Origin of the sequence: Fibrobacter sp. UBA7003 (assembly GCA_002449765.1) — a bacterium.
Lineage (GTDB): Bacteria > Fibrobacterota > Fibrobacteria > Fibrobacterales > Fibrobacteraceae > Fibrobacter.
Genome location: DJXN01000015.1, coordinates 1 through 57,671, shown reverse-complemented (window position 1 = coordinate 57,671; position 57,671 = coordinate 1). Strand labels below are relative to the sequence as shown.

Below are 57,671 nucleotides of genomic sequence, written 5' to 3'. Positions count from 1 at the left end.
CAGCTATCCAACAGCATCAACAAGAAGGTTAATGCGCCCCGCCGCGAATGCACGTACGGACCCGAAGGTCTATGTCGACTGTCACGGGGATTATCGAATATCGACTACAATATACACAAATAGGTTGTCGAAGTCAAGGAATATCTTAACGCTGTTTTTTTTGATAAAAAGTGGATCATTGGACTAGTTTTCCCCTCAAATTGTCATGCCGAGCTTGACTTGTTAACTCCTTTTTCCCTGTCATCCCCGCGTAGGCGGGGATCTCCCTCTCGCATATTTATATATATTTTCCACTGACATAGCCCCGTACCGAATGGTTCGGAGTGACCGAAATTTTTGAGATTCGTCTCTTATTCTCATTGCTGAAACTACCACTTTCAAACCATACGAGAGTAAGACAGGCGCTCACGTCCCATTAGGTGCGTGGGTCGTTTGTGCTTATTGTATGGTAGGGTGTGGTAGCCCGCAGCAATGGTAAGTGCATACGACACCACGCTTTTTTGTTCCTAAAATAATGTGTGGCAAGCTGCCGAATAAGGGCCGACTCCCTGTTCACAACTATAAGCCAGTTGTGAATACGGAAAACTTGGCTTAAAAAAGGATGATTTATGAAAATCATGAATCTATATGAACTAGCTCTCTTGTTGAGAGCCAAATTGAAAATGGCGAAATGGCCATTTAACCGATACGGTTTTCCCGTATTTCCCAGGGAGGTTATTCTTGGAGAACCCCCTACACTCATTGAACCCATTCAAAGGATTCGTTGTTGCAAAAATCCGAAAGAGACCTTGCTCTGTTCTTTTGCTGATGATAAATTCATTCGGAGACGGTTGCAAAATCTATTTGATGAAATTGGGCTGTATCTGAATTATTATGGCTTTGGTGGTTTTGACTTGAGCCCTCGGATTAATTGGCCTCTTCAAATGCAAAAATTCAATATTTGGCTTTCGCAGTTGGCTACAGCTTTTGTTGCTCTGTCAGGACAAAAGATTCTTCCGAATTTCCGGGTAGGCTGTTTGCAGACTTTGTATGCGCTCGAATCTTATCCGAAAAATATTCCTTATATTGTTGGTGCGTTAGGTTGTGCGAAACGCTATAATCCTTTGCATGGCTACATTTTTAAAACGAAGATGCTAATCGCTAGGCCTTCCTTTCTTGTAATCTATGGAAGATTGAGGGGCGAATATGAAGAAATGCTTGAAAAATTAGACGTTCCTTACATGGTGGTTTCGGATTATAGAACTCGCTGTTACAAAGAATCTTTAGAAAGGAGGGCCGCATAATGGATTCCAAAGATACATACTCTAAATCTGTTCAAGAGCAAAAAGATCTTGCTCGGACAAATGCTGATTTAATGAAGAATATTGTGCAAGGCAAGAACAGGAGTCTCGAGCATTCTGAAAAATGGATGTCTGTAAATATTAACGATATCGTAAATCAGTTTGCGCCTGGAGCACAGGCGGAAGTTCAAGGCAATAAAGTTGAATGGCGCGACAAAGAAGGTAAAGTCTCCATTGTGGCTGATATTGGGGGTGGGTATTTGCGTATTCAAGATTTGTCGAAACCCTTTAGAGCGTATTTTGACTTGAAGGGCGAGAGTGTCAATAACTATATTGATGCAAAAGGAAAGCAACATGGACGTCCTAAGACGGAACGAGAGGCTCTGACCCACTTTAGGATAAAATACAGGAGCGAAATGTAATGGAACAGCATGAAATAATCCTTGTCCCCAAGCGGAATTTTGACGAGAATACGGACTGCTGGCAATCTTACGCTAATAGCGGAGAGTTTGACGATTTCGTTCAGTGGTGGCTGAAACTCCCGGAAAATGAAACTTTGTGGGATGTCTATATGGCTTTTAACGAAACGTTGGACGTGCTCATTGATCACTATGAGGATGAGGAGATTCCTGCCGAAAAAGTGGATGCTGCAATAAACATTGCAGATACATTTCGGGAAAAGAAAACAGGTGAATTGGAAAAAATGGCTTTTGACAAGTTGATGCAGGCTTTAACAAAAGCTAAAGAACTCGGTCAACCGGTCTATTTCTGGTTCTAATTGTCATTTCTCCTTGTTTTTTTACTATCATTTTCCGTGACATAGCCCCGTACCGAATGGTGCGGAGCGACCGGAATTTTTGAGATTCGTCTCTTATTCTCACTACTGAAACTACCACTTTCAAAAGACCTGAGGATAAGACGAACGCTCACGTCCCATCTGGGGCGTGGGTTGTTTGTGCTTATTAGGTCTAAGGGTGTGGTAGCCCGCAGTAGTGATAAGTGCTTACAACTCCACGCCTTTTTTTTGCATAGAGTACAAGAGCATCCAATAAGAACTTGTCTCGCAGATGAGGATGCAAAAATATGCCGACAAGAATTGAGCGTATTCAAAAGTCAAAAAGAAACGCCGAAGACGAATTTTATACGATATATGCAGATATTGCTGCCGAGTTGCCCAATTACAGGGACCAATTAAAAGGAAAACGTATTTTATGTCCTTGTGATTGGGACGAGTCTTTTGAACAGCAAATTGTCTATAGTGACGGAAGTGAAGTGCGTTCGTCCGATTTATTTAACAACTTAAACTTTGTTAAAGATATAAATATCGATGAAACACGAAAGTCGTTTGAAAAGAAAATAGATCTCATAAAATGCAACTTCATAAAATTTTTAGTATCTCATGCTGATGCGTATCAAATAAAATCAATATCTGTAAGCGGCTTTAATCCTATATTGCAAAAGGGTATTCGTTTTCAAGATATCGACTATTCAAATTACGATGTAGTTATTACGAATCCTCCCTTTTCCCAATTTCGGGAATTTATAGATACGATGTTTAAAAACAACATGTTGTTTCTCGTAATTGGTCCACAAAATGCAATTACCTACAAAGAATGTTTCAGATACATTTATGAAAATAAAATGTGGATCGGCTATCATTTTCATATGACCGGATTTGACCGTCCCGATGGAACTCATATTCCTAAAAACGATAATAAGGTTCGATCCTGTTGTTGGTTTACAAATATGGAGGTCTCTTTAAGACATGATGAAATGATCTTGACGGAAGAATATTCTTCTGAACGGAATCCTAAGTATGTAAACTATGACGCTATTCATGTGAAGGAGACAAATCTCATTCCGTATGATTATCCTGATGAAATGAGTGTTCCCATTACGTTTCTTCAGAAATACAATCCTGAACAATTTGAAATACTAGGTTACAGTGGTACGTTGGCGAAACCGATGAAGGAGATTGCTCAAAAAGGGGAATATCAGCAGGGTGGACCGGCTTTTTACAGATTGTGTCCGGATGGAAAGTATAAATATCATCGGGAATTTCCAAGAATTATCATAAAAAACAAGAAGGTTCGACATAATGAAGATTAAAGAACTTTACGAAAAAATTCGCGATGGAATCATCATCAGCGATATTGACTTGCAACGCGAAATCATTTACAACACAGAAAAACAACAACTCGTAATAGACAGCATTTTAAACAAAGTGCCGCTTCCTGCGTTTTATCTTTGGAAAAATGAAGATGAAAAGTTAGAGGTGTTGGATGGCAAACAGAGAATAGAATCAATAAAGAAGTTTATAGAGAATGACTTGCTGTTTAATGATAAAATTTGGAAGCAGACGGATCGCGAAACGCAGGATAAATTTAATTCCGCTGAACTTAGTGTGATTGTTTGTTCCGGTTCAGAAGACCTAAAAAGAAAAATATTTAATCGCATAAATACTTTAGGTGTTCCGCTTAGTCCTTATGAAGTGTTGAACGGACTGTATAATGGGGAATATTTACGAGGTGTAACGAGTTATATAAGCCAGGACAAAGATGCCCTTAAAATACTCGGACCTAATAGTCGCGGAAAGAACCAGATGAGAACGCTAAAATTCATTTGCTCTCTTCGTAATGTTAAGGAACTAGATGATTATGTAAAAATGAATCAGAGTAAATCATTTGCCGATGATCAAAGGCTGATAATGAAAAATTTCAGATTTATACGAGATGTTTTTGATGATTACGGTCACTTGGACATTCTTTTTAATCTGTCGATAAAATACGCAAAGGATTTAACTATTTGGAAAGAACATAAATCGGATATAAATATACGCATAAAACGCTATCTAAAAAGCGATGATGCAAAATTTACAGATAAAGCAGTCGAAATAGAAAACATTATCCAAGCAATTGTCCAAGGCATTAGTGTCGATGACAAGCGATTGTTTACAGTAGATGATAAACGGGAATTGCTTGCTCAAAAAGAATGTCGAGAAAATAAGTATCAGTGTGAAAAATGTAAAAAATGGTTCTATAAAGAAGAGCTTCAGGTAGATCATATAGAAGCTTGGTCTAAAGGTGGCCGAACTGTTTTGTCGAATGCACAGCTACTATGTGGCCCCTGCAATAAAAAGAAAGGTAATATCTAGTTTTTATTTCGGGGTCCTAGGGTTATCCCCTAGGCGAGGGGAAGGCTTCCCCCTGCCAATTTATAAAATCACTCCAGAAACATTGCCATGTAGTACGGCAGTGTAACCATCTTGCCAGCAACACCTATGTTGTTTTCGGAAAGCTTGTAGCAAACCTTGGCTGCGTAGTTATCGTTATTCAAAACGGTCTTTGCCGACTTGGAGCGTCCCGTTGTTGCCTTGACTTCAATAATGGCGAGTTCGCCGCCGACATTTTCTACAAAGTCAATTTCTAGCCCCGTATCTTTGCGGAAGTAGAATAGTTTGCGACCTTGTTTAGAGAAACAATCTGCGATGATGTTCTCGTAGATGGCTCCTTTATAGAATCCCAGATCGCCGCTTAGAATCTTGGCCGCGGTGCCGCGTTCCAGCATGGCGACAAAGAGGCCGGAATCCTGCACATAAATCTTAAACGTATTCTCGATCTTGTAGCCTTCAAGGGGTTCTGCGATGTTGGTCAGGTTGTGGCAAATGTTGATTATGCCGCAGTCGTAGAGCCATTGGATTGCGGTTTGGTAATTTTCGGAACGGCCCTTCTTTTCAAGTTGCGAATAGACAAACTTGTTGTTTTCCTTCGCAAGTTGGGCGGGAATCGAATCAAAAACGCGATTGATGCGGCCAAGAAGCGTGCGGTCAATTTCCTCGTTTTCATTCTCGTCAAGGTGTTTGCCGAAATCGTCCTTGTATTCTTCGAGAATGTCCTGCTGTTCCTGCCAAACAACGTTCATGTCGTTCGTTTCGACAAATCGAGAAACGACATAAGGGAGGCCACCCACGCAAAGGTATTCCTTGAAATAGCGGAGCATGGCGTTATGTGTCGCCTCGCTTACGGGTTCTTTTTTCGCGAAGCATTCCTTCAGGTATGCGATGACGTTTTCGCCTATGCCCTTTGCCCACAGAAATTCCTCGAAATCCATAGGTTTCATATAAATTATTCTTTCAAAACCGGTTGGGACGCCTTTTCCCTTTTTACGGTTGTACCCCTTAATACCAAGCAGGGATCCAGTACAGATGACGTCGTAGCGACCGTCTTCCATAAAAGGCTTGATGCTTGCGCGGGCGTTTGCACATTCCTGAATTTCATCGAAGATGATGACGGTCTTGTTTTCGACAAAATGCGCATTAGGGAAAAGTGCCGAAAGGTCTATAGTAATCCTATTGACATTCAGGTCTCCCTCGAAGACCTTCTTCGCATTTTCATTTTCCTTAAAGTTGATATAGACGACGTTCTCGTAGTTGTTGCGGGCGAATTCCAGGACACTGGATGTCTTGCCGATTTGACGCATCCCTTTGACAACCAGGGCCTTCTTTTTGCCCCCCGAGATCTTCCAATTTTCGAATTCTTTAAGGATTTTTCTCTTGAACATACCCTAAAACTACACTTTTCCAACCGAATTGTCAATACTTTAGCGCACTTTTTCAACCGAATTAGTGCATTAAAGTCGCGTTTTTACCACCGAAAAAGTGTAAATTTTCCGATTTTATGCAAATTTCGCCAATTTTAGCCAGCGAATCTGATGATCCAGCGCTGTTTCTCCGAGCCATCGGACACACCGCGAGACGCGTTTTGAAACCATTTTCAAGGTGCTGAACGCCATGGGAATCCAGATGACTCTCGTCCCTAAAATGAAATTCAGGAAACGCTCTAAACAAACGGCGCTTTGCGTCGCTGAGAAAAGGGCGCTATATAGGGTGTAGAGTTTTATCGGGGGTTTTAGGGGTGTCCCCTAGGCGAGGGGGTGATGGAAGACACGGCTAGATGGCGGCTCGAGGGCCGCCATGACGACGGGGCTGCAATCAGGGGGATTCTTCCCCCTTTATGGAAGAAAAAAGGTGTCTTGGTTGCCACTGCGCACCCTATATTCTATCTTTGCGCGCACCGCCAGATGTCGTATTTCTGGGGAACCGGGCGAGAACCGCCCACAAAAAGGATTAATTATGTCTCAGATCGAACTCACCTTCCCCGATGGCTCCGTACGTTCCGTAGCATCGGGCACCACCGGCCTCGAAATTGCGAAGGGCATTTCCGAAGGTCTTGCACGCAAGGCGCTTGGCGTCAAACTCGGCGATAAGGTCCTCGACCTCACGCGCCCGCTTACCGAGAGCGGCACCATCAAGATTATCACGCCGAGCAACGACGACCCGGATGCTCTGATGCTCCTGCGTCACAGCTGCAGCCACGTGCTCGCCGAAGCCATCTGCGACCTGTTCCCGGGCACCAAGCTCGCCTACGGTCCGGCTATCGAAAAGGGTTTCTACTACGATTTGATGACACCGACCCCGATCCAGCAGTCGGATTTCGAGCGCATCGAAAAGCGCATGAAGGAAATCATCAAGGAAGACCGTCCGTTTACCCGTTGCGAAGTCAGCGCCGCCGATGGCCTGAAGCGCACCGAGGGCGACAAGTACAAGACGGATAACGCGCAGCGCGCTCTCGCCCGCGAAGGCAGCGACGGTACGCTGAGCTTCTACGTGACTGGCGAACCGGGCAAGAACTTTGAAGACCTCTGCGCCGGCCCCCACGTGCCTTCTACAGGCAAGCTCAAGAATTTCAAGGTGCTCTCGATGTCCGGTGCTTACTGGCATGGCGACCAGAACAGTGACCAACTGACCCGCGTGTACGGTACCTGCTTTGCCGACAAGGAAGGTCTCGAAACTTATTTGAAGTTCCTCGAAGAAGCCGAAAAGCGCGACCACCGCAAGATCGGTAAGGAAATGGACCTCTACCACATCGAAGACCATTCTCCGGGCATGGTGTTCTGGCACCCGAAGGGCACCAAGATGGTGAACGCCCTTAAGGACTACATCCGCGGTAAGATTGACCGTCGTGGCTACCTCGAAGTGATCACGCCGGAAATCGTGAACAAGACTTTGTGGATCAAGTCCGGCCACGCCGACAAGTACAACGAGAACATGTTCAAGACGCTGGCTGGCGACGTGGAAATGGCCGTGAAGCCGATGAACTGCCCCTGCCACATTCAGATTTTCAATACGGGTCTGCGCAGCTGGCGTGACCTTCCGATGCGCCTTGCCGAATTCGGTAAGTGCCACCGTTACGAACCTGCCGGCACCATGCACGGCCTGATGCGCGTGCGCGGCTTTGTGCAGGACGACGCCCACATCTTCTGTACCGAAGACCAGATTGCAAGCGAAGTGGCTGACTTCTGCGCCCTCGTCAAGGAAATCTACCATGACTTCGGTTTCGACGATATCGTGGTGAAGTTCTCCACCCGCCCCGAAAAGCGCGTGGGTTCCGACGAAATCTGGGACAAGGCTGAAGCCGCCCTCGCCGAAGCCACCAAGCTCGCTGGCCTCGACTACATTCTGAACCCGGGTGAAGGCGCCTTCTACGGTCCGAAGCTCGAATTCACGCTGAAGGACTCCCTCGGACGTGACTGGCAGTGCGGTACCATCCAGGTGGACTTCAACCTCCCGCAGCGTCTCGGCGCCGAGTATGTCGGCAAGGACAACCAGAAGCATATTCCGGTGATGTTGCACCGTGCGGCCGTGGGTTCCATCGAACGCTTCCTCGGCATTTTGATTGAAGAATTCATGGGCGATTTCCCGCTGTGGCTCGCTCCGGTTCAGGCCCGCGTGCTTCCGATTTCCGAGAAGTTCGTTGACTATGCGAAGCAGGTCGAAAAGGAACTCGTGAACGCCGGCGTCCGCGTGGAAGTCGACGAATCCAATGAGAAGCTCGGCTACAAGATCCGCCAGTGCGAATTGCAGAAAGTGCCTTACCTCCTCATCGTCGGCGAGAAAGAAGTTGCCGATGGTGTTGTCTCTGTCCGCCGTCGTAAAGAAGGTGATAAAGGCAGCATGAAGGTTGCCGACTTCCTCAAGATGACCGAAGACGACCGCAAGGTTGTGCGGTAATCATCGCGGCATAAAAGATCCCCGCCTTCGCGGGGATGACATATTAGCAAACGCAGACTCAACCCGAGCCTGCGTTTTTTCTATAAACCTAATTTATTCAAAAACTCTGAATACGAAAGAATCGGAATTCCTGCATGACTTTTTAACTCTGTCAAGTCCTTGTCTCCGCTTACGATGAAATCAACAGGAACACTTTCTGCCATTGACAATATAAAGAGATCCTTGATGGCCCTGATAGGTGATTTTGCCTGTATTGTGATTGGAGTCCAATGGCAAACATTATCCACCATGTCAACAAACGCTTGCCGTGATTCTTGAGAAATAATAACGTTAAATTTCGGACGGGCGACCACAGTTTGAATTTCGTCTAGCAGTTGTTCGCTCATATAAACTTGAACATCATTACGGCATAAAACATCGGCAAGCGAAGCAAGCCGCTTGCCGATCATGAATGATATCCACAAATTTGTGTCGAACAGGACCTTCATTTCCCGTATCGAACAGCGTTGACTTCAGCGGCGATTTCTTCGTCGGTCATCATTGGGGTCTTGGGACATGAATCGACGAATTTCTGGACGATGCTCCGCTTAGACCGCACAGTCCAGCCCATGCGATTCGCTAGCGTTTCCATGATACCCAAATCTTGGGTTGGAATTGTCAGAACAAGATCTTCCATATAAACCTCCTCCATAATATACATTATTCAGGCTTGGACTGTCTCCCCTTTCCAAGTAGGAATAGCCCGTTTGCTTTACCAAATGGCACAAATTCGCCGTTTTCTACACAAAACTGCTCCTTTTTGTAAACTTTTTGGTCGGTCTTTGGTCGTATAGACCAAGGGCAACATCCCGCTCGGCAACTTAAAGCCCGGCGAGTTGCGCACAATTACAGACAAAGTCATTTAATCTGACTTCTCTAGGGGGCTGCTTTTTATTCGTATAAAATTTATTATTATTTCAACATAACCTAAAAGAGGTATTCATGAAAAAGATTTTACTTATTTTCACGACACTTGTTCTTTCTAGTTGTGCCATTTTGATGGGAACAAGCATGCGTCCAATCATTCTTGGGAAAATGCTCATTTACGTCCGTACATCAACAGCAAAGGCATTTATTGCAACCGAGATGCCAGAAAAACTTGAAATCGACACCCCATTCTATGTCAGCGGTCGTTTCGATTACAGAAACGCCATTCATGACACCACTAAAGGAATAGCTTCTGTGACGTTAGATAATGGAGATTTAGAAATGGGTTTCAGACTCGCTTCATATAGCAATGCTTCGCAAAACAACCCAGAAGTTTTTCAGAACGATATAAGCGATTCATTGAAGACAACCAAAATTTTTTCTGCTTACGAAGATTTCTTCCCAAGTTTTACAAAAGAAAATCTTGTCGATGCCGATTATAATTCCGAAAAAAGTATACATACAGATGCTACAAAATAAAAACGCCAAAGGACATCTGCATCGCATCAAGATTAACACCAAAAGGAAATATTATCATCGCCTTCATGCGTAGTTTAACTTACGACACGGATGTTAAGGCAACGCTCCTGGAGGCAATCGAGAGCGTAGAATTCAAAAACTAGAGACTCCTCAAATTTTCACATACAAGGACACCCCGCAAGCACAAACTTGCGGGGCGTTTCTATTGAAAAGGGAGATCCCCGCTGGCGGGGATAACAAGCCTTTAGATCAAGCCTTCGAAGAAATTATTTCCCTTGTCATCCACGAGGATGAATGCCGGGAAGTCCTTGATGGTGATCTTGCGGATGGCTTCCATGCCGAGTTCCGGGAAGGCCACGATGTCGTTGCTGAGGATGTTCTGTTCAGCAAGGATGGCTGCCGGACCGCCGATGGAGCCGAGGAAGAATCCACCGTACTTCTTGCAGGCGTCGGTCACGTCCTGAGAGCGGTTGCCCTTAGCGACCATGATCATCGAAGCGCCCTTGCTCTGGAAGCGCATCACGTACGGGTCCATGCGGTTGGCTGTCGTCGGGCCAAAGCTACCGGTGGGCATGCCTGCCGGAGTCTTGGCCGGGCCGGCGTAGTAAATCGGGTGGTCAGAAACAACCTTGAGCACGGTCTTTTCTTCGTCAGTGAGTTCTTCGCCACGTTCCTGCTTGTCGAAGATTTCAGCAATCTTCGCGTGTGCCATGTCGCGGGCCACAATCATGGTGCCCTTGAGGCTGAGGCGCGTCTTCACCGGGTACTTGGTGAGGTCGGCGAGCACTTCCTTCATCGGGCGGTCGAGGTCGATTTCCACTGCCGGAGCGAGGTTCACGGCATTGCCTGCCGGAATATAGTTTTCCGGATGGTGTTCCATCTTTTCGAGCCAGAGACCGTTCTCGTCAATCTTCGCCTTGATGTTACGGTCGGCAGAGCAGCTCACGCCGATAGAAACCGGGCAGCTTGCAGCGTGACGCGGAGCGCGAATCACGCGCACATCGTGCACCAGGTACTTGCCGCCGAACTGGGCGCCAATGCCCGTCTTCTGGCAAATGTGCAGAACCTTTTCTTCCATTTCGAGGTCGCGGAAAATGCGGCCGCCTTCGGAACCGCTGGTCGGAATATCGTCGAGGTAGCCGCAGCTAGCGAGCTTCACCATGTGGGTGTTCATTTCGGCAGAGGTTCCGCCAATCACAATGGCGAGGTGGTACGGAGGGCATGCCGCAGTACCCAGGGTCTTCACCTTTTCGGCGAGGAACTTTTCCAAGGACTTCGGGTTGAGGAGCGCCTTGGTCATCGGCCAGTAGTAAGTCTTGTTGGCAGAGCCACCGCCCTTGGCGACGAACAAGAATTTCATCTCGGCGCCTTCTTCGGCGTGGATGTCGATCTGGGCAGGCAGGTTGCAACCGGTGTTCTTTTCTTCGTACATCGTGAGCGGAGCAATCTGGCTGTAGCGCAGGTTCTTGGTGGTGTAGGCGTTGTAGATACCTTCGGAAATGGCTTCGGCATCGTCAAAGCCCGTCCAGACCTGCTGGCCCTTGTGGGCTACGCAAATAGCCGTACCCGTGTCCTGGCAGAACGGGAGGATGCCCTTTGCGGCAACGCAGGCGTTCTTGAGCATGGTGAGCGCGACAAACTTGTCGTTGTCCGAAGCTTCCGGGTCCTGCAAAATCTTGGCGACCTTGGCCGTGTGGGCCGGACGCAGGCAGAATTCGACTTCTTCAAAGGCGGCCTGGGCAATCTTGGTGAGCGCCTCGGGGGCGACCTTCAGAATCTTCTTGCCTTCGAATTCGGCGACGGAAACGCCGTCTTTACCGAGGTTCACGTATTCGGTAGTATCTTCACCGTGCTGGACGGTAGCTTCGTATTTGAATGCCATAGTTAGTGTCTCTAGTGAGGGGTTAAATTTTGATTCATAAGATAAAAATTGCCCCGACCGAAGGGGGCGGTCTCGCCAGGCGTAATGCCTTTTTTTGTAAAAACCGCCGATGAACGTACAAAAAAAGGGGATTATTTGAATTTTTTTTATTTTTTTTTAGCAATTCGCCCCAAGATGTGCTATTTTTTAGAGCGTAAGTTTAAAAACAACCCCTAAAGAGGAATGGAATCTATGATGAAAAAGATTTTGATGGTCTCCATGCTCGCCGCAGCAGTCGCATTCGCTGCGCCGGCCAAGTCCGCCAAGAAGGCAGCCCCCGCTGCCGCACCGGCACCTGCCGCCGAAGCCGCTGCTCCGGCCCCTGCCGCTGAAGCAGCCCCGGCCGCCGCTCCCGCTGCCGAAGCCGCACCGGCACCTGCCGCTGAAGCAGCCCCGGCCGCCGCTCCTGCTGCTGAAGCCGCTCCTGCCGCTGCCGACACCGCCAAGGCTGCCGAAGCTGCTCCTGCTGAAGCAGCGCCCGCTGCCGAGGCCGCTCCTGCCGAAGCCGTAGCCGCCACTGATTCCGCCGCCGCTCCTGCTGAAGCAGCGCCCGCCGAAGCTGCCGCTCCGGCCGACACCGCCAAGACCGAAGTCCTCGAAGCCAAGACCGAAGAAGCCCCGGTAGACTCCGCCGCTCTCGCCAAGGCCGAAGAAGAAAAGAAGGCTGCCGAAGCTGAAGCCAAGGCCAAGGCCGAAGAACAGCAGAAGATTGAAGCTTCCAGCATGGGTTCTGCAAAGACCACCATCATGGAAAATCCGTGGGAATTCCTCGTGGTTTCCGCCCTGTTCGTTGCTTCTGTGCTCGTGATCATCTTCACCGGGGACTGATAAGCTCCTTCAAAAAGGTTTAAGAGAGACGGCTTCTGGCCGTCTTTCTTTTTGCAATCTTTGTTGTATTTCCAGATGCATATAAGAAGGCCGCGGTCACAAGGACCACGGCCTTCGTTAAATGAGTTTGCCGCCTTCTAGTTGGGCGAAACCATGCAAAGCGCGGTGACCGTTGCCTCGATGGAGAACTTCTTGCCAGGCGCGCAGCTGTTGCCGGGATTGAAGTAACCGATGTTGTCAACCTGGTTTCCGTCCACGGTAATCTTGAGGGACATGTAATCGGCTCCAACCTTGGGCACGCAAGAAAGGTTGCAGTTTGCCTTCGCAGTATTCGGAACCTGGGCGGTAATCGGGGACTGCGCCGGAATGAACATGGAATCCGGGAGATTCGCGCGGTTGGTTTCGCCATACTGTGGGCTATTGACATCGGCAACGATGAGCACTAGGTCCACCGATTCGGGGTCAAGCACAGTCACGCCGTCGCACTGGTAAGTTTGCGTGGTCCTGTCATCGTTGGTCACGGCAACCATGGGGGCAACCTTCTGCTTGTGCATCGAAGCTTCTGCAGACAAAGTAGCACTCGTCCCCGAACCAGAAATCGTCCCGAGCGTCGAAGTCCAGGCATACCCGGTGATGTTCGCATCGGATTCCGCCTCGACCTTCCACGTAATCGTTTCGCCCGCCTTGGCTGTTTCCTTGTCGGCCTTGCAGGAATTGATAGTAATAGGAATGCCCTGCACCTGTAGGGGATCACAAACGACATCTGCACCATCGACGTTCAGCGTTGCCGTGTAAGTTCCGGACTGCTCATACGAAACATCCACGGAATTCATCCCATTCCCCTGCACCGTCTTGTTCAGTTCGGGGAATTTCCATACAAACGGAGCCATGATGGCATCAAAGACATCGCCACCTTCACGATAGAACGACCACGTCGCCATGCCACCCTTCTCAATGATGGGGGTCTTGGGACCGCAACTTCCGGAAACTTTGAGAGACGGCTCGTTCAGAACCTCTTCAGAAGACTCCGTCGCCGTCTTGGAAGATGACGAGGCAACGGGCTTGGATGCCTGCGAGGAGGACGAAGGCGGCTTTGAGACTGTCGACGAGGAAGAGGTACCTCCCTCCTGGGAGAGCTTGCTTTCGGAAGACACCGCAGGAGGGTCATCGGGCAACTGGCTAGACGGTTCCTTGGGACCTGCCACCTCGTCTCCACAAGCGGAAAGACCGAACAGCGACAATCCGGAAACGAACAGCGCCGAAGCAGGAATGTAAAAAAATCTTTTCTTAAAAAAAGAGGATGTCATACTTTGAAATATATAAAAAAAAGCCCGAATGAGTAGTTTTTTTTGATACACTTTTTTTCAACCGCGTTAAAAATGTCTATTTTCTAGATGGGATTGTTGTGAGTACTTTTTTAAGGGAGGCTATATGCCGTTTTTCCTAGTAGCAGGATTGCTTCTGGCATCTCTGACTTTTGCTGCGGTTGACCAAGAACAACCGACACCCTATGACTTGATTCGTCCGATATGGCCCATGAAGTGGGATACTGCCGCCACAGACAACGGCGGTACAGTCGAGAGTTTCAGCAAGTATACTCCGAACCCCCGCAAGCACAATACCGTGCCCCCCGTCGGATCCATGCCCCAAGACTTTGTTCCAAACGGAATCATTCCCGACTCGTTGAACCAGGCTTTCCGTGACGCACAGAACCTCCGTATCGGCCGTATCCGTATCAACCAGGCGGGCTACCTGCCCGAAGACCCGGAAAAGCAGTTCTATTATGTATCCGCGGGCAACTGTAGCGAAAAATTCTCCGTTGTCGATTTGGAAGGGAACGAAGTCTTTACTGGCGGAACCTTTACCAACTCCGGCAAGTCCACCGGGTCCAGTTGGGACATCAAGGCAGGAACTGACGCCGCGACGAACAACCAAGGGCGCTACACGGCCAAGGCCATAGGTCCCGAGGGCAAGGTTTGTATCGGCCAACTGAGCCAGGCGACCGGACTCGACATGAACAAGCGCTACCGCGTCAAGGTGCTGAGCCAGTATTCCGCTACCTTTATTATTAGCGACAAGGTCTACTCGATGGTCCGCGATGCGACCCTCAAGTTCTATGGTATCAACCGTTCCGGCAATTCGGAATCCTGGTTCCACAAGCCGAGCCACACCAAAGACGGCAGCGGCAAGTTCGTAAAGGGTGTCGGCGCCGTCACAGGCTTCACTCCAGAAGAGGGCGCACTGCAGGGCGGCTGGTACGACTGCGGTGACCACCTGAAGGAATCCCAGACCCAGGCCTATGCATTCATGGTGCTTGCCGTGATGGCGGCATCGAGCCCGGAACGCGACGAGGACCACTACGCCTACAACATGGGCGAAACCATCAATACCGACGGTATTCCCGACATTCTGCGCGAAGCCAAGCACGGTGCCGACTTCTTTTTGCGCGCCTACCGTTTTGCAAATGGCGTCATCGACAATATGGCCGTCTCCGTAGGAAACTTTGGCGCCGACCACGGATGGTGGGGACGCCCCGAAAACCAGGATGCGCTGCCCACGACATTGACCGGTCGCGGAGGTCCGCATGAACGTGACATCCGCCTCGGCGAACTGGGTTCCAACATTTCGGGCCAGATCGCGGCGGGCCTCGCCATTTTGAGCAAGGAATACGCGACATACGACAAGCCCTTTGCTGATAGCTGCCTTGTCGTGGCCGAAAAGATGTACGATTTCGCCAAGAACCTGAAGCTCAAGGAAAAGAGCCTTGGCCCCGGAACCTACGACGGCGGAAAGGCCTATGTGCACAATACGAAGGCCGACGGCTGGTCGAGCCCGGCCTACAACGGCAACAACGAGTCGCACGACGACCTCGCCATTGCGGCCATTGCGCTTCACTTCGCCACCTACGAAAAGACCGGCAAGATGGACTACCTGAACGACGCCGTGGAAGATACGCAAATTGGTGTCCCACAGGAAGCCTCGACCGGGTTCTTCCATGGCGGCTGGATGGCCTGGAACCGCGACGGCATGAGGAAGTCGAGCAAGAATACGAGCTGGGCGAACGCCTACACCTACACGCTCTACGGCTTCTATAAGATGCTTTTGCGCGACAAGGAAACGGGCCTCAAGTACGGCATCGACGACAAGACCCGCCTGACCTACGCCGAAAATGTCGCCTTGATTCTCGGCACCAACATCAGCTACCTGAGCGGAAGCGGTTCCCAGAGCATTACTATCCCGACCCTGAACGGCCCGACCCCTGTTTCGTTCGGAGACCTGTGGTACAACATGCAGACTGACCAAACCTGGATTTACAACCGCTACCAGGCGGGCAACATTTTCGAAGTACTCGCCTATTCCGACGTGACCAAGGATTTGGAAGGAATCAACCTGCCGCAGAAGGGCATGCAGAACTGGAACTCCGCAGAGATGAAACAGCTGGGCATCAACCAGCTGAACTACATGCTCGGCGTGAACCCCTGGGATGTTTCCTTCTTGCTGGGCGTGGGCGACAAGAACGACGCCCACCCGCACCACCGTGCATCGAACCCCGAAGGCAAGAACATGCCGGGTGCTGGCTACAAGTACAACCCGCCCACGGGCGCCCTGTTCGGCGGCGTGACCCCCGGCGTCGAGAACGCCTGGTCGCCCTCGACGCTCAGCTGGGAAGACTACCACCTTTCCGAAACCTGTATCGACGCTACGGCCATGTTCGTGGCTTCGAGCGCGGTTGCCGTCCGCGAAGAAGACCGCAACCGCGCCCCCTCCCAGATTAACGTGGAAATCCGTTACGTGGGCTACGATTCTGCCATCGTAAAGATTTCCCAGGACATGCGCGGCCCCGCCATGATCCTCTACAGCACCAGTGAAACCGGTCCGTTCAACATTCCCGCGAAGGATACCGTCAACGGCGTAAAGCACGAGATCCACCTGACGGGGCTCCAGAACGGCACAACCTACTACTTCAAGGTCATCGCGATTAACATCAGGAGCGAAGCATACGCCACCAAGTGGCTCGTCGACAGCACCACGACCCCGTTCTCGTTCACGACCCTCGTGAGCCCGCCGGCCCCGGCCGACATCCAGAACGTGAAGGTCTGCAACCTGAGTTCCGACAGCGCCGAAATCATGTGGTACACACCCAACGGCCAGTACGAATCCAAGGTCTACTGGGATACGACACTCACGAGCTACGACAAGATGACCTGTCCCACGACCCCGAGGGGCACCTGCGATATCGACGGCAATGCGGATGTTTCGGGAATTCCGACCAGCTTCCACTACGTGAAGATTGGCAAGCTCAAGGAAAAGACGACCTACTACTACTGCGTAGAAAGCAACGGGGTGCAGCGCTGCACCGACGACAACGGCATGCCGCTCAAGTTTACTACTCCCGTGACGCACTACGACTTCGACGTAAGCGTGTACCAGTACGAGTTCGGCGGGATGGACTTCCTGAACCTGAACCTCACCAACAACGAGGACCGCGCGTTCAACGAACTGACCCTTAGATTCTACGTGACAGCAAAGCCCGAAGAAATCGAGGCCGTCCCCGGCCAGAACAACCAACCGGGAACCTGCCCCCTGCTGGTGGATTCCGACATTTGCCAGGCCTATGACGAAGCGGGCTTCAACAGGCCCTGCGTGAACGAAAGAGGCGAGAATGTCGACGATTCCATACGCTACTACCTGAGACATGCCGTGCCGGTAAAACTTGAAGACACCTACAACCCGGCAACGGGCGAATACGACTGGTACATCCCGATTCCGCTGGGCGGCACGACCATCAAATCGTCATCGCGCATGCGTATCGACATCGGTTTCTCCAGCGGCATTTACCAGAACAACATGTGCGAAACGCTCCGCACTCCGGGCAAGAAGCGCCTCGTGACCGGCGGCAACTCTCCCGACTGGTCTTGGGCGGCCCACAAGCGCGACGACGACGGGGCCGACTACGATGGCGTTCCCGCATGGGACAAGGACCAGGGCGACTTCGAGCAGGCACCTGTCAACCCCTACATTGTAGTCTACCGCAAGGACGAGTTCATATCGGGCTTCAGCCCCTCCTACAAGGAAATGACCACCAAGCGCGCCCACTACGACATGACCGTAGCGTTCGACGCTCCGTTCAACGTGTCCAACGGTTCCTATGTGCGAATCGACACGGCGACAAGCGTCATGCACCTGCGCGGCACGGCACTGATTTCGGAAAGCGGCTACGTGAACAGCATCTGGGTGAACGGCGTGGCGCTCACCAAGGAACAACTCGCGAAGGCGGCCGTCTACAACTACGAGACCGGCAAGTTCGACCTGGACATCCCGGCCAAGATGACCATCGGCACCAACAAGGTGGACGTGACCGTGTTCGCGGGTCCGAACCCCGAATGTGCTGAATGCCAAGAAAATGGCGGATGCGCGTTCGTGAACCGCACCTACTACGTGCAGTTCAGCAAGGGCGACCGCACCCAGGGCTCGCTGTTGCTTGTACAGAAGGACGGGAACTCGGTAACGAGCCCCGCCAAGACAGACGGTTCCCTTCAGTTCCAGATTCAGCTGCGCGACAAGGACAGCCGCAACAACGAGACTATGCCCGTGAAGGTTTTCAATTCGCGCACCGGGGACTCTATCGAAGTCATTCTCAGGCGCGATAATGAGGCCCTGGGCTACTTCTCCGGCGACTGGCTCAAGGCAAGTTCGAGCGAAGACGCCTACCCCAACATCCACTTCCTCGGTGGCGACACCATCTGGGTCAAGTACCAAGACCCGGCCGACGAAGAAGAACGCGACTCCGTCTGGTTCTACTCGCAGCCGACCCGGCCCGACCCCAAGAAGGCTCTCTTTACAAGCGAAGTCTGCTCCATGACCGGCGCACCCGTAAATGACATGAGCCTCAATATCGAATTCAGCGGAAGCCAGTTCGATGGCACCAAGATTATCCTCGACAGCGTGATGGTCTCGCTCGATTCCACCGCGACATTCGCAGGCAATTCCTTCGTGCTGACTCCGTCTTCCACCGTGACGGGTGCGACAGCCTCCTTCCCCCTTTCCGACTCGCTCGTCAGCATCGCGAACCCGAAGGGTAACGTCACCGTCTACTTGCGCGAAAACGGGAAGGCCCAGACGGCGACCGTAGCCATTACCGACGCCATCAAGCCGAAGCTCGTGAGCGTTTCCATTCTGGAAAACGAGAACCACGAAAACGAACGCGACACGCTCAAGGTTTCGTTCTCGGAACCTATCAACCTAGGTTCAAAGACGGAATGGCCCCTTGAGGTTTACGACGGCACATCCGAAGTCGTGCAGGCCGGCATCCGCGTCATTTCGGCAACATCCAGCGACGACGGCAAGAGCTGGCTCTATGTCATCGAAGGCAACACGAACGGGAACCTGATCAAGCCCGGGTTCCGCACACAAATTGCCGGATCCTTCCAGGTGAACGACATGTCCACTAACGCGCTCGCCTCCTGCGAACCGATTACGGTGACAGAATCGACCCGACCTGTGCCCGTGCATTACGCAAGGATCTTCGATGTCGAAGGCGACGGCCAGCCCGACTCCATCTACATCGAGTTCGTGAAACTGCTCCGCGACAAGAACATTCCCGACACGATCGACGTGTACTGGGGCAGCCCCGCCGTCTACACGCCGTTCACCACGCCCGCCGGCGGATGGGCCCTCGATACGGTCTATGGCGAAAAGACTCCTGTCGCCATAACAAAGCTGGACTCTGCCAACGGAACCTGGATAAAGGGAACCGTCAAGAAGACCTGCATCAGTTTCAAGGACGTGACGACCTACGTCACAGACACGGTTTTCACCTGCACCTACCTCGATGCGGAACAGACCGTTGTCGACCAATGCACGGTTGACCATATCGACACGCTTTCTTCTACAGTCTCGCAGAAATGCGACCAGTACCAGACATCGCAGGATTCTTCGTTCATTCCGAAAATTGACACCGTGGGCTGGGACTCGGCACAGACCGAGCATAGCGCCATCAGGATTGCGATTCCGGACGGCCTGTACAAGAACATGACCTACGGTTCTAGTGGCGGCAACGGAGCTATCCTCCCGCGCAAGGGATCTCTCGAAAGCCTGCTGGATGCAACACGGGCAACGCTCATCGACAACTGCCCGCCCATCATCATAAAGGCGACCAAGAGTTCCGTAAGCTCTTACGAGTTCCTCGAGGCGACCATGTCTGAACCGCTCCAGAGCATCGACAACCCAGTTCTCGAATACATCGAAAGGAAGCGCGGCTCGCAGGAGGGAATCTACCTCAAGCCGATCTCGGTGACCACGAAGAACGAGACCAAGGAGACGTTCGGCTACACGGACGAATCCGAAGGCGCCGTCCGCGTGGGCGACTTCATCAGGCTCGTGCCTCTCAAGGAACTTTCTCGCTACAAGGACAAGGCGGGCAACTACCCCACCATCAACAACCCGTGGGTTATCGTTGGTGGTGATGCTGCCGAGAAGACGAAGTTCAAGGTGACGCTCGCAAGCAATATCACCACTCCGTCCAAGGAAATGCCCTACGCCGATGTTCCCGTGAAGGAAGGCGACATCTTCCGCATCACCGTCAAGAACTCGAACGGGACGGAAACCCTGCTCAACCTGAACGACAATAAGCTCTCGGCGACCGCCATCGTGCTTGACACCAATACCTACAAGCATGCGGGCCCGCAGTTCTTCGTGGATATCACCATGCCGTCGGCTCTCCAGACCGACGACTTCGGCAAGCCTATCTTCGATTTCGACATCCGCTTCACGATGAACGTCTACGACAACCTCGGGCAGTTCATCGCGAACCAAGATATCCGAATCGACCTCGACGACATCGGTCGCGACAAGATTTCGGAAGACGGCGTGCTGCACCTGAACCTCGAATGGCTTGCGCCCAACGGTTCCCCGGCAAGCAAGACCGGCCGCAGGCTTGGCACTGGTGCCTACATTGCGAAGTTTGATTTTGAATCCAAGGCAACCTACGTTGCGGAATCCGGTTCGGGAGATGACCTCGACTACGAAAAGGGCGACGTCATCAAGGCGAATGACAACACGACGAAGACCTTCGGTTTCAAACGAGCCAAGAAGTGACGCCTCGTGCTGAACAATTATCTTAGGAAGAGAATTTGACATGACGTATTTGAAAAGACTGTTGGCTGTTTTGTTTATACTGGGAGATGCGCTGTGCGTGAACGCCATGGAGCAGCTTCCGGTAATCGACCGTACCGACAAGGTCCACGAGCGTCGATACCTCGACTCGCTGAACGTGTACAACCGTAGGCCTATCCGTTTGAACCAAAGCGGATTTAGGCCCCAGGATTACAAGTACGCCTATGTCGCCGACCCGACGAACATGACCTTCAAGGTAATCGACGCGAATACCAACACGGAAGTTTCGAACGGCAGCCTTTCTCTTATCAAGCAGAACGCCGTAAAGCCCAATATCTGGATCAATGGCGCCTTCAATTCCATCGCAAGCGTGTACGAATTCGGGTCTCTGGATTCCATAAGTTCTGCCAGAGAAAACCTGTACCGAGCGGACTTCACGACGCTTACCTCCATGGGAGAATACTACCTTGTTGTCGGGAACGACACCTCGGCCCACTTCCTTATCCACCCATCGATATTCAACGCCATTCTGGAAAAATCGCTGATGTTCTTTGGCATCCAGCGATGCGGCGACACCAAGTCGCATTTCCACGGGGCATGCCACCTGAAGGACGGTTCTGCAATCGGGCACGACCTCACCGGCGGATGGCACGACTGCGGAGACCACTTCAAGGTCTCGGAAACCCTGGGCTACGCGGCGTATGTGCTTTCGATGGTCTACCTCACCTATCAGGACAAGGCCGAAGACCGCTACGGCAATTCCTATGCGGATACCGTGTTCACCGACGGCATTCCCGACATCCTCTACGAAGCAAAAATCGGAACGGACTACATTCTCAAGCTTTACAACGCATCCAAGGCGGACGGCGTGATTGCCCAAGGCGACATGTACCATTCCGTGGGCGTCGCCGATCCTGACCATGCGTACTGGGACAGGCCTGAACGCCAGGACGCACAATCCCCGGCCAAGGGAGGCCCCGACCGCGATGTAACCAAGAAAATCGGTGCCAATACCGCGGGTATCTTCGCCGCTGCGCTTGCAAACGTGGCCGTCGGATACAAGGTCTACGATGCCGCCTATTCGGATTCCCTTCTCGCTGCGGCAGAAGACATCTACAAGAACGTTTTCAAGGTTGCCTATGCAGAAAAGCGCATCACGAGCGGCAATTACTACAACCAGTTCTATACGGGTGGTGGCCCCCTGAACGACGACGGCGCCGCAGCCGCATTCGCCCTCTGGTATGCCACCAAGGATACGACCTACCAATACGACCTTTACAAGAACCCGGCCATATACAACAACGCAAATTCCTACAGGTACAACCTCGACTACTTCAAGGGCGGATTCCTCGGGAATCCAAGCGGATTTACGCCGGGCGGCTGGGCGACAGACTACCAGAACGTCCATTCGTATGTGCTTTTTGCGATGCAGCGGTTGATTTTGAACAGCCCGACGATTTCTGCGGAATACGGCCTTAGCGAACTGGAACGCGACACCCTCTCGATGCGAACCATGGCGACGTTCAGGAAACTGATCGATGTAAGTACCAACGAGGGCGACTCCCTGGTGCTCACCAACCCTGGCATTGGCAGCGGCGACCCGCACGAAGGCCCAAGCAACCTGCACGTAATCACCCCGTATAACCTGGTGTGGACCAGCTTTGACTGGGGCGTGATGCGCTACAACATGGGAACCGCCGTTTCCATTTTCTTGATGTACGAACTCACCGGCGACGAGCGCTATCTGAAAGTGGCACTCGACAACATGTACTTCATTCTGGGCGCAAACCCGTGGGATATTTCATTCCTTATGGGAACCGGGGACAAGAACCCGCAACACCCCCACAACCGCGCCTCGAACCCCGACGGCTACAACGCAGGCGGCATGCCGTACGACTATAAATGCCCCGTAGGCGCCCTGATGGGAGCCCGCGACCCGAACAAGACACTGATCGAAGACTGGAGCAAATACACCTCGACCGAAACCTGCATCGACTTCACGGCGCAGTTCCTGTTCCCGGCCCAGAGCCTTGCCCAGACTCTCCCGCCCGACATGGATGGTCCGCTGTTCAGCAACATCGCCGGCACACCGATTTCGGACACCGAAGCCATCGTGAGCTGGGACGCCAACGAAGTCGCACTCGTAACCGTATTCTACAGCGAAGTTCCCGACGAGACAACCGTCAAGTCCGTTCAACAGAACACGGCCACAAAGGGCGGGGCTGTCACACTCACCGGGCTCACCCCGGGGAAGACCTACTACTTCTTCCTCGAAGGCATGGACACGAGAAGGAATCTCACAACCGACAACAATCACGGCCAGTGGTACAAGTTCACCATGACCCCTGCCACGACATCCATCAGCGGGGTCACCATCTGCCAAGTCGACAACCGGAGCGCAAAGATTTACTGGTGGTCTAGCGACCGCATGAATGGAGTCGTGAATTTCGGAACGGCTCCGGGAGCCTACACCCAGTCCAAAGCGGCAGAAGGCGGCGCAGTCCTCTTCCACGAAGCGACGCTCACCAACCTTCAGGCTGGCACCAAGTACTACTTCTCCGTATCTTCGGGAGCCACGACGTCAAGCGAATTCTCTTTCACGACCGAAGAATACGCAACAACCGTCGAGATGGACATCTACGTGAAGCCTCTCAACAAGAACGGTTGCTCCAGCAGTTCCGACTGGAAGCAATGCAACACCTTCCTGGTGATTGTCACAAACAGGGATACGATGCCATACCAGGATCTCGACCTGAGATTCTATTTCCCGGTCGCCGTCACCGGAGGCAGCGACAACAGGTCCATTTGGGACGGGACGGGGCAATCGGTCGGATGGCCCACGATGAATTTCGAAGCCCCCGTAGCCTATACGGCAACGACACCGAGCGGAACGACCGAAAGCGGATATTACACGCAGGTCCATATCGAAGGCAACCTCGCCGTTTCCGGCAGCTACTTCTTTGAATTCAAGGTTCAGCCCTCCTACGGAAGCCTGGAAAACAGCTGGTCCTTCAGGCCACATACGGGCTCCGACGATCCAGAAATGTTCGAAGGCATAGACCTGACCCGAGGCCCCTTGTACAAGGAAGAATCCAATTCCACCATGTACATCGAAACCATAAATGGTGTAAAGGAAAAGGCCTTCCGAAAGACGCCTTACGTCACGGCCTACTATCACGGCAAGTACATCTACGGTTACGCCCCGGACTACTCGCCCGAAACAGGGCCGCAGCTCAACCGTACCATAACGCTCAATTTCGACAGCCCGTTCGTATCTCCGCACTACTCCGTGGAACAGGAAGACTACGGCGCCACCTACAGCGGAATGAGCAAGGTGACCCCGACCGGCATGCTCGATGAATTCGAGATGAACGGCAGTTCCTATTTCAACCACACGGCATACGATCCGGCAAACCGCAAAGACGCCTTCCAGTTCAAAATCGACACGACACTTGTCTACGGCAACAACTACATGGAATGGGTCAGCTGGCACAACCGCGCAGCGAACCAGAACGGCAGCTACGATTGCGCCTGCGCCGTCGTCCGCAGCAACGTGGAAATAGACTCCATCATGGTTCCTCCTGAAATCCGCCACCTGAAATTTACCGTCGACACGGTGCACGCCTATACCGGGAAAATGGTCAAGGTCAAGTTGCAGCTTCTGGACAGCAACATGGCGCTACTCAACGTAGACCCCATAAGCGTTCTCCTTTCTTCGGAAACGGGATTCGCAAAATTCTACACGTCCCTCAATTCAACGATTCCCGTCGAAAAAATCGACATCATCAAGGGCGAAGCCGAATTCTACCTTTCTTCTGACAAGGCGACAACGACTATCTTGAAGGCCATCGGGAACAACACCTCCAAATTCAACTATATTCCCGCAAAGGCAGTGCTCATCATCGAAGACCTGCCGCCATGGCCCATCATCGAAGATGCGAAGATGGTCGACTCCGACTGCGACGACATTCCCGACGCGTTCAATATTACGCTTTCGAACGAATACATCACGGCCGAGAACCAGTCGTTCAATTCCATCAAGTTCGTGTACGGCAGAGATACCATCACCAGCACCAACCTGATTTCGCAGAACGGCAAGGACATCGTCGTGGGCGCAAACCTCACGGGCGCCACCGTGAACACAAACCCCGAAGGAAGCATCACGCTTATCAGCAACACGAAGGACGGCAAGAAGGAATCGGTCGACTTCTACAAGGATGGCATTCCACCCAACCTGGTATCGGTTTCTGTGTTGGAACGCCTGCCCGAAGCCACAAGCGATTTCGTCTACATCCAGTTCAGCGAACCTGTGAAGGAACCTTCACCCGAATGGCCTCTCCGGATAGATCACAACGACATTGCGGCCCACGTGAAAGGCGTCAAACCCTACAACAAGGACTTGAACATTTGGGAATTCGAAATTGACTTCGACGCCGGAGGCGGTTCGCTCGTCAAGGAAGGCATGAAGGCGGAGCTGTCGCCGACAGCCACCATCCGCGACCTCGCCGGTAACGGAATCGGCCCCTGCACCCCGAAGGTTGTCGACGTTCTCCTGAAGATCCGTCCGATTCCCATGACTTATGCAAGCATCTCCGACTTGAACCAGGACGGGCTTGCCGAACACGTCGACATCAGGTTCTCGCAGACGGTCGATTCGAAGCACTTCCCGGATTCCATCTCCATCATCTTCGGCAGCGCCGCCCCCGAGACGCTCGTCGTCCGCAAGACGCAATTCCAGCTGAACACGGACCAGATGTCAAGTTCGTTCGACCTCGTGATTCCTTTTGCGCTCGGCAACACCAACGGAAACTTCGAAGGGCTTCTGAACGGCCGCGAAGTCGAAGGCGCGGGCATGATTATCGAACACCTGGGTGACGGTGCCGCCTACGAGACGGAATCCGTGCTTGCCGAAGACCTGGCGGGCCCTGTGTTCGTATCGGCTTCGCTCTCTTCTTCCAATACCTACGAAGTGCTAAACGTATACATAAGCGAGCCGCTCGTCATCGTCGATTCCGCAGCGATCCTCTACGTGCGCGAACGCGGCAACATGAACATCGCGAAAATAGACATTGCCGGATTCGGGCTCCCCTCGGGCAAGACCATGCTGAACGCGCTCTACACCGCCGACGCCGTGGCCGCGGTCATGGAAGGCGACCGTATCAATTTTGCGCCCAATACGGCAAGCGCATTCGCGGACAAGAACGGCAACCGCCCCGCCGAACGCAACCCCAAGGTGACCGTCGGCGGCGAAGGCAAGCCGAAGATCAAGTTCGATATCCACCTCGAAAAGCAGGTTGCCGACATCAGCTCGCAGGCCGCTTCGCTCATCAATTCTACAAAGACGTTGAACCTCTACATTGTCAATCCGAGCAACCACAAACTTGACCGCATCGAAAACGGAGTTGTCGTAGAAACCGGAATAGACACAACAGTCACTCCGCTCACCGGCGTCGTCTGGACCATGGACCTGACCGTCCCGCGTGGCGGAGCGCTGAACGAGCCGGCCTACTGGAGAAGCCTCAAGGTCAAATACAACATTCCCATCTACACGAATCTCGGAAGCTACGTGAACCGCGCTTCCGGCACCTACACCGTCAATTCCGACGAATACTTCTCCACGAACAACAAGGTGACGTTCTTTGTAGAATGGGTCAACTCGCCTGCCGGAGGCGTAAAGTCACAGCAGGGCCGGGCCGTCGGAACGGGAGCCTATATTTACAAGGCCGAACTGGAATGCAAGTTCCTTCCCAACCCGGATCTGGACATGAAAACGAAGGAACGCTTCGACACGTCGAATTCTTACGACAAGACGGAGACCTTCGGAATCAAGCGGACAAAGTAAAAACGTAGCGACAGGTTGACAGACATGCCGGAAATTCTCTATTCAAGTTCCCCCATCAGCACCATCCTGTCGGCTATCGCCCTTCTGCTCACCTTCCTGATTCCCTACATGCTGGGACAGAAGGTGCGCATCAAGCAGTTCCCGAAGCCCATCTACCAGCTGCTACTCATCTGCGTCCACTGGAATACCGGCAGCCTTATCGGGAACATGTTCTTCAGCGGTCCAAATATCGGAATCGGCGCAAAGATCACGTTCGGCCTTCAGGCAATCGCCTGGGTCCAGCTCGGAAACGCCGTCTACCACATTTGCGAACAGAACCTCACCATCAAGCGTTCAAACTTCTGGAGGCTCCTCAACGCCATCGGCGGCGCAAGCGCTATCGCCGTCACGGTTATCTTCTGCATCAAGCCTTCCATTATCACGGATTTTTCCGTCTTTGGCATGAAGCCGTTCCACAGGTATCCCTTCTTTATTTCCTATTCCATCCTGTTCTTCCTTTTCGTGTTCCCGGAAACGATGCTTTCGCTATACAAGATGCTCCGCAGCAGCATGCAGACCAGCGACAAGGACGCCGCGCAAATCCGGTTCTACATGGTGGCAAGTTTCATCTTCTTCGTCGTCATCTCGTTCTTCATGGATTTTCTCATTCCCATCTCGTTCTCGTTCAACGTAGACGGGCACTTCCCCGTGTTCCTGCAATGGCACCAGTATTCGACAGTCATACTCACGATCCTCTGCTGCCAGTACTTCACATCCATCTCTTTCAAGAACAAGAGTTCACATTGGCTTCTCAAGAACCTTGAAGCGCAGCTGAGCGATTCCACCATCCACTTTCTTCCCGACGGAAAAATCGTCGACAGCAACCCGGCCGCACAGCTTCTTTTTAAGAAATCCGAATCCGAAATGAACCTCTGCCGTATCCAGGACCTCATCCCGGACATCAAATACGACATCGAAATCCGTGAAGAAACCAAGGACGTCGTCATCAACGACGAGCGCCACACGTTCTTCATTTCGCTTTTCAAAGTTCGGGTGACCCTCACCACCTACATGTGGATGATACTGCTCAGCGACCAATCCAACTCGCTCATCTACAGGCAGCGAATCGAATCATACAACAAGCAGTTCGCCGACTACAAGCAGGATCTCATCCGCTACCAGGACCGCCTCGACAGTTCCGAGAAAAAATTCAAGGAGCAGAACAACCTGAGTCTTGCCCTCATCAACGCACTTCCCTTCCAGTTCTGGTCCAAAAACGAGCAGGGCGTCTACATGACCCAGAACATCACGGACATCAAGCACCGCGGCAACCAGATCCAGACGACGGATAATTCCGACAAGATTTCAAGCTACGAGAAACAGGCCCGCGAACTCGGGATTCCCAGCATCTATACAAGCTACGAGGACGAAGACCACAACGAGATTAGCGAAGAAGAGGCCAACAACCGGATCCACAACCACAAGACCATTTTCATTTACAGGAACCAGTTCATCCCCATCATCGCGAACCAGAAGCCCTACAAGATTATCGGGCTCAAGCAGGATCTGACCGAGCAGCGCAGGCTCGAACGCGAAAGGGACCTGCTGCGAGAACAGAAGAACATCCACTCGAGACTCGAAGAACTCGGAACCATGTGCGGCGCCTTCGCCCACGACTACAAGAACATCCTCGGTTCGCAAATCGGCTTCAGCGAACTCGCGCAGGAAATCCTCGTGAGCATCCCCGAAGACGCCGTGCCCAAGAAGGAATACGAGAAACTCGGCAAGGTAAACAGCTTCATCGCCGAAGCGACAAAGGCGGCGAACCGCGCCAAGGACTCCCTGAACGAAATGCTGAACGCCCTGCGCGAAAAGACGACAACCGCACCCGAAGCCATGGTGTTCTCGCCCTTCCTCATCATCGAGGATGTCGTAAAGAAGCTCCAGCTGACGCTCCCCTCGAACATCCACATTTCCACCGAAATCGTAGATCCCGACCTCAAGATAAGCGGATTGCCCGCCGCCCTCGACCGAATCCTGACAAACCTCGCGAACAACGCCATCTTCGCGATGAAGTCTACCGGCGGGACACTCACGTTCAGACTCGAACGCGAAACGCTGAAAAACACGCTCGTTCTCCCCTTCTCGGACGCCATCGAAAAGGGAACTTATGCGAAATTCACCATCGCCGACACGGGGACGGGAATGGATTCCGGGACGCTCGAGCGCATCTTTTCGCCGTTTTTCACCACCAAGGCACCGGGAGAAGGGCTCGGACTCGGCCTTTCTTCGGCTCTCAGGCTCCTAAAAGAGGGCAAAGCGCATTTCACAGTGCAAACAACATTAGGCGAAGGCACGAAATTTAATCTATATTGGGATATAGCAAACGATCAACCGGAGAATGCATCATGTCCACCATCCTGATCATTGACGACGACGAGCAGTTCAACCTGATGATGAAGACAGCCCTCGAAGCCAAGGGCTACGAAGTGGAAACTGCGAGCAACGGCAGGGACGCCAAGGTGCTCTACCAGAACAAGAAATACGATGTCATCGTTACCGACATCATCATGCCGGACGTCGATGGCTACGAAGTCATCCTGGACCTCCGCCGTATGGGCTTGGGAGACAGGACAATCGCAGTCAGCGCAGGCGGACGTACCGCTGCGGACGACTACCTGATTACCGCCAAGCATTTCGATGTCGCGGCCACATTCAACAAGCCCTTCGAACTGCAGCCCTTCCGCGAAAAGATTGAAGAAATCATAAAGAGCCATCAGTAACCGATGCCGATGAATATCCTGATTGCCGACTCCGACAAGGAGTTTATCAGCGACATTCGACGTTCGTGGACTTTGCCCGACACAGAGCTAGCCTTCTGTGACGATAAGAACAATTTGATGCCGCTGGTCAAGGCCGCGCCCATAGACCTCGCCTTCATCGAGGTCCCGTTCCTTACGCTCGACAACATGGACATGGTGAGCTATCTCAAGGAACGCAAGCCCGGTATCGAGATTTTTGTCCTCTGCGACAACAAGAACTGGCCCGGGGCCACAAGCGCTATCAACCGCGGTGCGAACAGTTTCATCATGAAACCCGCAACCGTGGAGCAGCTTGAAGACACCACCAAAAAAATCCAGACTCTCCGCCAGAACAAGACGACCAACCAGCTGATGGAGTCGCAGGTGCTGGACAGCCTCCTGGGCGACACCCCCGAAATGAGGAAAATCCTCAAGACGGCATACAAGATTGCGCCCACCACGAGCACGGTCCTCATCACGGGCGAATCCGGTTCGGGCAAGGAGTTCCTCGCAAACGTCATCCACCGCTACAGCAAGCGGGCAAGCGATCCGTTCGTGGCAGTCAACTGCGGGGCGATACCCGAGAACCTGGTGGAAAGCGAGCTGTTCGGCGCCAAGAAAGGCTCCTATACGGGTTCCACCGTAGACAAGAAAGGTTTGTTCGAATCCGCGAACGGCGGCACGCTGTTCCTTGACGAAGTGGGCGAACTTTCCGCCGCGACCCAGGTGAAGCTTTTGCGCTTCTTGCAGAATCACGAAATCCGCCGCGTAGGCGAAACCGAAGCGCGCTACCTAGACGTGCGCATCATCGCCGCCACCAACCGCGATTTGCAGGCCGCCATGGAAGAAGGCATCTTCCGCGAAGACCTCTACTACAGGCTCAACACGTTCCACCTCTCGCTTCCGCCCCTGAGGGAACGCCGTCCGCTTATCCCCACGCTCGTAAAATACTTCATCCTGAAGTACAAGGAAACCCACGGCAAGGACATCCACGACGTGGAGCCCGCCGCACAATACGCGCTCGCGAAATACCCTTACCCCGGCAATATCCGTGAACTCGAAAACATCGTGGAGCATGCGATAGTCCTTTCCGAGAACGGAGTCATCCGCCTGGAGGACTTGCCCGAAAACGTGCAGGAAGAAGCCCGCGAAAAAACAGTCGCCATTCCGCACATGAAGGATGGCATAGGCAACGAAGCTACGGAGGACTCGCCAAACCCGTCCAATACGGGTCTCGCCATTTCGTATGCGGATTCCACCTCCAGGCAACCGCCCCAAAGTACCGCAGACTCTTCCGACGGCCCCGACGAGATCCTCTCGCTCGAAGAGATGGAACGCAGGCACATCCTGCGTGCGCTGAGCGTCTGCAACGGCAACCGCACGGAAGTCTGCAAGCGCCTCGGAATCAGCCGCGCGACCCTTTGGCGCAAACTGAAAGAACTCAAGATCCAGATGGACGGCGAGGAAGCCTAGATGCGAATCAACAAGTTTATTTCCCTGTGCGGAATCGCAAGCCGCCGCGCAGCCGATACGTTAGTGCAGGAAAGGCGCGTGCAAGTGAACGGAGAAACGATTACCGACCTCGGACACCAGGTAGACGAGATTTCGGACACCGTGACCGTCGACGGCAAAAAGGCAACCCTTCCCAAAAAGACAAAGGTCATCGCCTTCCACAAGCCTGCCGGATGCGTCTGCACCAAGGACGACCCGCAGGGCCGCCGCACCGTCTATGACTACCTGCCTCCCGGCTACCAGGGATTCAAGTACGTGGGGCGACTCGACCTGCAGAGCCGTGGCCTGCTGCTGTTTACCGACGATGGAGAACTCCTGCACAGGCTCACGCACCCGAGCTACGAAATTCCGCGCAGCTACTATGTGTGGACGACCCGTCCGCTTTCCGAATCTGCCGCGCAGAAGCTCGTCGACGGAGTCGACATCCGCGACCCCGACGATCCCGAAGCAACCGAGGAAATCGCTTTTGCGACCGACGTGTATCTCGAAAACGGATTTGCGGAGCTCGTGCTCATCGAGGGCAAGAACCGCGAAATCCGCCGCATGATGCGAGCCGTCGGCTACGAAATCCGCGACCTCAAGCGCGTAAGCTATAGCCACATCCAGCTAGGCGACCTGCCCGCAGGCGAATTCCGTGAGCTGACCGCCGACGAGATGAACAAGCTCAAGCAGGCGGTTCACCTGTAGCATGAAGCGGACCCTCTACATCGGCGACGTGCACGGCTGTGCCGACGAGCTCGAGCGCATCATCGACGCATTCGGATTCGTCCGCGAAAATGATACTTTGTACCAAACGGGCGACATCATCAACAAGGGCCCCGACATGTGGCGTGCCATGCAGATAGTCCTCAAGCTCGGCATATTGACAGTGCGAGGCAACCACGAGGAGCACCTCATCCGCATGATGGATTCTCCCGAAGAAACCTGGACCGAGAAACAAAAAAAACGTTTCAGGGCTCTCCCGCTCGAACAGTGGGAGTTCATCCGCGACACCGTGAAAAACTGGCCCCTGTGGCGCGACACGCCGCACGCGCTCCTTGTGCATGCGGGGCTCGAACCGGGAAAGGCGCGACTCGAGGACATGAGTCCCGAAGTGCTGCTCTCCATCCGCAACTGGAATGACAAGCCATGGTTCGAGCAGGTGAAATGGGATAAGACCGTCGTGTTCGGACACTGGGCGAAGATGGGATTCGTAAACCGTCCCGGATTTATCGGCCTCGATTCCGGCTGTTGCTACGGCAAATGCCTTACCGCCTGGTGCCCCGAAGAGGACAAGTTCTACACCGTCCCCGCCGCCCGCGAATACACGCCGGTGAAGGACAAGGCGAAGGAATCCGAAAACGCACCGTGCAAGGTGCTGGGAGACAGTTCCCCCGAATCGGTCCCGCCGCGGACCTTCGACGAAATCAAGTCGAAAATCGAAAACGGAGACATCGCCCCCGGCAAGGATTCGCCCGAGGACGAAAAAATCCGCAAAGCGAGCCCCTCCATCAGCGCGGAATGGGCCGGATACTGACCCATGGCCGCAAGAGGCGCCCCCTATTTTTTTATTTTTGGCGCGGAGATTTCCCATGACGACAGACGAACTCTACAACCGACTCAAGTCCATCCAGCCCGGAGCCGTGCTCTGCACCTACACCAAGGAAAAATGCGAGCAGATGCTCCCGCTGATCAACGAAATCAACGAGCGCAAAAAAGACCAGGATACGGTCATCCTCGCGCACAGCTACGTGGCCCCCGAAATCATCCTCGGCGTCGCCGACTACAATGGCGACAGCTTTAAGCTGAGCGAGGATGCGACCAAGGTGACGCAGAAGACCATCCTGTTTTCTGCCGTGCGCTTCATGGGCGAAACAGCCAAGATTCTCAACCCCGAAAAGGACGTGCTCATCCCGGGTCCGCTCACCGGATGCAGCCTCGCCGACTCCATCACCGGAGAAGAAGTCAGGGAACTCCGCAAAAAATATCCGGAACACACGTTCGTCTGCTACATCAACACGACCGCCGACGTGAAGGCCGCCTGCGACGTGTGCGTCACGAGCGGAAACGTGATGAAGATTATCGAGAGGCTCCCGACGGACAAGATCGTTTTCGTCCCCGACAGGCTCATGGGCCAGAACATCCAGGCCGACCTCGACAAGCGCGGCATCAAGAAAGAAATCGTTTTGCACAACGGCTGCTGCTACGTGCACGAGACCTACGATTCCGAACTTATCGACTTTTTCCGCAGCCAGAATCCTGGGCTCAAGGTGGTAAGCCATCCCGAATGCCACCCGGGTGTCGCCCTCCTGAGCGACTACGTCGGAAGCACGGGACAGATGGTGAACTACATCAAGGAACAGCCCGACGAGACTCCGTTCCTATTGCTCACCGAATGCGGCCTCAATGCCCGCATGCAATACGAGCATCCGAAAAAGCGCTTTATCGGCAGCTGCAGCATGTGCAAGTACATGAAGAGCAACTCGCTCGAAAACATCCTTGAGACGCTCCGCCATCCCGAAAAAGCCGAGCATGTCGAGCTTGACGAATCGGTTCGCGTTGCCGCCAAGAAGTGCATCGACGCCATGTTCTACTACGCAAAATAATCATGAAGAAACTCGTTGCCATTTTGATTCTGCTCGTCGGCGTCTCCGCCTTCGCGGATGGAGACTGGCCGCGTTCATATTTTGTAAGCGCGGGCATTGGAGCAGTCGCATCCAAAGGCGACTTCAACAACCGCGTTATTTCGATGAAGGACACATTGGGGCAAAAGGAATTTGTCCACGCTCCGGCACTCGAGTTTCTCGCGAACCCCGACTTCACCATCGGCGCTAACATCCGCGAATTCACGCTCACGTTCAACTTTCAAATCTGGGAATCCGAACAGACGCTCAACGGATTCCCCGATGAAACCCACAAGGAAAGCAGCCTCCTCTGGCGAATCAGCATGGAGTTCATCTACAACTTCTTCTGGCCGGAGTTTTTCCAGGTGGGAGTCGGGGCTTCGTATTCCTACACCGCAGTAACCACCGAAAATTCGGCTTTCATAGGCGAAGACGCTTACGATGCCGAATTCATGGGATCCGGTATCGGGCTTATCGCAAATATCAAGTATTTTATTTCAGATAACATTGCAATGGTTCCGTTCATCAAAATCTACGAAAACTGGTTCAAGAATGTCTACACCAAGGAAAGCGAACTTTGCGATCTCGATTCCTACATGTGGCAGACATTCGTTTTTGTCGGAATGAACGTCCAATATCAGTTTTAAGTCTCCAATCCGGATTCACCGTTGCCCGACATCTCGCTTTTAGCTAGATTTGGCGGCGTATGAAAACGTTTGCCAAGTACACAATCGCAATTCTCCTAGGGGCCGCATCCATCGCATCTGCTGCAGATGGCGAAGGCTGGGCAACTATCTACGAATCAATCGCCGCGTTCGAAAACCGCCCCGGTGGAGATTCCCGCATATTCAACCGTCCCGGTTACGTAAAGCCCATCATCGAGAATCTGGGCAACGTGCTCAACAGCAACTGGTATGTAAGCGCGAATGTGCCGCAGAGCCTCGCTTTCGAATTCGGATTGCCGATTGCCCTCATCCCCATCAACGACGAAGACCGCACTTTCAAGGAGAAGGACGCTCTCGGCCAGACGCGCGATGTGCCCACGATTTTCGGAAGCAACTGGGACAAGACCGCAGACCCGCTGAATACGAACAATTTCGTTTACGGTAACGAGACCCTGAACGGTCTCGGAGTCTTCACCTACCCTTACCTGCAACTCGGAGTCAGCATGTTCCATGCCCGTGCCGTCGTTCGCGGGATGTGGCTCCCCGCCGTCAGCGAATTGCGCGGGTTCAGCCTGCTCGGTTTCGGCCTGCAATACAGCTTTGGCAGGTGGTTCCAGTACATGCTCCCGAAGGCGGCCCAGGGCCTCGACGTGAGCCTCGTCTTCGGATACAACTCCAGCAGCATCAGCTACAAGCCCAAGGATTATACCGGACAGCTCGATCTTGACATTTCGGCGACAACATTCGATGTAGTCATCGGATACAAGCCCTTCAATTTCTTCGAAGTCATGATGACGCTCGGCTACCAGTCCGCGACCATGGAATCTTCCGGCAAGCTGACCTGCCAGGCGAAGGACGCTTTCGGTAATCCTTCCGCATACTACGGCCAGACCCTCAACCCGAACATTTCTGTCGAAGGCAATAACGGATTCAAGTTCGGCATCGCGATCGCTCTCCAGCTCGGCAAGAGCTTCCATCCGGTCGCAGGATTCGATTATGCGGGCAAGTCAAGCTTCACGACGAACATCCTCTACCTGCGCCAGCAATTCGGCGAAGACAAGACGCCGGATGAGATTGCGAAGGACAAGGGCTACGTGCGCGGAGCAAAGAACGAAGAGAAGGCAAACGAGACTGCAGAAAAGGACGCAACCACAAAAGAAGCAAGTAGCGACGCCCAGCAGGAACTGAGCCAGGAAGCCGAGCAGTCCGAAGAATAGATTTTTAACAAACAAGAAGGCATAACATGATTACATTCCTTATCGGTGTCGCCATACTGATTGGCGGATACTTTACCTACGGAAAGTTTGTCGAACATGTCTTCGGCCCTGACGACCGCAAGACTCCGGCACTCGCTAACCCCGACGGCGTTGACCGCGTCCCGATGAAGCACTGGAAGAACATGCTCATCCAGCTCTTGAACATCGCGGGCATCGGCCCTGTCATCGGCGTGATTCTCGGCATCAAGTTCGGAGCCATCGTGTTCATCATCCTCCCGCTGGGTAACGTATTGGGCGGTGCGGTGCACGACTACTTCAGCGGCATGATAAGCATGCGCAACAACGGCTACAACGTGCCGGCACTTTCGCGCAAGTTCCTGGGCAAGGGCCCCTCGAAGGTGGTGATGGCGCTCATTTCCATCGCGCTCATCCTCGTGGGTGCTGTGTTCACTAACACGCCGGCGCAACTCATCAACACGCCCATCATCGCGGGTTCCGCAGTATCCCCCACGCTCTTCTGGGTAGCGGTCGGCGTGATTTTCGCCTACTACTTCGCAAGCACATTCTTCCCCATCGACAAGATTATCGGCCGCATCTACCCGATTTTCGGCGGCTTGCTCATTCTCGCCTCCCTCGGAATCATGATCGGCATCGCGCCGCACCTCAATGTGCTTAGCGAATTCAACCTCTCCGACATCGCATCGAACTTCACACAGCATCCGGCACACCAGCCCATTATCCCGATGCTCTTCGTGACGATTGCCTGCGGCATCATCAGCGGTTTCCATAGCACGCAGAGCCCGCTCGTGGCCCGCACCGAAGTGACCGAGAAGACTGGCCGCCAGACGTTCTACGGCATGATGATTATCGAAGGCCTCATCGGCATGATCTGGGCCGCGGGCGGCATGTTCATCTACCACATGCAACCCGAACTCATGGCGGCAGGCGGCGTGAAGGTATTGAGCGTACTCGTCTCCACCGTCATCCCGTTCGCTCCGATTTCCATCCTCGTGGTGGTGGGCGTGATTATCCTCGCGATTACGAGCGGCGACACGAGCCTGCGTAGCCTTCGCCTCACGATTTCGGAACTCTTCGGCATCGACCAGACCGACCCGAAAAAACGCCTGCTTCTCACCGTGCCGATGTTCGCCATCTGCCTCGTGATTATCTTCTGGAGCAACCTGAACCCGCAGGGCTTCAACATCCTGTGGAACTACTTCAGCTGGAGCAACCAGCTCATGGCCGTGTGCAGCCTGTGCGTAGCAACAGTTTACCTCCGCAGCAAGAAGAAGAACTACGTGATTGCGCTTATCCCGTGCATGTTCATGGCGTTCATCTGCTTCGATTACATCCTGTGGGTGAGTCCCGAGAACCTGAAGGGTGCTCCGCTCGGATTCGGGCTTGACTACAAGACGGCCCTCGTGCTCGCCATCGAAAATGCTGCCGTGCTCGGCGCGCTCCTGTGCCTGCGCGGCAAGAAGCTCGCCTCCAGGAAGAATTTCGACCCGGACAAGTGGGACAGTTCTATCGATGCGAAGAACGACTACGAACCGGAATAAGGAGTTCTAGCCTAGCGGATGCAGCTCGAAGGAACCATCAAGAGCGTTACGTTCCACAGCGCCGATAGCGGGTTTTCCGTTTTCCGCGTGACCGTGGAAGGCGAAAAAGCCCCCGTCGTGGTGACGGGGACTTTTCCCGATTTGGGGAGCGGTGAAAAGCTCCTGATGGAAGGGGAATGGGGGCGCCACCCCAAGTACGGCAGGCAGTTCAAGTGCACCTCGTACAAGGTCGCGGCCCCGCAGGAAAGCGATATCGGCGCATACCTCGCCTCGGGTATATTCCGCGGCATCGGCCCCAAGACGGCAGAGGCAATCGTGAAGGTGTTCGGTGACGATACCGCGGACATCCTCGACAACCATCCCGAAATATTCCGCAAGGCAAAAATCAAGGGGTTCCCGGCAAAGAAGGTCGAAGCCTTCCTCGCCGCATGGCAAACAAACCGCCACAGCAGGGAAACGATGCTGTTCCTGTACGGGCACGGCATCGCGGGCAGCGTCGCAAAGCGCCTGTGGAACCAGTTCGGCGCCGAAACGATTGCCCGCATTACCGAGAACCCGTACCTGCTCTGCGAAGAAATCTGGGGCATCGGATTCCTGAAGGCCGATGAAATCGCGATGAAGGTCGGCATCCCGAAGGAAAGCCCCAAGCGCCTGCAGTCCGCCCTCATGTACGTGCTGCAGGAATCGAGCTTCAGCGAAGGCCACGTGTACCTTCCCAAGGACATCCTTCTCGAGAAGACGTTCCGGATTCTGCGCATTCCGATAGAAGACGACGATGCCGTCTACGGGCTTATACAGCAGTTCGATTACCTGTGCGAACGCGAGCGCATCAAGCGCGTTGACGACGACTGCTTCTACCCGCCGATTTTCCGCGCCGAGCAGAGCATTGCAGACAACATCCTGTACCGGCTTGCGGGCAACGCGCTCCCCACCGCGGGCTTCGAGCGGGCGCTCATGGACTGGGAACACCAGCACAAGTTCGCGTTCGACCCCATCCAGCGGCAAGCTATCCAGATGGCGCTCGCCTACCGCATATCGATTATCACCGGCGGGCCCGGCACCGGCAAGACGACTATCCTGAAGGGGATCCTCCACCTCGCGCAGAAGATGGACGAGAGCGTGTTCCTTGCCGCCCCCACGGGACGCGCCGCCAAGCGCATGGGCGACCTCTGCGGCATAAAGGCGCGCACCATCCACCGCATGCTCGAGATGGACCCCGCCACAAAGAAATTCAACCGCAACGCCGAGAACAAGCTGCCCTGCGACCTGCTCATCGTCGACGAGTTCAGCATGGTCGATACCTGGCTTGCGGCGGCGATGTTCGAGGCAATTCACGCGAAGACCCGCATTGTGCTCGTGGGCGATGCGGACCAGCTCCCGAGCGTGGGCCCGGGCAACGTGCTGAACGACCTCATCCGCTGCCCGAAAATCCCGACGACGCGCCTGCAGCACATATTCCGGCAGGCGGGCGGGAACGACATCGCCGACAAGGCAGCGAAGATAAACCAGGGCATTGTCCCCTCGCCTATCGACGGACCGAACTTCCATTTTATCCCGTTCGAGGAGCCCGAGCAGGCCAAGCAGATTATCGCGGACCTTCTCGCTACGGGCGTGCGGAGCAAAATCGACATCGACCAGAAGGCCGACCTGCAAATCCTTACCCCCATGCGCAAGGGCCCGCTCGGCATCTTCGAGCTGAACGCCTTCCTGCAAGAACTGCAGAACCCCGGAGTCGCACGCCACAGGATTATGGGAGTCCCCTGGAGCGACGGCGACAAGGTGATGCAGATAAAGAACAATTACGACAAGAACGTGTTCAACGGCGACGTGGGCGTAATCTTCAAGGTACACAAGAGCGACGACAAGGTGACGGTGTTCTACGACGACAAGACCGTCGAGTACGAGGGCGACGAACTGGAACAGCTCGCGCTCGCCTACGCCTGCACCATCCACAAGAGCCAGGGAAGCGAGTACCCGGCGGTCATCGTGATTCTCGATTCGAGCCACTACATGATGCTCCAGCGGAACCTGATATACACGGCAATCACCCGAGCGAAGGGGCACGTGTGGGTACTTTCTGCACCGGGGGCGTTCGCGACCGCGGTCCGCAACAACAGGAGCATCAGACGGTTTACAAGGCTCACGGAAAGGCTCTGCTGACCCGAAAGCGCCGTCAATTGTCAAAATAAGGCTTTTAATGGCGATTTTAAGCACATTTTATTGTTTTTCGCCTTTTTTTACGTTTTTCCCTTTGCATTTTGGCTTATTTTTGTTTATTTTCAAGAAAAACAAACAGAGGTACACTCATGAACTCCAAAAAGATTCTTTTCGGCCTAACTGCGGCCGCCACTCTTTTCAGTTTCACTGCCTGCGGCGGTGAAGGCGGAGACAACCCGGTCGGTCCGGGATCCTCGTCCTCCAAGCCCGTCGAACTTCCCAAGGAATCCTCTCTAAATCCGGTCCTGTTCAACGAGCCCTCCGTTACGGTAATGTCCGGAATGAACGGCATGCAGGGTTCTTTGAGCGGCGTCATCACAATCGACCCGGACTTCTTCAGTTCCGAAGGTGCATTCGAAGGCGACACGAACCAGGTGACGCGCATCGACAGCGTGCATTTTGCCGTGGGCAAGCCTACAGGCGACGGAAAGATTATGCAGGAACCCATCGCCATCAATCTCGACGGCCAGGTTTTACCCACCGATCGCATCTCCCTGTCCCAGAAGTTCTTTGAATTTTCACAGCTTAGCAGCTGCGGAGTTTTCAACCTCTATATCACCGTATTCTCAAGCACCAAGCACACGGTCGATCCGAAGGTCAAGACTATTACCTACACGAACACCTACAACCAGCTAACCTTCACGCGTAACGAAAGCGAATGCAAGGCACCGGAACCGGAATCATCTTCTGCTGCGGAACCGGAAACCTGCACCCCGGTGACCGCAAACGAAGTCGAACTTTCCAACACCACGGGTAGTTCCCAGAATGCGCTCAACTTCGAAACGGGTCTCGCAGACAATCCGCATGTCACCTTGCACATTTCCGGCAGGGAAGCATCTCTTGTCCCGGGCGCCGGAGTCTCCGTGTTCGAAGACAACAGCCAGACCACCGGCCTGCAGCCGGAAGTCGCCAACCCCGGCCAGCCCGTCTGCCTCGAAAAGTTCAAGGCATCAGCACGTGCCTATGACGAGGAGCTCACTTCCGGCCTCTGGCTCGAAGTCGTGGCAAATGGAAAGACCTACCCCGTCATGATCAAGAAGCCCATGTTCGAAAGCAATACCAAGGGTTCTGTGACTCTCATTTACTACAAGTAATCGACTGCTAAAAGCTTTTCAAAAGCCCTCCCCGTTGCGGGAGGGTTTTCTCTTATGCGGTGCGCATTTTCTATATTTGCGCCGTAAACATTAATACGGAGTAAACTATGCTCAAGAAGCTTTCCAACTTCCCCGGTATCAAGGGACCCGTCGTCACCATCGTGATGGACGGTTTTGGTATCACCGATAAGGTCGAAGGCAACGCCATCAAGGCCGCCCGCACCCCGACTCTCGACAACCTCTTCAAGATGTACCCGAACGTGCTTTTGAAGGCTCACGGCCGCGCCGTGGGTATGCCGACCAACGAAGACATGGGTAACTCCGAAGTGGGCCACAACGCTATCGGTGCGGGCCAGGTGTACAACCAGGGTGCAGCCCTCGTGCAGGACGCAATCGTCTCCGGCGACATCTTCGGCCGCGACGCCTGGAAAGAAATCGCCTCCAACGTACGTGATCACGGTTCCGTGCTCCACTTCATCGGTCTCTTCAGTGACGGTAACGTTCACTCCAACATCAGCCACCTCAAGGCCATGGTCGCCCAGGCCAAGAAGGAAGGCCTCAAGAAGGTCCGCGTGCACATCCTTCTCGACGGCCGCGACGTGCCGGAAACCTCCGCCCTCGATTACGTCGGCCCGTTTGAAAAGTTCCTCGACGAACTCCGCAGCCCGGAATTCGACGTCTGCATTGCTAGCGGCGGTGGCCGTATGCAGATCACCATGGACCGTTACAATGCTAACTGGAAGATGGTGGAACTCGGCTGGAAGACCCACGTGCTCGGCGAAGGCCGCTACTTCGACAACGCCACCCAGGCTATCGAAACCCTCCGTGGCGAAACCAAGGCTATTGACCAGGATCTCCCGCCGTTCGTGATTGCGAAGGATGGCCAGCCGGTCGGTACCATCAACGACGGCGACTCCGTGGTGTTCTTCAACTTCCGTGGCGACCGCGCCATCGAAATCACCCGCGCCTTCGAAGAAGAATCCTTCAACGAATTTGACCGCAAGCGCTTCCCGCATGTGTGCTACGCCGGCATGCTCCAGTACGACGGCGACCTCAAGCTCCCGAACCGCTTCCTCGTGCCGCCTCCGGCCATCAAGGAAACCAGCGGCGAATGGCTTTCCGAAACCGGCGTGAAGCAGTTTGCCTGCTCCGAAACGCAGAAATACGGCCACGTGACCTACTTCTGGAATGGTAACCGTTCCAGCAAGTTCGACGGCGAAACCTACCTGGAAATCGAATCCGACGTGGTTCCGTTCGAACAGCGCCCGTGGATGAAGGCCGCCGAAATCACCGACGCCATGATCGAAGCCTTGAAGAGCGGCAAGTACCAGACGCTCCGCTGCAACTTCCCCAACGGCGACATGGTGGGCCACACGGGCTCCTTCCGCGCCGCTACGATGGCTATCGAAGCTGTGGATATCGGCCTTGCACGACTCCTCCCGGTGATTGACGCCCTCGGCGGTGTCGCCATCATCACGGCCGACCACGGTAACGCCGACGAAATGTACGAAATCGACAAGAAGACCGGCATGCCGAAGGTCAACAAGGACGGTACCTTCAAGGCCAAGACCAGCCACACCCTCAACAAGGTTCCTTGCATCCTTTACGATAACGTGACCGGCGGCAAGCTTTCCCTCAAGGAAGGCGACTGGGGTCTTTCGAACATCGCTGCAACGACCGCGAACCTCCTCGGCCTCGAAAAGCACGAAGCCTGGGACGACTCGATGCTCATCATCAAGTAATGGCCCCTATCGCCGCATGGCGGCTCCAGGGTGACAGTCCAAAACTAAAAAGGGAACCCGCATGGGTTCCTTTTTTTGTGGTCTCAAATATACCACTCGGGCCGATAGCAACTACTTGGGATAGTAGCTCACGCCGCCCGTGACAGACCAATGCCAACCGGGAAATTCTCCGAAGGTGTTGGCCGCACCCACCCGGAATTCCCAACTGTCGTTGAGCCTGTAGCCCGCGACAATGTATTCCGTCATCACCCGCGGGAACGCAAATTTCGCCTGCAAATTGTCGTTGGACCGATTCGGATAAGCCGGGTCGGGGCGATAGACGCTGAACGAGAAACTGAGGGAAAGCGGGCCATAGTAGGCACTGGCAAAACCGCCATAGACCGCCACCTGCCCAACACTCGTCGAAGACTCAAAGGAACCTTTCTCGAGCTCATCCCCGCCCAAGAAATAATGCACGCAGAAAAAGTCCGTTCCCGAATAGGTGAATTCGCGTCGGTGGATCCACAAGCCCGCCGCAGCCCCGATTTCGAAATACTTCGTATTCAGTCCCATAAACGCGTTGCCGAACACGCCCTTGTCAATGGAGGCGCTCCCTCCCAGCATGAGCAGGTTATGCTTGTACACGAAATCCAGGGAAGCGGTCAAAATAGGGAATCCCATCCTGTAAGTGGCATCCACGTTTTCATTGACCTCGATATCCTTGTATTCTTCGCAGTCCGCAAGGTTGCTACAATTTCCCTTCTTGTTGACAATGCCGGAAAGCCGTTCCTTCTCCGGGTTTCCCATGTGGACATTCGCCGTCAGGCGCGTCGCTGTCGTGTTGGGTTCCCTAAAGCCTCCCGCACCGCGCAATTCGGGCGACGCGAGAGCCTCCATCTCGAACTGTTCCACATGCCCGTAGCTCCCCGATATAGAACATCCGGAGAACAGGGAAAGGGCTAATACGAAACCAACAACGACGAGCGTCTTCATAAAGGACCACCTTCAAAAACAGGACTCTGCTACTTCACCATCAAGCGACCCATTCCGCCCACATTCCCCGCACGGACGCGGAGCATATAGACACCGGGCTTCGGCGTTTCGACGGCGACGCTGTTGGCCCCTGCAAGCGCCTTCGTAGAAACAGAGCGCACCACATGTCCCTTCAGGTCTACGATATCCACACTTACGGCACTACCCGCGAGGCCTAATCCCGCATCGAAGCCCACCTGGAGCGTCGTACCGGACTGCATAGCCTTGAGACCATCAAGCGTGCGCGCAAGCACGGCCTTCGGGGCGTCACCCACATGGACATTCGCGACCTTCGGCGTCGTAGAGAGCATCACCTTCATGGCTGTGCCATTGACCATCTTCGTCGTCTTGCCGTCGACCGTCACATACACGGAGAGGCCCTTCGAAGCAAGGTCGTCGAGTCCTGCTATTTCGAGATAACCCATGCGGTCGCTGGTCGCCGAGAGTTCGACATTCCAATCGTAGGTACCTTCAGAAACAAGCTTCACGCTCTTCGCAAGCCGCTTGCCCGATTCCACGATGGAAAGGTTTACGCGGTTGCCCATGCCGGCAGGAGGCTCCTCGGAACGCAAGGCGACACGGCCCGCGCCGAGCACGTTCCAGTTATCCATCTTGCCCCGCGCATCGGAGAGTTTCACCTGCAGCGCCCATCCGCTCTTGCCGGCGGCTTTCGCAAGCACGAACTTCTTGTTCAGCGACTTCGTAAGCACATTTTCGCCATCCATATTGAGCGAGTCAGCAAAGTAGGGGTCCGATGAAAGTTCCCATTTGGAGATTGAGTCGGGCTTGTTCACCTTCACCCACACCGCCTCGTAGGGAGCAAGAATTCTGGCCGGGTCGTAGTTGCCGGTTGTCGGATTCCAGCGCCAGAATTCCACGGCAGGCAACAAGCTCCTGCAATATTCCTCAACCCATCCCTTCTGGCTTTCGTAGAACTCCTTGTCGAACCTTCCACCCATGTGGCTTTCGTGTTCAAGCCATTCCCACTTCTCGTCACACGAATTTTCTTGATTGTAGTCCCCTTCCTCCTCTTCTTCCTCATCGTCTACACCCAGATCCAGGTACCAGCCGTAGGGATTCGAGACAAGGTTCCAACCGCTGTTCACGCTGTCCAGTTTCCAGGTCAGGTCATCGACGAATGCGGAATCCTTCAGCTTGAGAGCGTTGCCGTCAAGCGAATTGTACCAGTAGCCGCGGCCCTGTACCAAGGAATCCTTGGGCGAAAGTTCCTGATACTGCCAGAACTTTCCCGCAGCATTCGATTCGTCCCACCAGTAGAAGATTCCATCGTCCGACCACTTGTAACTATCGAAATCGACATTCCAAAGCGAAACCATGTGCCAGGAATCGGCCTTGCCGTCCGCGATTGTCGACTTCACCTCGAAATCCTGCATATAGGTCGCCTTTTGATCGCCATTGAAGATTGTCGCGGTCAGCAGGTAGTTTCCGAATGCCAGCGGGTACTTGGTCCAGCGCGTCTCTTCGGGCCACCAACTTCCGTTATAGATGGTATCATTTACGATCAGCTCGCCATCGTCATTTTCTATCATGATGGCAATAAAGGGGTAATCCTGCACATACCTAAAGTTCCCCGTTTGCGCGACAAACTGAATAGCGTTGCCGGAACTCAGGATTCGCGGCTTCACGATTTCGAGCAATTCAAATTCAGCATCGCCTTCCTTACCGGGCTCGTCATTGCCCGAATCGCCGGAATCCGTGATTCCGTTCGCCTTCTCGAAGCCTTCGGGATAGATGAGCACCGCAACGACGGGTTTCATTTCGCCCTCATCTTCTTGCATCGCCTTCTTGCCTTCGGGCGTTTTCAAAAATTCTTCCATAAGTTCGTCGTTCACCGAGCCCAGGTCGAAATAGCCGTTTTCGTCCGACGGGACAAGAATGCCCGCCCTCGCCCTTTCAAGCAGGACATCCTGATCTGTCGTGAGAGCAAGTGCGGCACGGAGTTTCCAGCCCTTGAATCTGGAGCCATCCGTAATTGCCGGCGTAGAGGAATAGATATAGATGACCTGGCCAATTTCGAAGAACATGGGGGCACTTCCATCGCTAGCCATGCTGCTCACTTCCGTCAATGTGCCCGTCGCCGAATCCTTGGAGAATGTCATGACTGTCACGGGCGACATCATGTAATCCACGCCTTCGCCAAGGAAAATCTCGGCTTCCGAAACCGCATTCGCATTGCAATCGGTAGAAAGCGTATAGTTTTGACTCTGCGTATAGACATTATCCACAGCAAACGGGACCTTGCCCCTGGACATCACCCAACATACGGGAGCGCGATCAGGATTGTCCTGCGTCAGTTCGTAGGCGAACTCGGCCCACTTTTGGTTGATGCGCCCATCATTCGTTTCGAACCTAAAGAGATTCTCATTAATATTGCTCATACGATAGTTGCCGTAGTTGGAAAGCATCCGCTCCTCACTTTCGGTGAGACAGCCAGATTCGACACAATCCATCAAGAAGTAGACCCAAACATCATCAACAATGACCTGACTCTGGTCAGCATACCCCGGCAAGCCCGAAATATAGGGAGTCGCAAGCTTGTCGCCATATTGCCACGAGAGATTGGACACTTCCGTGAAGAAGCGTCGCCCGTAGGTATCCATCGCAGCGGCAAAGCTTGCCGACTTCATGGCAGAACTGGATATGACTCCGTTCATAAACTCGCTGCCATCCTCTTCCTCGATCCGTACCACATAGGAACTCGTATCGAAAACACCCGCCGTGAGATCGCCCACCGCATTGCGGAAATTGCCCCGGGCAACAGTCATAGGTTGCGGAGCCGTGGCCTGACTGCCTGGAGTCAGCGTGCCCTCGGTATTGAATTCATTCGCAGCCGTCTCTGGATTGGCAAGAAAATCGCTGCTAATTTCACCCATAAAGCCGGCGGCGTCACCGGAATTATCGGAATAATGATAGTTTGCATAGAAATTAAAGAGCCACTCATATTGGCTAGGATTCTGTCCCAACGCCATAGAACCTATTCCAAACCCGATTTCGCACGGTGTCGAGCCATCGCAGCGGATATCGCCCACGGTGAAAGTATTGGTCATCTGGATAGCATAGCCGGAAGTGCCAAACGGCAAAGGATCTGCATAACCCACAAGGCCACCGACTCGGCTTCCACCCGCTTCGGTCTGGTCCGCAACTTCAAGACCTTCTATAGCCACGTTCGCAAAAGTGCCTCCAGAAGCCTTGCCGACAAGACCCCCGATCGAAGCAAGGATAAGTCCATTTTCATTCCGACCATCGCTAAATTTCGCATCCCGATGATGCGTTACGGACAAATTCTTGACAACGACACTTTCCATAGAAGCAAGCGTATCCACTTTTCCAAAGAGACCGCCGATCATCACTTGGTCATATTCATTCGGATTTTCAGTCGCCACCGACGAAACGGAAATATTTTCGCCCTGGAAATTATAAACACTTACATTCACGGCCTGCGAAGCTAAGACCCCAGCAAAGGAATACGACTTGATAACGGCATCTTTCACGGAAACGTTCGTGTATACATACGAACCCACCCCGAAAGTCGAAGCAGTGCCCTGAGACGCTTCATTTATAAGAAGTCCCGCGTATTCATCATTCTCCAGATGGACATCCTCGAAATTGACATTCTCAAGTGTAATTTCGCCCCCATCCCTCCTTGCGACAAAGGCAGCGTAATCACTGGAGTATTCCGATATGCGGCAAAGACCTCGCACCGTGTATGTCTTGCTGTCCTTGCTCCTAATGATGATCGCACCGCTTACCCCTTCAAAAACAAACGGACGGAACTCCTGATTGCACTTTTGCTGCGATTCGTCATAGCCACCGAAGTCGACATCCGACGCCAAGAAGAGACCCATGATAGGGGCATCCTCCTGGTTGATAAGCTCATACAAGGTTTCGTAAATTCCCTGCTCTCCTCCGTCTTCAGGGCCAATCCAGAGAGCGCTGCATGTTTCACCTTCGGCAGGCTGATAGCCGGCCTGTTGCTGCGACAGCTGCACGTAGTATTCGCCGTCGTACCCGGTCCGCTTTACGCAATAGACCTTCCCTTCCTCTTCCTGGTTAGACGTTCCGGCCGCCCACGGCGACACAGCGAGGAGTGTCGCAGAAAGCGCGACCGCTGTTTTCAAGAAGGCAAATTTCCTGTCCATACGGAAACTCCTGTTCAAAAAGCTATCCATAAAAAATCGACCCGTCATTCTTCGACCTCCCTGACGCAGCGGACATAATACGCATAGTCATCAATACTATCATAACTAAAGTTTATCACACTGCTATTGTTCAAAGGAAGGAAATAAGCATAGCTCAGAATATCCTTTCTTTCGCTCGTCCAGAATCCCGTCCTGTATCCCTCTTCATAGGAATGGGAATTGTACCGGTAGCCCGCCGGAATACCAGCAAACCCCACAGAATCAGAACCACTCCATCCATCGTTCCAACCGCTAGTCGTTTTCAACTTGGGGCCGACCTTGCTCGAGCCTCCCATAGCATCTACCAGTGTTTTATATTCCGCCTGGGTAGGCAAATGCCACCCCTCAGGGCATGCAGAGTCCACTGCAATTTGCCAGTCATACAGGCGTCCCGCCACCTTGCAATGATCAGCGTTGTCATCATAGCAGTAGCTACCCTCGACAGGCGCATAGTTCATATTCTGGGCCGTCCACTCCAGAGATCCGACAACGATTGTCCTGTACTTTTGTCCATCGCGAGAATCCGTCAGGGTGCCATAGCTTATATCCGGCCTTAAGCGGCTTTCCGTAGGAATATCCCAGTTCCATTCATCAAAATTCACCCAGCCGTTAGCCGTGCAGTAATACCTCACATTCCCCGTCACGACTCCATACTTAATATCACCGACATTTTTCGAAGCACAGTCCAGGCCATAGGTATCATACTCTATTTCCAGGGCTTCGTCCCAGCCGTCTGATTTGCAGATATAATAGGTGGTATATTCCTCGTCGCCAAGCAGAGCGACTTCGCCCTCGTTATCCGATGCGCACTCATGACCGTAAGTATCGTAATCCTGCTGCGATGCGCGCTTCCAGCCAATATCGGAGCACATGTAATAGGAATAGTCCATGTTGCTTTTCAGGACCAACCCTTTGCGTTTTTCCGTGCAGCCACCCAGCCCGAGCATATATTCGCGCGGGGTCGCAACCACCCACTTTTCGAGGGACTCATCGTATTTGTAGCAATCTCCGGTTTCGCTCCACCTGATAGAGCCATCTTCTACAGCCTCCCAATCTTCGAAATCCAGCCTGATATCCGCGACCCATTCGCCGTCGCTGCAAAGGAAGCGGTATCGCGACCCATAGTAGATGCTGAGCTCATTCGCAATCTCGACTCTTTTACCTTCATTTTTCGCATCGCATTTACCAAGTCCAAAGACATTGGCCCAGAACATGCGCACGTGCTTTTCGAAATTCGGGACCTCGTCCAAACCCCACGATTCCATATTCTTGCGCACAGCGGCAAGCTTTCCGCCCAGGTCCGCCTGCATCGCCCAATCCGCCATTTCGGTCTTGACGGTCGAATCTTTCCATTCGCCATTGCGTTCGATATCGCCTGCAAAATTTTTCAACCGGAGCAGAAGCTGCACGTCGCTCACGTCGCCCTGTATGATTACATCGACAGCCAGCAGAATGGCGCTGCCGTCATCGGAATAAGCGATATCCAGGTCCCCGAAATTTCCGACAGAGCCTTCAATGCCGAGAGCGTCCAGGATTTCGGATTCTGCCTGTTGCCTCGCGTCCGCGACACTCTTGCCAGACGCCACCAAGCTACGCACGCGCGCGTATTCCAGATGCGTCAGCAAGTTCACGTTCACCGAGCTGGTTTCAGAGAAATCCACCAAAGCTTTCAGGGTGACGGGAATGTCTGTCACGCTGCCCGATACAGCAAGGCGGTAATTGCCGCTAATTTCGACAGCAGCATATTGCGAAGCAAGCGTCACCCCATGCACCTCATAACCGCCGAGGCCTCCTGTAGACCATCCCCTGTATACGCGGCCCGTCTCTTCGAGCGTTTCGCCATCGAGTTCCAGTACAGAAACTGCCGTGAGGGTTTCAAACGGGCTCATGCCCGTAATAAACTCATCTTCAATCCCGCTTCCGCCATCGGACGAAGAACTCACCGCACTGCTGGAAGATTTTTCATCGCCAGACCGAGTCGTATCATACGCGATCCAGTTTCCCTTCTTGCAGACCAAGAGAGAATCGGCATCCTTCAGGTAGGCCGTCATGCCATCACGGTCTTCGTTGCATTCCTTGAGGCCGTCGGCATCGTCCACCACATAATCGGCAAGCATCAGCTCGTCCAGGATACTCTCGCCATTGTCATCACCGCAGGCCGCAAGGAAAAACGTGGCACCCAAAAGGGGCAGCAAACGACGGGCACAACTCATAACATTCTCCTTTTTTAGGAAGGGGCCTGCTACAAATCTATCTTTTTTTTAAAGAAAGAGATACTATTTTAGTACAATTCTACGGATTCCGACTTGATTTTCAAGGCGAACCCGTACAAAGTAGAGTCCCTTAACGGATGTTGCGATGTAAGCGGTATTTTCGCCACGACGGGCCACCAGCCGTTCGCTTGCAACAACCTTTCCGTTCACCGAAACGATGTCCACGCGGCCTTCGCTGCCCGCCAGGCCGGGCGCCGCATCGAAAGACACGCCGACTAGCGAGCCCTGCTGCACAAAGCGGAAATTCGAGAATTTCGCCGCCCCCGCTACGGCCACGTTCTCCCTGGAAATACGTAGCGTCACGGGTTTGGCGTTTTTCTCTAGTGAAATTTCCATGGCCTTGCCGTCCGTGGCTTCGAACGTCCTGCCATCTACGGCAACGAACACGCGGAGACCCGCGGCCACGACATCTTCGAGACCTTCGAAGGAGAGGGACGCCTTGCGCGCACTCGTGGCACTCGCCTCCATGTTCCATACAAATTCACAATCAACTTCTGCGGCACAGGAGCGGGCCTTCACGCTCTTTGCCAGGCGTTGGTTGTCTTCGACAATGGAGAGGTTCACAAAATCGCCCATGCCGGCAGGCGGTTCCGCCAGCGTCGATTCATCACCCACGCCAATAAAGTTCCAGCTGTCGCGCTTGCCGTTTTTGTCGGACAGCATCACACGCAAATTCCAGCCGCCATTTCCATTTGCGGACTTCGCAAGCATCCGCTTGGAAGCCCCAGCGACAGCAGGGGCCGACTTCGCAGCAGGTTTTGCCGGAATCCGAACCGTCACCGGCCTAGAGACCTTCGCCCATATGGCCTCGTAAGGCGCAAGGGTATCGGCAATTTCGTATTCGCTTGTTTCCGGATTCCACTGCCAGAACTGGACATCACCGTAATCATCCGCATCGAGAACGATGTTCCAGCTGTAGGGATTCGCCACCAGATTCCAACCACTGTAGAGGCTATCGAGTTCCCATTCGATATCGGAAGCCTCCTCGGGGTCGCTGTTCCGGAGTTCGATAGTCTTGCTTTCGAACGTTCCAAACCAGAATCCGCGAGTCGCATCGTATTTCTCGGTTTCGTCATAACGGCGGTATTGCCAGTATTCGCCGATGGGATTGCGTTCGTCCCACCAGTAGAACGCCGATTCCTCGCCGAAGGATTCCATATCCTTAAATGCGGCGACACTCACCAGCTGCCAGGAATGGGCTTCCATCGTAATGTGTGCAGGTTCTTCCACCTGGTCGCTACTGGATTCCGGCATTTCGATTCCACTGCTCGATTCCGGGACTTCTTCGCTGGAGCTCGAAATTTCGTATTCTCCGCTGGAACTGGATTCGGCAACTTCTTCGGAAGAACTTGCGGGCTGCATTTCGCTCGAACTCGAAAGGAGCACGCTCGAGCTCGACAGGAGCGAACTGCTCGATTCCGGCACGCTACTGCTAGAAACTTCGGCGCTGCTGCTCGAAACCGGGATTTCTACGGCACGGAAGGTCGCATGGTAAACCGCATCTCCCTTCACCGGCGCCAAAGCCGGTTCCCATCCCGTCCACGTCCACGTATGCAGTTCCGTCGCGGGCTTCGTCGGAGTTTCGCCATCGTACACGGGCATCGTCCCGTACTCGAATTCCTTCGCGAACAGCTCGCGTTCACCTTCCTTGAACACCACCTTGTAGCTGTTGATCGTATAGCGGGCAGTCACCGTCAAGTCCGATTCCACATTGTCGAAAGCCTTGTCCCAGCCTGCAAAGGTGTAACCTTCGTGTTCCGGGGGCTCGGGCGCAACCGCGGCTTCGCCGCTCTTGACCGTCTGCGTCCCGACAAGCGTCTTGCCGTCCTTATCCATGAAATTCACATGGAAGGCCACCACGGAAATCGGCGCCACGGCCGAATGCGGGCCCCACGCGATAAAGGGAAGGCTCCCATTTTCGCCTTGCTCAAAAGCCCACACGTAGGGCGACTGGTCCGTATTCATGAACCCGGCGAAAGCGGATTTCTGCATCGTCGCAGAAACCTCCGTACCGTTGCTATTTTCGTCAAGCGACCGGACCGCGCCATTCCTGATCACGTAACCCGAAGCGTATTGGCCGTTCTGAACCTTCCAGGATGCAGTAGCATCGTTGCCGCTATACTTGAAGGCGCCATACGGGTATTCCACCGCATCTTCGCCATAATGGTATGCGTAAAACACGTCGACCTTCGCAGTGGCATCGAGCTTTCCGAAAAGGTATCCCGTCTTGACGGGAGCCGCATCGACGGAAACGAGGTTCCCCACATAGAAGGCATTCTTCATTTCGACGTCGGCATAGGTGACGGTCGCACCCACAAGGCCACCTGCCAGCAGGCTATCCGTACCGAACGAGCCTTGAACCGCAATATTGCCGGAGGCTCCCGACTTCTGCATGCTACGCAGCGCATAGCAATAGCCGCAGATGCCGCCCACCATCGAAGCGGAAGGTTTCTCGAAATTCGAACCCGAAGCGTCGATACGGATAAGGTTATCGCCCGAAGCATCTACCGTGACATCGCGGAACGACACGGACTTGGTTCCCCCGCTCACCGCCCTATTGAAGAACGCCCCCAGGATACCGCCCACGTAAACAGGGCTTACGCTATCGGCCACCGAGATAGAGCCCGTATAGGTCGAATTCAAAAGTTCGAGGTCATTCTTGGTGCCGTTGCCGAGGATATCGGCAATCCCGAAGAACCCACCGACGAAAATACTGTCGTATGCCGGGAAATAGCTATTGACCAGTTCGCCTTCATAAGAGGATTTCAGGTTCGAACGGATATCCACATCGCTACGGCATCCCAAAAGCCCCTTTCCGTTTACAGACAAAATAGCAATTCCCGCGAAACCGCCGAGGTAGGCGTTCACATCAAACCCGTCCCCTACCGCAGTCGCAGACCCTGCCACCGAGATAGAACCCTGCGCGCGGGAACCCACGATGGAGACAAAACTGTCGTCGGTGAGGTTAGCGGCATCGGTTTCTCCCGCAAGGCCCAAAAGCCCACCCGCATAGTAGGCATGCGAAACAGCGCGCGTCAAGGAATCCTTCACCATCACCTTCACCGTATCCTTCTGCAGCGAGAATGAGGCCCCCTTGAACACGGAGACCCGCCCGACAAGCCCGCCCACAAAGACACTGTCCGCATTGCTTTCGCTGATTCCGACAACACCTGCACTATTCACAATCGAGAGGTTCGCCACCGCCGACGAATACGGGCCATTGGGTCCATAGGTGATTCCCGCCTCGCCGAAGATGCCGCCCATCGCCGAGCCACCCGCAATCTTCGTGTAGGCCTTGCCTGAATCGCTCGAATCGAGCTTTATGTTGTCCAGAACGATCGACGAGCTGTCCACCGTGGCATCGGCATAACCCGCATAGGCGTAAAGCCCGGCAACGCCGCCGAGCGCCGAGGGCGTCGATGCCGAAGACGAATCCTGCACCTTCGCACGGACCGTCAGATTCTTGAAGTCCACCTGGAAAGCAAAACCGGCAATTCCACCCAGGAACACGGAATAGCGGCTGCCCCAGTCAAACAACGTAGAGCCCGCAAAGTTCCCTTTTTCATTCGAGAGTTCGAGCACGTTGCGAATAAGGATGTCGTCGTTCGCCGTAATGTCCGAAACCGTCGATGCGCTGATATTGCCCGCAAGGGCCCCCGCTACGGGCGCCTGGATATCCACATCCTGTAAGCTCACGCGACGCACCGTCGACATCCACACATAACCGGCAAGCGCACCGACCGGATAGTAGTCCGCGCCCGCTTCCGCCACATCGCGGTCCGCACGCGAATCCGACACCACCATGCGAACATTCTTGAAGTTCACGTTCACGGCCTCGTGCTCCTTGATGGAACTGAAGAAACCAGCCGGCTGCGTCATCGCTCCAGACGCGACATCGTGCACATAGCAAAGGTTTTTTACCCAGAACCCGTTGCCGTCGAAAATCACATGCGCTGTCGAAAAATCAAGCGGCACGTGGTTCATAAGGCACGTCCCGGCGGGAGTCGTCTCGTCAAATTCGTGAAGGTCGATATCGGAAGCAAGCATCAGGTTCTTCTCGGCATTGCCCCAATGTTCCTGGACCAAGTCGTAGAGCGCCTGCGGATCCCCGTCATCCGCCACTCCCAGACATTGACCACCCGACGCCTGGAAAAAGCCGCCATTGCCGCTGATTCCGTGGGGACCGCCCGTGTAGGACGCCATGTTCACCACGATCTGCCATGCGGGATCGTTACAGCCCGCGTTCGCATTCTGGGAAAGATACAGGTTGCCGGGGCTAGAGTTCAGGGAAAAGAGGCTATAGAACCCACCCGCAAACGCCGGAAGCGCTACGGAGAACAGCGAAATTGTAAAAAAACGTGAAAAAAATGACATCTCAACCCTCTATTTGCCAAAAGATATATTATATGTTCCCGAATTTAAAGCGACGGACATCACACCCCCGCACGGCAGTGAGCGTGCGCACCCTTTATCGCCCAAAAGACAATCCCCTATATTCCAACTTGGAATAAGAGTATGCATTTTTCTAAATTTTCGCAAGATTCATCAAGGAGTAAAAGATGTTCAAAAAATTCATCCTGGCAGTCGCCCTGCTCGCAGGCGCAAGCTTTGCCACCTGGGACTACTACCCCATCCCGGATTCCTCTCACGGGAGTTTCGAAGCGGGACTCTACTACGACAAGGACCACAACTGGTCTCAGGCTGGCCTCAAGGTCGGAGGCCGGTTTACGATGATCAAGAGCCTCGAAATCTCCTTTACCAGCTGGGGCTACCAGTTCTGGAACGAAGACGACTGCGCCGGCTGCGTCAACGGCGGCGAAGGCCTCCGCGACCTCACCATCGGCGGCCGCTACCAAGTCGCCCCCATGGTAACCGCATTCCTCGACTTCAACCTCCCCGTAGGCGAAGACGAATATGACGGTCCTGGCACGCACGCCCCCTCGAACGGCGAATTTTCCATGTACCTGGGCGCCCAGTTCTCCGTGCCGACCAAGCTCAAGGGATTCAAGTTCGGGACCGAAGGCGGCTTCCTCTGGGGATTCGAATACGACGACCATGAACGCGGGCTTGACCTCCACCTCGGTGCCGAAGCAGCCTACACCATCCCCAATGTCGGACTCACCCCCTACCTCGGATTCCTCCTCAAGTACCGCCTTTCCGAAAGCGAATACTACGTGAAGGGCGAAGACAAGTACCACGGCTACGGCGACCGCAAGTCCCGCCAGTTCAACCTGTGGCTCGGCGCCTCGTACGCCATCAACAAGATGATCGAAGTCAAGGCCGAGTTCATCTTCCGCCACGAAAAGTACAGGGGCTACGAAACTGTCGAGAGCCCGTTCCACCTCGGCGGCAACGCCGACGGCGTCTACATGGGCGTCATTTTCAACTTCTAGCGCAAAAATTCAAGAAAAATGAGAGCGTCCGCACATGCGGGCGCTTTTTTTGCGTCCAACCCGTGCCTTTCGCTTACTTTTATATTATTTTTGTTAGCATACAAACAAAACCAAGGAGTATCCTAATGTTCAAGAAAATCATCCTGGCAGCAGCACTCGCGGCGACCGCCTCCTTCGCACAACTCAGCTTCGGTGTTCACGCCGGCGGCGACCTTAACAACGTCTGGGGCGACGACACCGACAACTCTGAATCCGGCATCGGTTTCAACTTCGGTGGCGCCATCAAGTTCTCCCTGCCGCTCCTGCCCCTCACGGTGGAAGCGAACGTCCTGGCCGACATGCGTAATTACGAATTCGAATACGGCATCACCGATTACAGCGTGACCCAGTGGAACATCGACATCCCCGTGCTCGCTCGCTTCTCCCCGCTCCCGATTATCTTCATCGAGGCCGGTCCGCAGTTCTCCTTCAACATTTCACAGTCCGCCGAAGACGCTTCCGATGACGAAATCAAGAACTTCGACAAACTCCTGCCGATGAACTCCTTCGAATTCGACCTCGTGTTCGGCCTGGGAACCGGGATTATCCCGTTCGTGGATGTCGACTTCCGCGTGGTGCTCGGCATGACCAACATCTACGACGATATCGATGTACCCCTGGTCGGTTCGGACGAAATCAACGCCTCCAACCTGCAGTTCGTGCTCGGCGCCACCTACTGGTTCTAACCGAAACTGCTAGCGCATAGCATTTAAAAAGACGTGCAGCGATGCACGTCTCTTTTTTATACTCGAATGGTCCTGTGGAGCAAGGCTCTGATTGATTGTCACCCTGGAGGGAGTCCGCAGGACGACCGATAGGGTCCACTACAATTTAAAGAACAAGTCCTCCCACTCGGGATTCATCGACTGTATCAGGTCAATCTTCTTTTCTCGGAGTAAGTTTTTCATGGATTTTTCACGTTCTATAGCATGCCGCATATCCGTATGCTCCTCAAAATATCCCAATTTATCTACGCCATATTTTTTTAGTAAAGCCATCATAGACCTTCTCTTTATGTTGCATTACTCGATTTTTCAAATCGCTTGTAACACCAACATATAAGGTCCCATTTTTCTTATTAAATAGAATATACGTATATCCTTTCTTCTGCATAAGCGGGAAAGTACAAAAAAAGACCATTGAAAAACAATGGCTTTAAATGGCTTGGATTCTATCGGCCCCGAAGGGGCCTCCAGAATGACAAGAAGGTTATTTCACGTCGTATTCGGGAATCGGCAGGCTTTCGCCCGCTTTCATGGCCTTGTCGAGGGCGGCGGACTTTTCCGGGTCAAGCCACCAGTAGACGGGAATGGCGTCTTCGCGGTTGAAATGGTCCAGCACCTTCTCGGGAGTGCCGTAACGGTTCCAGTAGAGGATGCGGTGGTGGTCGCACTGCCACATGAGCACGTAGGGCACGATTTCTGCGAGGCGGTTATCGAGCGCCTTCAAGATTTCGTTTCGCTTGGCCAAATCAAATTCCGTCTTCTGCAAGTTGATTAAGCTATCGACCACCTTGTCTTGCACGCCGGCGAGGTTGTTCGTGCCCTTCTGGAGAGCGGTCGCAGAATGCCAGCTCGCTTCTGGGTCGCGGAGGCGACCTGCGCCCCAGTTCACCCAGTAGAGGTCGAAGTCGGCATCGTCCAGGCGCTTGCGAAGCGTGCTCTGGCTCATCTGCTCGATGGTTGCCACCACGCCCACCTTCTTCAGGTCTTCCTGGAACAGCGTGAGGTGGCGCAGGTCTTCCTGGCTCGTGATGAAGTTAATCGCAAACGGCTTGCCGTCCTTCTCGAGAACGCCCTGGCCGTTCACCTTGTAGCCCGCCTCCGCAAAGAGCGCGCGGGCACTATCCGGATTGAATGTGTAGAGCGGCGCCGTCGGGTTCTTGTTGCCTTCCCACAGGTCGGGGTAGTAGCTGTTCAGCAAGAAGTACTGGCCGAACATGTACTTCTCATTCATCGCCTCGCGGTTCAAGAGCATCGAAAGGGCGCGGCGCACGCGCACGTCCTGGAACTGCGGCTTGCGCAGGTTGATGGCCATGCCCTGGAATCCGATGGGCTCCTTGTTAAAGATACGCTGCTTCACGGCCCAGCCCTTCTTGACGGCGTCGAAATCGGTCTGCTTCATCCAAATGCTGCTGGTGTAGATGGCGTAGGCGTTGAAGTCCTGCTTTTTGAAGGCTTCGAGCGCCTTCGTCTGGTCGTTCATGAAGCGGTAGCGGATTTTCTGGAAGTTGTACTTGCCGCGGTTCCAGTTCTTGTGGAAACCCCACCAGTCGGCGCGACGTTCCAGTTCCACATAGCGGTCTTCGCGGAAGGTCTTGATCTTGTACGGGCCCGAGACGACCGGGAACTCGTAGCGGATCTGGTTGAAGTCCTTCCCTGCCCAGGCGTGCTTCGGGAACGCGAGCATGCCTGCGGCTTCCCAGAAGTTCCCCCAGTGCGATTCCTTCGCGGTCATCTTCACCGTGAGGCTGTCGACCACCTCCGGGCGGTCGAAACGGCTAAGCCCGACCTTGAAAATCGGTGTGAGGTTCTTCTCGTCCATGATGACGTCGTAGTAGTACTGCACGTCCTCGGCGGTGACGGGCTTGCCGTCGCTCCACCGGGCCCGCGCATCTACGTGGAAGGTGAACGTCTTGCCGTCTTCCGATACGCTCCAGCTATCGGCGAGAATGCCCACTTCGCGGTCCTCGGTGGAGTGCAGACTCACGAGCGGTTCGAACATCATGCCCATGAGCTCGGCAGAGAAGCTGTTGTAGTCTTCCCACATGTTGAACGACTTCGGCATGGCGGAGCCCCAGAGCGTAATTGTACCGCAGGGGCGAGCGTCCTTAGAGGCAACCGGGTCGAACTCGCCCGTGGCGGTG

General features: G+C 53.7%; 34 protein-coding genes and 1 pseudogene. 24 read left to right on the top strand and 11 right to left on the bottom strand.

Annotated elements, in window-relative coordinates; translation table 11 throughout:
• The first annotated feature begins 608 nt into the window (after positions 1–608).
• From B2952_RS12340 to B2952_RS12320, 5 genes are all read left to right on the top strand, one after another.
• Positions 609–1,283, top strand: coding sequence for a hypothetical protein (locus tag B2952_RS12340; RefSeq protein WP_290733369.1), 675 nt, complete (start codon positions 609–611; stop codon positions 1,281–1,283).
• Positions 1,283–1,702 (top strand): hypothetical protein, encoded by a 420-nt coding sequence (locus B2952_RS12335; protein WP_290733367.1) that lies wholly within the window; start codon positions 1,283–1,285, stop codon positions 1,700–1,702. Before B2952_RS12340 ends, B2952_RS12335 begins: the two co-directional genes overlap by 1 nt.
• Positions 1,702–2,058 (top strand): hypothetical protein, encoded by a 357-nt coding sequence (locus tag B2952_RS12330; protein ID WP_290733365.1) that lies wholly within the window; start codon positions 1,702–1,704, stop codon positions 2,056–2,058. The genes B2952_RS12335 and B2952_RS12330 overlap by 1 nt, the downstream gene beginning before the upstream one ends.
• 305 nt (positions 2,059–2,363) lie before the next feature.
• The gene (locus B2952_RS12325) at positions 2,364–3,389 is read left to right on the top strand and encodes an adenine-specific methyltransferase EcoRI family protein (protein WP_290733363.1); all 1,026 of its coding nucleotides are present in this window, start codon (positions 2,364–2,366) and stop codon (positions 3,387–3,389) included.
• The gene (locus B2952_RS12320; protein ID WP_290733361.1) at positions 3,379–4,434 is read left to right on the top strand and encodes an HNH endonuclease family protein; all 1,056 of its coding nucleotides are present in this window, start codon (positions 3,379–3,381) and stop codon (positions 4,432–4,434) included. The genes B2952_RS12325 and B2952_RS12320 overlap by 11 nt, the downstream gene beginning before the upstream one ends.
• A gap of 68 nt (positions 4,435–4,502) precedes the next feature.
• Here B2952_RS12320 and B2952_RS12315 read toward each other — a convergent pair whose 3' ends face one another.
• Positions 4,503–5,840, bottom strand: a complete 1,338-nt coding sequence (locus B2952_RS12315; RefSeq protein WP_290733358.1) for an ATP-binding protein — start codon at positions 5,838–5,840, stop codon at positions 4,503–4,505.
• A 571-nt stretch (positions 5,841–6,411) separates the two neighbouring features.
• Here B2952_RS12315 and thrS point away from each other — a divergent pair.
• Positions 6,412–8,349, top strand: a complete 1,938-nt coding sequence (gene thrS, locus B2952_RS12310) for a threonine--tRNA ligase (protein WP_290733356.1) — start codon at positions 6,412–6,414, stop codon at positions 8,347–8,349.
• An 80-nt stretch (positions 8,350–8,429) separates the two neighbouring features.
• Here thrS and B2952_RS12305 read toward each other — a convergent pair whose 3' ends face one another.
• Both B2952_RS12305 and B2952_RS12300 read right to left on the bottom strand, forming a co-directional pair.
• Positions 8,430–8,837, bottom strand: coding sequence for a putative toxin-antitoxin system toxin component, PIN family (locus B2952_RS12305; RefSeq protein WP_290733354.1), 408 nt, complete (start codon positions 8,835–8,837; stop codon positions 8,430–8,432).
• On the bottom strand, positions 8,834–8,980 hold the full coding sequence (locus tag B2952_RS12300) for a hypothetical protein (protein WP_290781645.1): 147 nt from the start codon (positions 8,978–8,980) through the stop codon (positions 8,834–8,836). The genes B2952_RS12305 and B2952_RS12300 overlap by 4 nt, the downstream gene beginning before the upstream one ends.
• A gap of 350 nt (positions 8,981–9,330) precedes the next feature.
• Here B2952_RS12300 and B2952_RS12295 point away from each other — a divergent pair, with 350 nt between their 5' ends.
• The gene (locus B2952_RS12295; protein WP_290733352.1) at positions 9,331–9,795 is read left to right on the top strand and encodes a hypothetical protein; all 465 of its coding nucleotides are present in this window, start codon (positions 9,331–9,333) and stop codon (positions 9,793–9,795) included.
• A gap of 244 nt (positions 9,796–10,039) precedes the next feature.
• Here B2952_RS12295 and B2952_RS12290 read toward each other — a convergent pair whose 3' ends face one another.
• Positions 10,040–11,677, bottom strand: coding sequence for a fumarate hydratase (locus tag B2952_RS12290; RefSeq protein WP_072976394.1), 1,638 nt, complete (start codon positions 11,675–11,677; stop codon positions 10,040–10,042).
• 231 nt (positions 11,678–11,908) lie between these two features.
• Here B2952_RS12290 and B2952_RS12285 point away from each other — a divergent pair, with 231 nt between their 5' ends.
• Positions 11,909–12,544 (top strand): hypothetical protein, encoded by a 636-nt coding sequence (locus tag B2952_RS12285; protein ID WP_290733348.1) that lies wholly within the window; start codon positions 11,909–11,911, stop codon positions 12,542–12,544.
• Positions 12,545–12,681: 137 nt separating this feature from the next.
• Here the strand turns inward: B2952_RS12285 and B2952_RS12280 are convergent, their stop codons facing one another.
• Positions 12,682–13,851 (bottom strand): hypothetical protein, encoded by a 1,170-nt coding sequence (locus tag B2952_RS12280; RefSeq protein ID WP_290733346.1) that lies wholly within the window; start codon positions 13,849–13,851, stop codon positions 12,682–12,684.
• 124 nt (positions 13,852–13,975) lie between these two features.
• On the opposite strand from B2952_RS12280, the gene B2952_RS12275 reads away from it, so the two are divergent.
• The 14 genes from B2952_RS12275 to gpmI all read left to right on the top strand — a co-directional run bounded on the left by B2952_RS12275 (position 13,976) and on the right by gpmI (position 41,890).
• A complete protein-coding gene (locus tag B2952_RS12275; RefSeq protein ID WP_290733344.1) occupies positions 13,976–20,641 on the top strand; it encodes a glycoside hydrolase family 9 protein in 6,666 nt (2,221 codons plus the stop codon).
• A gap of 40 nt (positions 20,642–20,681) precedes the next feature.
• Positions 20,682–26,501: a glycoside hydrolase family 9 protein gene (locus tag B2952_RS12270; protein ID WP_290781643.1), complete on the top strand. Its 5,820-nt coding sequence runs from the start codon at positions 20,682–20,684 to the stop codon at positions 26,499–26,501.
• A gap of 24 nt (positions 26,502–26,525) precedes the next feature.
• Positions 26,526–28,904 carry a PAS domain-containing sensor histidine kinase gene (locus tag B2952_RS12265; protein ID WP_290733341.1) on the top strand — a complete coding sequence of 793 codons (2,379 nt, stop codon included), beginning with the start codon at positions 26,526–26,528 and terminating at the stop codon, positions 28,902–28,904.
• A complete protein-coding gene (locus B2952_RS12260) occupies positions 28,889–29,263 on the top strand; it encodes a response regulator transcription factor (RefSeq protein WP_290729936.1) in 375 nt (124 codons plus the stop codon). Before B2952_RS12265 ends, B2952_RS12260 begins: the two co-directional genes overlap by 16 nt.
• Positions 29,264–29,266: 3 nt before the next feature.
• Positions 29,267–30,754, top strand: a complete 1,488-nt coding sequence (locus B2952_RS12255) for a sigma-54 dependent transcriptional regulator (RefSeq protein ID WP_290729934.1) — start codon at positions 29,267–29,269, stop codon at positions 30,752–30,754.
• Positions 30,755–31,480 carry a pseudouridine synthase gene (locus tag B2952_RS12250; RefSeq protein ID WP_173382123.1) on the top strand — a complete coding sequence of 242 codons (726 nt, stop codon included), beginning with the start codon at positions 30,755–30,757 and terminating at the stop codon, positions 31,478–31,480.
• 1 nt (position 31,481) lies between these two features.
• Complete coding sequence (locus B2952_RS12245) at positions 31,482–32,309, top strand: metallophosphoesterase (RefSeq protein ID WP_290733339.1); 828 nt, start codon at positions 31,482–31,484, stop codon at positions 32,307–32,309.
• Positions 32,310–32,364: 55 nt separating this feature from the next.
• Positions 32,365–33,378: a quinolinate synthase NadA gene (nadA, locus tag B2952_RS12240; protein ID WP_173364968.1), complete on the top strand. Its 1,014-nt coding sequence runs from the start codon at positions 32,365–32,367 to the stop codon at positions 33,376–33,378.
• A 2-nt stretch (positions 33,379–33,380) separates the two neighbouring features.
• Positions 33,381–34,043 carry a hypothetical protein gene (locus B2952_RS12235; RefSeq protein ID WP_290733337.1) on the top strand — a complete coding sequence of 221 codons (663 nt, stop codon included), beginning with the start codon at positions 33,381–33,383 and terminating at the stop codon, positions 34,041–34,043.
• A gap of 59 nt (positions 34,044–34,102) precedes the next feature.
• On the top strand, positions 34,103–35,278 hold the full coding sequence (locus B2952_RS12230) for a DUF6588 family protein (protein WP_290733335.1): 1,176 nt from the start codon (positions 34,103–34,105) through the stop codon (positions 35,276–35,278).
• Between the two features lie 26 nt (positions 35,279–35,304).
• A complete protein-coding gene (locus B2952_RS12225) occupies positions 35,305–36,837 on the top strand; it encodes a carbon starvation CstA family protein (RefSeq protein ID WP_290733333.1) in 1,533 nt (510 codons plus the stop codon).
• A gap of 18 nt (positions 36,838–36,855) precedes the next feature.
• Positions 36,856–38,997 carry an ATP-dependent RecD-like DNA helicase gene (locus B2952_RS12220; RefSeq protein WP_290733331.1) on the top strand — a complete coding sequence of 714 codons (2,142 nt, stop codon included), beginning with the start codon at positions 36,856–36,858 and terminating at the stop codon, positions 38,995–38,997.
• A gap of 146 nt (positions 38,998–39,143) precedes the next feature.
• Positions 39,144–40,148, top strand: a complete 1,005-nt coding sequence (locus tag B2952_RS12215) for a hypothetical protein (protein WP_290733330.1) — start codon at positions 39,144–39,146, stop codon at positions 40,146–40,148.
• Positions 40,149–40,255: 107 nt separating this feature from the next.
• On the top strand, positions 40,256–41,890 hold the full coding sequence (gene gpmI, locus B2952_RS12210) for a 2,3-bisphosphoglycerate-independent phosphoglycerate mutase (protein ID WP_290733328.1): 1,635 nt from the start codon (positions 40,256–40,258) through the stop codon (positions 41,888–41,890).
• Positions 41,891–42,001: 111 nt separating this feature from the next.
• Here the strand turns inward: gpmI and B2952_RS12205 are convergent, their stop codons facing one another.
• The 4 genes from B2952_RS12205 to B2952_RS12190 all read right to left on the bottom strand — a co-directional run bounded on the left by B2952_RS12205 (position 42,002) and on the right by B2952_RS12190 (position 53,747).
• Positions 42,002–42,862 carry a hypothetical protein gene (locus B2952_RS12205; RefSeq protein ID WP_173382336.1) on the bottom strand — a complete coding sequence of 287 codons (861 nt, stop codon included), beginning with the start codon at positions 42,860–42,862 and terminating at the stop codon, positions 42,002–42,004.
• A 29-nt stretch (positions 42,863–42,891) separates the two neighbouring features.
• Positions 42,892–47,061 carry a hypothetical protein gene (locus B2952_RS12200; RefSeq protein ID WP_290733326.1) on the bottom strand — a complete coding sequence of 1,390 codons (4,170 nt, stop codon included), beginning with the start codon at positions 47,059–47,061 and terminating at the stop codon, positions 42,892–42,894.
• 44 nt (positions 47,062–47,105) lie between these two features.
• Positions 47,106–49,313, bottom strand: a complete 2,208-nt coding sequence (locus B2952_RS12195; RefSeq protein ID WP_290733324.1) for a fibrobacter succinogenes major paralogous domain-containing protein — start codon at positions 49,311–49,313, stop codon at positions 47,106–47,108.
• A 63-nt stretch (positions 49,314–49,376) separates the two neighbouring features.
• Positions 49,377–53,747, bottom strand: coding sequence for an InlB B-repeat-containing protein (locus tag B2952_RS12190; protein ID WP_290733322.1), 4,371 nt, complete (start codon positions 53,745–53,747; stop codon positions 49,377–49,379).
• Positions 53,748–53,932: 185 nt separating this feature from the next.
• Between B2952_RS12190 and B2952_RS12185 the strand changes: the two genes are divergently transcribed.
• Together B2952_RS12185 and B2952_RS12180 are read left to right on the top strand one after the other, a co-directional pair.
• The gene (locus B2952_RS12185; RefSeq protein ID WP_290726017.1) at positions 53,933–54,766 is read left to right on the top strand and encodes a transporter; all 834 of its coding nucleotides are present in this window, start codon (positions 53,933–53,935) and stop codon (positions 54,764–54,766) included.
• A 125-nt stretch (positions 54,767–54,891) separates the two neighbouring features.
• On the top strand, positions 54,892–55,491 hold the full coding sequence (locus tag B2952_RS12180) for a porin family protein (protein ID WP_290729917.1): 600 nt from the start codon (positions 54,892–54,894) through the stop codon (positions 55,489–55,491).
• Positions 55,492–55,629: 138 nt separating this feature from the next.
• Here B2952_RS12180 and B2952_RS14175 read toward each other — a convergent pair.
• Together B2952_RS14175 and B2952_RS12170 are read right to left on the bottom strand one after the other, a co-directional pair.
• Positions 55,630–55,918: pseudogene (locus B2952_RS14175) on the bottom strand (GIY-YIG nuclease family protein).
• Positions 55,919–56,014: 96 nt separating this feature from the next.
• The coding region (locus tag B2952_RS12170) for an extracellular solute-binding protein (RefSeq protein ID WP_290781641.1) at positions 56,015–57,671 on the bottom strand (1,657 nt) is incomplete at its 5' end.

Coding starts and splice junctions, on each gene's coding strand:
- B2952_RS12340 (WP_290733369.1), top strand. CDS start 609: ATGAAAATCATGAATCTATATGAACTAGCTCTCTTGTTGAGAGCCAAA.
- B2952_RS12335 (WP_290733367.1), top strand. CDS start 1,283: ATGGATTCCAAAGATACATACTCTAAATCTGTTCAAGAGCAAAAAGAT.
- B2952_RS12330 (WP_290733365.1), top strand. CDS start 1,702: ATGGAACAGCATGAAATAATCCTTGTCCCCAAGCGGAATTTTGACGAG.
- B2952_RS12325 (WP_290733363.1), top strand. CDS start 2,364: ATGCCGACAAGAATTGAGCGTATTCAAAAGTCAAAAAGAAACGCCGAA.
- B2952_RS12320 (WP_290733361.1), top strand. CDS start 3,379: ATGAAGATTAAAGAACTTTACGAAAAAATTCGCGATGGAATCATCATC.
- B2952_RS12315 (WP_290733358.1), bottom strand. CDS start 5,840: ATGTTCAAGAGAAAAATCCTTAAAGAATTCGAAAATTGGAAGATCTCG.
- thrS (WP_290733356.1), top strand. CDS start 6,412: ATGTCTCAGATCGAACTCACCTTCCCCGATGGCTCCGTACGTTCCGTA.
- B2952_RS12305 (WP_290733354.1), bottom strand. CDS start 8,837: ATGAAGGTCCTGTTCGACACAAATTTGTGGATATCATTCATGATCGGC.
- B2952_RS12300 (WP_290781645.1), bottom strand. CDS start 8,980: ATGGAAACGCTAGCGAATCGCATGGGCTGGACTGTGCGGTCTAAGCGG.
- B2952_RS12295 (WP_290733352.1), top strand. CDS start 9,331: ATGAAAAAGATTTTACTTATTTTCACGACACTTGTTCTTTCTAGTTGT.
- B2952_RS12290 (WP_072976394.1), bottom strand. CDS start 11,677: ATGGCATTCAAATACGAAGCTACCGTCCAGCACGGTGAAGATACTACC.
- B2952_RS12285 (WP_290733348.1), top strand. CDS start 11,909: ATGATGAAAAAGATTTTGATGGTCTCCATGCTCGCCGCAGCAGTCGCA.
- B2952_RS12280 (WP_290733346.1), bottom strand. CDS start 13,851: ATGACATCCTCTTTTTTTAAGAAAAGATTTTTTTACATTCCTGCTTCG.
- B2952_RS12275 (WP_290733344.1), top strand. CDS start 13,976: ATGCCGTTTTTCCTAGTAGCAGGATTGCTTCTGGCATCTCTGACTTTT.
- B2952_RS12270 (WP_290781643.1), top strand. CDS start 20,682: ATGACGTATTTGAAAAGACTGTTGGCTGTTTTGTTTATACTGGGAGAT.
- B2952_RS12265 (WP_290733341.1), top strand. CDS start 26,526: ATGCCGGAAATTCTCTATTCAAGTTCCCCCATCAGCACCATCCTGTCG.
- B2952_RS12260 (WP_290729936.1), top strand. CDS start 28,889: ATGTCCACCATCCTGATCATTGACGACGACGAGCAGTTCAACCTGATG.
- B2952_RS12255 (WP_290729934.1), top strand. CDS start 29,267: ATGCCGATGAATATCCTGATTGCCGACTCCGACAAGGAGTTTATCAGC.
- B2952_RS12250 (WP_173382123.1), top strand. CDS start 30,755: ATGCGAATCAACAAGTTTATTTCCCTGTGCGGAATCGCAAGCCGCCGC.
- B2952_RS12245 (WP_290733339.1), top strand. CDS start 31,482: ATGAAGCGGACCCTCTACATCGGCGACGTGCACGGCTGTGCCGACGAG.
- nadA (WP_173364968.1), top strand. CDS start 32,365: ATGACGACAGACGAACTCTACAACCGACTCAAGTCCATCCAGCCCGGA.
- B2952_RS12235 (WP_290733337.1), top strand. CDS start 33,381: ATGAAGAAACTCGTTGCCATTTTGATTCTGCTCGTCGGCGTCTCCGCC.
- B2952_RS12230 (WP_290733335.1), top strand. CDS start 34,103: ATGAAAACGTTTGCCAAGTACACAATCGCAATTCTCCTAGGGGCCGCA.
- B2952_RS12225 (WP_290733333.1), top strand. CDS start 35,305: ATGATTACATTCCTTATCGGTGTCGCCATACTGATTGGCGGATACTTT.
- B2952_RS12220 (WP_290733331.1), top strand. CDS start 36,856: ATGCAGCTCGAAGGAACCATCAAGAGCGTTACGTTCCACAGCGCCGAT.
- B2952_RS12215 (WP_290733330.1), top strand. CDS start 39,144: ATGAACTCCAAAAAGATTCTTTTCGGCCTAACTGCGGCCGCCACTCTT.
- gpmI (WP_290733328.1), top strand. CDS start 40,256: ATGCTCAAGAAGCTTTCCAACTTCCCCGGTATCAAGGGACCCGTCGTC.
- B2952_RS12205 (WP_173382336.1), bottom strand. CDS start 42,862: ATGAAGACGCTCGTCGTTGTTGGTTTCGTATTAGCCCTTTCCCTGTTC.
- B2952_RS12200 (WP_290733326.1), bottom strand. CDS start 47,061: ATGGACAGGAAATTTGCCTTCTTGAAAACAGCGGTCGCGCTTTCTGCG.
- B2952_RS12195 (WP_290733324.1), bottom strand. CDS start 49,313: ATGAGTTGTGCCCGTCGTTTGCTGCCCCTTTTGGGTGCCACGTTTTTC.
- B2952_RS12190 (WP_290733322.1), bottom strand. CDS start 53,747: ATGTCATTTTTTTCACGTTTTTTTACAATTTCGCTGTTCTCCGTAGCG.
- B2952_RS12185 (WP_290726017.1), top strand. CDS start 53,933: ATGTTCAAAAAATTCATCCTGGCAGTCGCCCTGCTCGCAGGCGCAAGC.
- B2952_RS12180 (WP_290729917.1), top strand. CDS start 54,892: ATGTTCAAGAAAATCATCCTGGCAGCAGCACTCGCGGCGACCGCCTCC.